At 39.5% G+C, this 57,671-nt stretch carries 34 protein-coding genes and 1 tRNA gene (1 of these 35 running past the window's edge); 9 read left to right on the top strand and 26 right to left on the bottom strand.

The window, feature by feature from the left end; all coding sequences use genetic code 11:
• The 18 genes from R2S57_RS23900 to R2S57_RS23815 form a co-directional block, all read right to left on the bottom strand.
• Positions 1-520: the start of a Gfo/Idh/MocA family oxidoreductase gene (locus R2S57_RS23900; protein WP_316847438.1), read on the bottom strand. Its footprint begins 566 nt before the window's first position; the window shows 520 of its 1,086 coding nt (coding positions 1-520); it begins with the start codon at positions 518-520; the stop codon falls past the left edge of the window.
• A 189-nt stretch (positions 521-709) separates the two neighbouring features.
• Complete coding sequence (locus R2S57_RS23895) at positions 710-3,322, bottom strand: right-handed parallel beta-helix repeat-containing protein (RefSeq protein WP_316847437.1); 2,613 nt, start codon at positions 3,320-3,322, stop codon at positions 710-712.
• A 10-nt stretch (positions 3,323-3,332) separates the two neighbouring features.
• Positions 3,333-4,229, bottom strand: coding sequence for a sugar phosphate isomerase/epimerase family protein (locus R2S57_RS23890; RefSeq protein WP_316847436.1), 897 nt, complete (start codon positions 4,227-4,229; stop codon positions 3,333-3,335).
• Positions 4,230-4,234: 5 nt separating this feature from the next.
• Complete coding sequence (locus R2S57_RS23885; protein ID WP_316847435.1) at positions 4,235-5,737, bottom strand: acetylxylan esterase; 1,503 nt, start codon at positions 5,735-5,737, stop codon at positions 4,235-4,237.
• 1 nt (position 5,738) lies between these two features.
• The gene (locus R2S57_RS23880) at positions 5,739-6,866 is read right to left on the bottom strand and encodes a sialidase family protein (RefSeq protein ID WP_316847434.1); all 1,128 of its coding nucleotides are present in this window, start codon (positions 6,864-6,866) and stop codon (positions 5,739-5,741) included.
• 108 nt (positions 6,867-6,974) lie between these two features.
• Positions 6,975-7,634, bottom strand: coding sequence for a DUF3826 domain-containing protein (locus R2S57_RS23875; protein WP_316847433.1), 660 nt, complete (start codon positions 7,632-7,634; stop codon positions 6,975-6,977).
• Between the two features lie 247 nt (positions 7,635-7,881).
• Positions 7,882-10,620, bottom strand: coding sequence for an alpha-L-rhamnosidase (locus tag R2S57_RS23870; RefSeq protein ID WP_316847432.1), 2,739 nt, complete (start codon positions 10,618-10,620; stop codon positions 7,882-7,884).
• A gap of 189 nt (positions 10,621-10,809) precedes the next feature.
• Positions 10,810-13,584: a glycoside hydrolase family 2 protein gene (locus tag R2S57_RS23865; protein WP_316847431.1), complete on the bottom strand. Its 2,775-nt coding sequence runs from the start codon at positions 13,582-13,584 to the stop codon at positions 10,810-10,812.
• Between the two features lie 38 nt (positions 13,585-13,622).
• The gene (locus R2S57_RS23860) at positions 13,623-14,981 is read right to left on the bottom strand and encodes a sialate O-acetylesterase (RefSeq protein WP_316847430.1); all 1,359 of its coding nucleotides are present in this window, start codon (positions 14,979-14,981) and stop codon (positions 13,623-13,625) included.
• A gap of 172 nt (positions 14,982-15,153) precedes the next feature.
• Positions 15,154-16,983 carry a six-hairpin glycosidase gene (locus R2S57_RS23855; protein WP_316847429.1) on the bottom strand — a complete coding sequence of 610 codons (1,830 nt, stop codon included), beginning with the start codon at positions 16,981-16,983 and terminating at the stop codon, positions 15,154-15,156.
• 151 nt (positions 16,984-17,134) lie between these two features.
• A complete protein-coding gene (locus R2S57_RS23850) occupies positions 17,135-18,070 on the bottom strand; it encodes a glycoside hydrolase family 43 protein (RefSeq protein ID WP_316847428.1) in 936 nt (311 codons plus the stop codon).
• A gap of 239 nt (positions 18,071-18,309) precedes the next feature.
• Complete coding sequence (locus tag R2S57_RS23845; protein ID WP_316847427.1) at positions 18,310-19,710, bottom strand: glycoside hydrolase family 140 protein; 1,401 nt, start codon at positions 19,708-19,710, stop codon at positions 18,310-18,312.
• 1 nt (position 19,711) lies between these two features.
• Complete coding sequence (locus tag R2S57_RS23840) at positions 19,712-22,843, bottom strand: DUF6298 domain-containing protein (protein ID WP_316847426.1); 3,132 nt, start codon at positions 22,841-22,843, stop codon at positions 19,712-19,714.
• 179 nt (positions 22,844-23,022) lie between these two features.
• A complete protein-coding gene (locus R2S57_RS23835; RefSeq protein ID WP_316847425.1) occupies positions 23,023-24,654 on the bottom strand; it encodes a polysaccharide lyase in 1,632 nt (543 codons plus the stop codon).
• Position 24,655: 1 nt separating this feature from the next.
• Positions 24,656-26,311: a polysaccharide lyase gene (locus tag R2S57_RS23830; protein WP_316847424.1), complete on the bottom strand. Its 1,656-nt coding sequence runs from the start codon at positions 26,309-26,311 to the stop codon at positions 24,656-24,658.
• 396 nt (positions 26,312-26,707) lie between these two features.
• Positions 26,708-28,723, bottom strand: a complete 2,016-nt coding sequence (locus tag R2S57_RS23825) for a RagB/SusD family nutrient uptake outer membrane protein (RefSeq protein ID WP_316847423.1) — start codon at positions 28,721-28,723, stop codon at positions 26,708-26,710.
• A 36-nt stretch (positions 28,724-28,759) separates the two neighbouring features.
• Positions 28,760-31,996, bottom strand: a complete 3,237-nt coding sequence (locus R2S57_RS23820) for a SusC/RagA family TonB-linked outer membrane protein (protein ID WP_316847422.1) — start codon at positions 31,994-31,996, stop codon at positions 28,760-28,762.
• A gap of 429 nt (positions 31,997-32,425) precedes the next feature.
• Positions 32,426-33,094 (bottom strand): DUF3826 domain-containing protein, encoded by a 669-nt coding sequence (locus R2S57_RS23815; protein ID WP_316847421.1) that lies wholly within the window; start codon positions 33,092-33,094, stop codon positions 32,426-32,428.
• 447 nt (positions 33,095-33,541) lie between these two features.
• On the opposite strand from R2S57_RS23815, the gene R2S57_RS23810 reads away from it, so the two are divergent.
• Positions 33,542-34,411 (top strand): AraC family transcriptional regulator, encoded by an 870-nt coding sequence (locus R2S57_RS23810; protein ID WP_316847420.1) that lies wholly within the window; start codon positions 33,542-33,544, stop codon positions 34,409-34,411.
• Between the two features lie 101 nt (positions 34,412-34,512).
• On the opposite strand, the gene R2S57_RS23805 is transcribed toward R2S57_RS23810, so the two are convergent.
• The 7 genes from R2S57_RS23805 to R2S57_RS23775 form a co-directional block, all read right to left on the bottom strand.
• Entirely contained in the window at positions 34,513-35,445 is a 933-nt protein-coding gene (locus R2S57_RS23805) for a dihydrodipicolinate synthase family protein (protein ID WP_316847419.1), read from the bottom strand.
• A 58-nt stretch (positions 35,446-35,503) separates the two neighbouring features.
• Positions 35,504-37,072, bottom strand: coding sequence for a sodium:solute symporter (locus R2S57_RS23800; protein WP_316847418.1), 1,569 nt, complete (start codon positions 37,070-37,072; stop codon positions 35,504-35,506).
• Positions 37,073-37,170: 98 nt separating this feature from the next.
• Positions 37,171-40,635: a malectin domain-containing carbohydrate-binding protein gene (locus R2S57_RS23795; protein WP_316847417.1), complete on the bottom strand. Its 3,465-nt coding sequence runs from the start codon at positions 40,633-40,635 to the stop codon at positions 37,171-37,173.
• A 159-nt stretch (positions 40,636-40,794) separates the two neighbouring features.
• Positions 40,795-43,611 carry a glycosyl hydrolase family 95 catalytic domain-containing protein gene (locus tag R2S57_RS23790; protein ID WP_316847416.1) on the bottom strand — a complete coding sequence of 939 codons (2,817 nt, stop codon included), beginning with the start codon at positions 43,609-43,611 and terminating at the stop codon, positions 40,795-40,797.
• 1 nt (position 43,612) lies between these two features.
• A complete protein-coding gene (locus R2S57_RS23785; RefSeq protein WP_316847415.1) occupies positions 43,613-45,190 on the bottom strand; it encodes a glycoside hydrolase family 28 protein in 1,578 nt (525 codons plus the stop codon).
• 259 nt (positions 45,191-45,449) lie between these two features.
• A complete protein-coding gene (locus R2S57_RS23780; protein ID WP_316847414.1) occupies positions 45,450-47,003 on the bottom strand; it encodes an MGH1-like glycoside hydrolase domain-containing protein in 1,554 nt (517 codons plus the stop codon).
• Positions 47,003-49,738, bottom strand: coding sequence for a hypothetical protein (locus R2S57_RS23775; protein WP_316847413.1), 2,736 nt, complete (start codon positions 49,736-49,738; stop codon positions 47,003-47,005). The genes R2S57_RS23780 and R2S57_RS23775 overlap by 1 nt, the downstream gene beginning before the upstream one ends.
• A 268-nt stretch (positions 49,739-50,006) precedes the next feature.
• Between R2S57_RS23775 and R2S57_RS23770 the strand changes: the two genes are divergently transcribed.
• From R2S57_RS23770 to R2S57_RS23750, 5 genes are all read left to right on the top strand, one after another.
• Positions 50,007-50,771 (top strand): SDR family oxidoreductase, encoded by a 765-nt coding sequence (locus R2S57_RS23770; RefSeq protein WP_316847412.1) that lies wholly within the window; start codon positions 50,007-50,009, stop codon positions 50,769-50,771.
• Between the two features lie 30 nt (positions 50,772-50,801).
• Positions 50,802-51,656, top strand: a complete 855-nt coding sequence (locus R2S57_RS23765; RefSeq protein WP_316847411.1) for a fumarylacetoacetate hydrolase family protein — start codon at positions 50,802-50,804, stop codon at positions 51,654-51,656.
• Between the two features lies 1 nt (position 51,657).
• Positions 51,658-51,987, top strand: coding sequence for an L-rhamnose mutarotase (locus R2S57_RS23760; protein WP_316847410.1), 330 nt, complete (start codon positions 51,658-51,660; stop codon positions 51,985-51,987).
• A 10-nt stretch (positions 51,988-51,997) separates the two neighbouring features.
• Positions 51,998-52,819, top strand: coding sequence for an amidohydrolase family protein (locus R2S57_RS23755; protein WP_316847409.1), 822 nt, complete (start codon positions 51,998-52,000; stop codon positions 52,817-52,819).
• 346 nt (positions 52,820-53,165) lie between these two features.
• Positions 53,166-54,335 carry an alpha-hydroxy acid oxidase gene (locus tag R2S57_RS23750; RefSeq protein WP_316847408.1) on the top strand — a complete coding sequence of 390 codons (1,170 nt, stop codon included), beginning with the start codon at positions 53,166-53,168 and terminating at the stop codon, positions 54,333-54,335.
• A gap of 79 nt (positions 54,336-54,414) precedes the next feature.
• Here the strand turns inward: R2S57_RS23750 and R2S57_RS23745 are convergent, their stop codons facing one another.
• Positions 54,415-55,590: an aldose epimerase family protein gene (locus R2S57_RS23745; RefSeq protein ID WP_316847407.1), complete on the bottom strand. Its 1,176-nt coding sequence runs from the start codon at positions 55,588-55,590 to the stop codon at positions 54,415-54,417.
• A 191-nt stretch (positions 55,591-55,781) separates the two neighbouring features.
• On the opposite strand from R2S57_RS23745, the gene R2S57_RS23740 reads away from it, so the two are divergent.
• The 3 genes from R2S57_RS23740 (at position 55,782) to R2S57_RS23730 (ending at position 57,417) form a co-directional block, all read left to right on the top strand.
• Positions 55,782-56,453, top strand: a complete 672-nt coding sequence (locus tag R2S57_RS23740) for an HAD family phosphatase (RefSeq protein WP_316847406.1) — start codon at positions 55,782-55,784, stop codon at positions 56,451-56,453.
• Position 56,454: 1 nt separating this feature from the next.
• Positions 56,455-57,153 (top strand): NUDIX hydrolase, encoded by a 699-nt coding sequence (locus R2S57_RS23735; protein WP_316847405.1) that lies wholly within the window; start codon positions 56,455-56,457, stop codon positions 57,151-57,153.
• A 191-nt stretch (positions 57,154-57,344) separates the two neighbouring features.
• A tRNA-Lys gene (locus tag R2S57_RS23730) sits at positions 57,345-57,417 on the top strand.
• The last annotated feature ends 254 nt before the right edge of the window (positions 57,418-57,671 follow it).

The raw sequence follows: 57,671 nt of genomic DNA, 5'->3' as shown, positions 1-57,671 counted from the left end.
CGCCATATAGCCATTTAAACGATTGTTTTAACGACCAGCCTTTTTCTAAAAACCAGCGGTGATCGGCATGGTAGTAACTTTCTATTGTGATTAACTCGCCAATCAAACCTTCATCAAAATCTTTCTTTTGACGTTTTGCAGGTTCAAAAAAGCGTGAACTCTGACCCACAAAAATCTTTTTTCTTGATTTCCTGGCAAGTTCTAAAAGTTCATTGGCCTGAGCCAGATCATCGATAAATGGCTTGGTGCAAACCACATGTTTTCCATGTTCGAGCGCTAATTTAATATGTTCGAAATGCAAGTGGTCTGGCGTATAAATCGCAATCATATCTATTTTATCACTGTTTAACATATCCTCGTAATGGGTTGTCCAGTTTTTAAAATCGAATTCTAATGCCCGTTCTTCGCAAAGCTTTTTATTGGCGTCGCAAATTTGGATAAGTTTAAACTTCCTACTTGACAATGATGCAGAAATTGTGCTCCTGCCCTCTCCTAAACCTAAAATCCCTAATCTTAACATGATATTATTTTTTCTAAGCGTTATTGTTTTTTTAAATAATTGTTGTCATTCTGAACGCAGTGAAGAATCTTTGATAGAATTGCACTAGCCTACTTAACTTATATACTTTTGTTCCTGCTGCATCAGTGATTGCATTCTATCGCTTGCAGATTCTTCACTGCGTTCAGAATGACAAAACCTATATATTATTTATTCTATCGGTTTAAAGAATACCCAAACCTCATCCGGTTTTGTGCCTTCAATTCCTTCCTGATATTTTTTCATGATGGCATTCCATTCATCCACCTTTGGATTGTTTTCGGTGGTTTTTGGATTCAAATCATCTAACTTTTTTCCTTTAGGGATACTGATGATCAGCATTAATTGGCGGTCATTCTTAAAAATGGCCAAACGTTGAAATTCTGCGTTACAGAATCCTTTTGAGATTTCCGGCCATTTTTCGAATTGTGTTTTGTGATAGGCCAGATATTCTTTTTGCATTTTTTCATCTTTGACCAGATTGGCCGATAAAATGACGTTGTCCCATTCTGTTGCTGGTTTATCACCACAGTTTTTTTCTATGTTAAAATCGTAAAAAAGGTTATCGTACAACTTGATATCCTTGGCGTTTAAGCGTTTTAAAGTTTGTTTTAAACTTTCCACCTTTAAACTTGAAGTATAAATCACCAATCGATTTTCCCATTTATAAATTGAACTGGCCAAAAGGTTATTTTCTTTGGCAAAAGTTTTTAAGGCGTTGTTGTCAGGAAGATTATCCGATTTAAAGATCAGTTCGAATACAACAGATAGATCTACAGCCTGATTAATCCCTTTTTCCGAATAGTTCGCCTTTTCACGCAGTAAATATTGAAAGGGCTTTTCCAAACCAGCGCGCTGTTTAATCTGATCAGCTACCTTTGGTCCGTTGTTTTCCCATAAATTGTCTGGTCCGTTGGCATTTTGAAGATACTTTTCTGTTGGTGTCCAGTTGTTCTTGATGGTGATGTAAGAAGAACCCTCATCGGTATACAGATAGAACCAATGATCGGGTAAATGCGAATATGGCGCTTTGTAAATGCTATCTACCACATTTTCGGTGATGGAGGATCGGGGTTGAGCAGATAAGGTATAAATCCCAGCTACATCGTACAGGTGTTTGCCGTAATGGTGGATCTTATTGCCACTAACGGTATTATTTTCCATCACATTTTTTGTTTTCGTCCAGCCCCAACCCATACTGATGCCCGAATAGGAAACATCACTGATCTCGTTATGCAGAATCTTAATACCCCGAACATAACCTGCGCCAATACCGACCGCGCCCCAATCTTCGTTGGTAACATCCGTGACCAGGTTATTTTCGATAGTGTTATTCTTCGAAATCTCCCTTTTATCTGTCGGATAATATGGCAGATGTACTTCAACGGCCTCATCAGAAAAAGTTCCGATTAAAATGGCCGAGCCACCAATATCTTTGAATAAATTCCCTTTGATTTCGTTGTCTGCAGTTCCTTTGTGGTAATCTAAACCTGTAGCGGCAAGATGTACAAAACGACAGGATTGGAAGGAGGTATTATTTGCATAACTCACTTGTACAGCTGCAGCAGGTCGCCCGACCCAAGCTTGATTTTCTAAAGTTGGTTTATCTGGCGTACCGGCCTTCTCCAATTTATAGGCGTCAAGCATATACATACCGGCCTGGTGTGGCACATGACCTTGTTTTGATGGCCGCAACCAGGTGGAATGTTCAAATGAAATACCTTTGAAATTTACAAAAGAAACTGGTTGATCCATCGTTCCCTCGATTTTAATAAGATTCTCTAAGGCAGGAGCAACAACTTCAGCATTTTGCATGTTTTCAGATGCTTTTGGCCAGTAATAAAGTTTATGGTTTAGTAAATCTTCAAACCACTCCCCCGGTTCATTCAAAAATTGAATTGCATTGCTTAGATAAAATGCAGAATTACCTGTTTTCTCCGAAATCCATGGCGCTGGCCAGGGATGCTCTGATTGAATCCTGCTTTCGGGTTGCATAAAAGAAAGCTCAGCGGTATTGCCAATCACCTTAGCCGATTTAACACGGAGATTCGCAATGGCCCACCACTGGTGAATGAGCATTTCCATCCCCTTGATATTAGTTAAATTGATGTTTTTTTGAAGGGGAATTATACAGGTCTGTTTTTCAGAATCCCAGGATAATATCCTGCCCATTTCTTCGCCATCATAGTTTTTCGCACGGATGGCTTTATTCCCATTTACCCAAAGCTGCCTGAACTGGAGATCACTTCCATCGAAATTGGGAATAGCAGTAACCCAAACTTTGCCTACAGCTTCTTTTGGTAAGCCATCAATTGCTTTAATCAGTTTTTTCCAGCCTTTTACATTTACCCCGCCACTCAAAACAACCGTTTCATTTGCAATAATCTCCGTAGGACGATCTTTTGTGCCGGAGTCTTCCGGACGAAGAACAACAGGTTCGTGCAATTGATAAACACCTTTGTCCATAATAATCCGGATGCCACCCTTGATGGAAACATCATTTAAACGCCGCAATTCGCGGGCTTTTCTAATAGCCGAATGAAGTGTTGCCAAAGGCTTTTCTTTCGTTCCTGTGTTATTATCAGCGCCATTTTTGGAAACATAAATATCTATCGCACTTGCTTTCAGGCAGAGTAACGACAAGAGAATGAACAGGATGTAAAATGGTTTAAATTGGTTGGTTCGTGGAGGCACGAACCAAGGCATTGGTATACCGCCCCGGTACGTGTCTCCAAGTACCGATGCATGATAAAAAAGATAAATTCTTTTCAAAGAGTATTTCATTATATCTATACTATTTAGCTTGAAAAATTGATTTCAAATAGCTGGTATTGGCTGAAAAATTATATTTCACATTTGTAGGCTGCTTAGCATCGCGGCTTCGTTCTACCACCAGCCATCCGCTCCAGCACATATCATCTAAGGTTTCCTTTACCTTATTCAAATTCATCTTTGGATCATTCTGCAACCAAACGCCATCTTCATTTGTAGCGTGGATTTGAACAATATTTTTCTTGCCCAAAATCCTTAATTCTTTATGTAGATCCCGCCCGTTTTTTATGGCATTAGAGAAATTGAAATAACTTTTGACATGCTTAGAATCTATATCTTTTAGTAATTGTAATTCGCCTTTTGCATCCAAAGCACTTTCAATTCCGATGGTAATTCCAGCTTTTGATGCCATTTTCCCAGCCACTTTTAACCTTTCCACAATAGGCTCGCGTAGTTCTGGGTTTTTAACCAAGTCTCCCTGAATACCCAAAGGCAGAAATACCACTTTAATATTCATTGCTTTAGCGGTGTCCAAACAATCTTGGATCATTTTCTGATAAGTTGGTCGTTTGGCAAATGATTGTGCGTAAAATCCGGTCATGGCCAATGAACAGATTTCCAGATTTAATTCTTTTGCCTTAGCCAAATATTCTTGTCTAATTTTGGGATCGGCCAATTTATTATCAAAGGTCTCTCTATCTCCCAAGCCACCCATATCAATTTCCAAACCATCTGCACCGATCTCTTTTGTAAGTGGCAGGGCACTGATTTTCTGTCTTTTCAGAATCATTAAATCAATTACTGCAACTTTGAAACGGTTCTTCTTTTCTCCTGCAAAAAGCAATTGATTGGGTACCATTAAAACACCTGTTAGCAAGGCTATATTGCCAATAAATGATCTTCTATTTTGATGTAACATAACTCCTACTTACTCGTGCTTAAAGGGAATAATTTCTCCAGTTTTTCAAAGCCCATGACCGCATTTTTTGGTAATTTCTCACCTTTATCGCCGAAAACATACAGGGCGTTTTCCTTTTCTATAGTTACCTTTCTCTCATCATACTTGCCGTTTTTATCTTTAACTACAACAGCATTTAACTTAAAGTTTTTAATCAGGAAATCGTACAATGCAATGCGCTTATTGATGCCAAAATCATGCTTTTCATCAGGGAGATGAATATTTTCGACTTTATCTTTCACGCCATAATAACTGTACATTTTTTGCAGGTAAGGAAAATCGTGTTCGGGCGTGTGTGCCGTCCAATCGCTGCCATCCGAAACCAATAATTGTGGACGGGGAGCAGCCATTGCGGCCAATTCTACGTTATCGGTTCCTCCACCACATTGATGAATTGGCATTCCACTTTCGCATGGGCAGCCACCATAAAAGTAAGATGACATGGCTACTACTGGTGCGCTTAGTTTAATCCGGTTGTCCATAGCCGTCATCAAAATAGAATGGCTTCCAGCACCCGAACCACCGCTGATTCCGATTCTGGTGGTATCTGTCTCCTTTAAAGACGAGAAATAATCTAAAATTCTGATGCCACCCAAAGTTTGAACGGTTTGCGCCAGACTTTTGCGGTGGTCTTCATATTTAAACTGTAACATGGATTCGCCCCAGGCAAATAAATCGTAACTAAAGGCCATTGCGCCCATTTTGGCAATCATGGCGCAACGGATCTGGCAATCGGGTCTGTAACGTTGTTTTTCCCAATGTCCGTCGGGACTTAAAACCAAGGGGATTTTTCCTTTAAAGTTCAATGGTTTATATAATGAACCATTAATCCATACACCAGGCAAAATTTCTAACGCCATATTTTCTACCGAATATCCATCGAAGATTCTTTTCGCTGTCACAATCGGTTTTGAATTTGGTTTTGCTGGTAATGGCGATAAGAGTAATGCTTTGTATAATTCGGGTTTAATTTCTGCCTTACGTTTTTCCCAACTTGCCTGGTCGTGGTATTTCGTGGCCAAACTATCTAAATAGGCCCAACCATCCTGAACTTCCCAACGGTAATATTCGTATTCCTTTAATTTGTAAACACCAGGTTTTTCCTTGTTTACCTTCATGTCCAAAGGACTAAGCACATTAGTAAGCGTTTGGTCTACATCAGCCCGGAAACGCCAATCGGCATAGTTTACCCATTTGTCTTTTACCTGCGGTTCGGCGTATTTAATCTGTACTTTAAAACGCGTTTGAATCTCTTTCAAAACTTCTACAAGGGGCTTTTTATAAAGATTATCGGTATTTTGGGTCTGGGCGGAGAGATTTGTAAATGCGAATAAAAAGATGACCATTAAATACACCTCCCTAAAAAATCCGCCCCCTGCCCCCTCCGAAGGGGGACGAGTTCCCTTACCTAAAATTTCTCGGCAGCACTGCGTACTGTTTGCAATGACGTATTTCGCTACATTTATCATCTTAACCCTCCTCGCTTTTAGTTTCGGTAATCACAGGAGCAGTATAACCTTTCAGTTTTGGCCAAACACCATTTACAATTTTCTTCAATTTTAACTTGGAGGGATCAACTACCACATGTTTGATTTTCTCTCTTCTCCAGGTATAAATGAAGTGTAACAAACCATCAGAAGTTTGAATAACAGCAGGATAAGAATACTGACTGATCGGTGAATCTTCTAAAATCAAAGCTGCAGACCATTCTTTTCCATCCTTAGAAATAGAAACGTTTAAAGGAGTACGGGGTCCTTTTGCTAAATCGCCTGGAGGTAAAACATGGTTGTATACCAATACCTGTCGACCATCTCTCATGGTTACCGCATCTGTACCTGAATTGTTATTTGGCAATGTGGTTTTGGTTAATGCCGACCAGGTTTCTCCGTTATCAGTAGACCACGATTCTACAATCGCACGGTTGGCTGTTCTGGCCAGAATCTGCAATTTTCCATTTCCATATTGCAAAATGCTCGGTTGGATGGCTTTAATTCCATTTTCTGGCAATGGGCCAACTGTTCTCCAGGTTTTGCCATTATCTTTGGTTACCTCAAAATGAATTTTCCAACCATCGCCCTCCTTGCTTGATGGTGCGAAAAGATTTCCATTGCTTAATAAAACCGGCTTGTTTTTAACGGGACCGATATAACCATCAGGTAATTTCGTGGCTTCAGACCAGGTTTTTCCACCATCTTTCGAAGTTCGCATCATTCCCCACCATTCAGATGGTTTTGGTCCGATTTTATAAAACAACAACAAATCTCCACCCGGAACCTGATATAAAACAGGATTCCATGTAGGTAATCTTTTACCTTCCGGTTGGATACCATTGGCAACCGAAAACGGCGCCAACCATTTGCCATCTACATAACGGCTGATGTAGATCTCTACATCGGGATTCCGTTCTTTTGTTCCGCCAAAAAATGAAGCCACTAAACCTGTCGACGTTTCGGCTATTGTAGCAGAATGGCAAGACGGGAATGGTGCTTTATCGTATAGAAACTCCTGTTTTATAATTCCAGTTTGCCATTTTTCCACCTGGGCTTGCGCACCCAAAGCAAATAATACAATTGATATAGTTAAAATCTTTTTGAACATGTTATTTTTAGTTGCCGTCATTGCGAGCTGATTTTTCTTCAGCTGAAGCAATCTATCCTGATTAGAAAGATTGCTTCGTCGTACCTCCTCGCAATGACGAGATATCGATTACTGTTTTACCTTTGCTTCTTTTATTTTTTTAGTATACGCACTATAAAGCGCTCTCCAGCTGCGTCCGTTGTTATTGAGTAATTGTTCTGATTTGGTTTTATAAATTTCGAAAATGGCAGAAATTTCTTTCATGCTTTTATAATCAATAGCTTGTTCTCTGGCCTGTTTCAAAAAAGCTAAAATTTTGGCTTCTTCATCAGCAGTTAAGTCGGGAACGATTGCTTTATAACCTTTCATCGTGAATTCAACTTTTCCAATGGTGTATTTATCTAAGATTGTTTCAACCTGCTCTGGCGTTAAGTTTTTTCTCAAACCATCCATTAAAGCCTGATGAACAGTTGAAGGCATAGCAGAATCGGCAATAATCTGTTTGTCTAAATCGCTTAATTTATTGCCTGTAACTGGGTTTATCCCGTCAGGAACTGTTGATGAAGGATGGTCGTTATGCCAATCTCTAATGGTCGTTAAATGAAGAGCAATTACATTTTCGACAGCAGATTTTTTAGCCGCATCGGTTAAATTTAATGCCGATGTCCATTCTTTAGCCTTAATCAGGATTTCTTCTGGTACAACAATATCTTTTGTTTGACTGAATGCGCTTACTGAGGTAATCAGTAAGGTTAGCAGTATAAGTGGGTTCAAAAACTTTCTCATCATTATGTTTAATTTTTGTTTCGGTTCGTGAAGACACGAACCGAGGCTTATATTTATAATTTTCTCCGCCATGGTTCGTGTCTCCACGAACCATTATTTTAGAATCTTTAATTTTATATTGGTCATATTCAGTTTTAGTTTCCTTCATTGTGATGTACAAAGCCATCCTAATGCTCTTGCTATTGTTGTAAGATTTCTTAGTGTCTTGCAATGATGATGACACTCCACGGCCTGTGTCATCACAGACCATTTATCTTTTCTCCACCACAAAAGCATAATCGCCTGAACCTAGCTCATAAATCGCTCTGTTATTCTCCATTTTTATAAATTTTAAATTCTTTATTGATTTCAGTTTTTCTGAAATTTCATTTTTGTTATTTGCAGGAATGTACACCTGTGCCGTGGTATTTGGTGGTATGGTAACAGTCCAGTTAAACTGATTTCCTGTTTTATTATAACTGCTTTTGATCAATCCATAAACCGAATTGTAACTGGCATTGACCGAATTTAAGCCGTTAATCATTTCGGGTTTCATAACGATTTTTTTAAACGCCCCGCTTTCTGATTTTATACCAGCCAGATTTTCATAATACCAGATCAATAGATCGCCAAGCATCATGACATGGTTTTGCGAATTCATTTTTGGATCCGCAGTATTTCCATTCCACAACTCCCAAATGGTGGTGGCGCCGTTGTCTACCATATAACCCCAGCTTGGATAAGTTTTCTGTGTAGCCACAGTATAAGCTAAATCTGGTCGCCCATAATCGTTTAAACAGCGCATTAACCACTGAATCCCTACCAAACCATTACTTAAATGCCCTTTATTGGTGATTTCGACCGTGTAGGTTATATTCTTAAATACCTGATCTATATTGTTTTGCGGCACCATCCCAAAATAAAGCGGAATGATGTTGTCGGTTAATGCATTGCTGGCATAATAACCTTTATCGTTATAGTATTTCTTATTAAAGGCATCTTTGATTTTATTTCCCAGAAACTCATAAGTTTTTACATCTTTATCGTTGCCGCTTACCCTAGCAAATTGTATCATCAACTGCGTGAAATGATAATAATAAGCGGTTGAAATTAATTCAGAAGGATACTTTTTGTCGGCACTTTTGCCACGGCCAAACTCGATGGTAACGGGCGGCATGCACCAATCGCCATAACTATCTTTGGTTAAAATATAATCTTTCATATAACGATCTTGCATGTAAGCGAGCCATTTTTTCATTACCGGATAATTATCTCGAACAGCAGAAACATCACCAGTTTGTTTGTAAAGCATTTCGGTAACCAAAAGCATGGCGCCTGGCCAGGTCATGTTGTCGCTGTAGTACCGCCAAAAAGCTGGTGCAACATCTGGAATAGCGCCATCCTCTTTCTGCGAATTTCTGATGTCCTGCAACCATTTCGCATAAAAACGGCCGTTATCAAAGAGAAAACTTTCTCCGTAAGCTACAGCACCCCTATCGCCCAGCCAAGGCATGCGCTCGTTGCGTTGCGGACAATCAACCGGAATCCCCTTATAACTTCCTGCAATGCCCCACCAGGCATTTTTAAAGAGCTGATTGGTTAAAGCATCCGAAGTTTCGAAGGTTCCGACTGTTTTAATATTATCGTAAATCATTTTGCCAAGAAAATCATTTACTGATGGTTGATAAGTATATCCCGAAAGTTCTACGTACCTAAATCCGCGATAGGCAAAAGTAGGTTCCCAGGTTTCTGCCTCACCTCCTTTTAACGTGTACAAATCGGTACATTTTGCATTACGAAGGTTGGCTGTAAAAAGTTCTCCATTATCTTGTAAGGATTCAGCAAAACGCATTTTGATTTGTTTGCCTTTTATACCTTTTACCTTGATCTGCAACCAACCCACCATATTCTGTCCCATATCTAAAATATACCGGCCACCCGAGAGTTTAATAATGGAAACAGGCTTAAGTGTATTCATCACCTTCATGTTTTCATTCATCTGGGCTTCAATGGTCCCGGTTGGTTCTTGTACATATTCTGCTTTTGCCCATTTGCTATCATCAAAACCGATCTTATTCCAGCCTGTAGTTTCTTTTGTAGCATCGTATTCCTCGCCATCATATTCGTTATTGGCTCTGATTGGTCCATCCGTTGTGCCTTTCCAGCTGTCGTCGGTATCGATATTTGCGGTTGTTCCGTCGGTGTATACAATATTGACGTTCATCAGCATTTTTGGGAAACCAAATGTTTTAATCTTATAAGGTTTTTCATTTTGACGCATCGCGAAGAAACGGCCATTTCCGAGTATAGCGCCCACCGCATTTTTACCCCTTAGGATATAACTGCTTACATCGTAAGTATTATACTTTACGTTTTTGGTGTAATCTGTAGGCGATGGAGATAAAACATCATTACCCACTTTTTTTCCGTTGATAAACAACTCATATAAACCCAAACCCACAATAGATGCAGTAGCGGATTTGATTTCTTTTGTACTCTGAAACTCTTTTCGGAAATACCTTGCCGATAAGCGAGAATCGGTTTTAATGTTGTCCCAGGGAAATGCCCTATCAAAACCAATCCAGCCTTTTGGCCAGTCTTTGTAATACAGCAAACCCATGGAAAAATAATTGTTGGCCGACCATATACTTTCGCCTGCACTCGTCCATACTTTAACTTTCCAATATACTTTCTCCCTACTTTTGAGTTCTTTTCCGTTGTAGGTTACATGAATAGATTCCTGATCGTTAAGCTTTCCTGAATCCCATAAATCGCCCTCATTCGCTTTTAATTTTTCTACTGATGAGGAAACTAAAATTTGATAAGCGGTTTGCATTACATTACGTTCACTCGAGATGATTTGCCATGCCAATCGAGGTTTTAAAACATCAATCCCCAACGGATTTTCGAGCATCTCGCAGGTGGTATTTTTCAACGCCACTTGCGCCATCACTTTTGAAAAGGATAGTAAGCAAATGCTGATGATCGCTATGTAGATTTTAATGTTCATTACGCTTTGCTGTTGATTATGCTTCGCATTTGATTATACAGATTGTTGGATTACACAGATTTTATAGTTCTCTAATTACTCTCTCTTCTTTATTTTATTCTTTTGGTTCTCATATGGTCGTCATTGCGAAGCTGGACTTGTGCGAGCTGAAGCAATCTTTTGTTTATAGGTTATCATTCTAATAATTCATTAATGAGATTGCTTCGTCGTACCTCCTCGCAATGACGATGTATTCGCCGAAAAATCAAAATACAAAGTCATATTTAATGCCCTGCCTGGATCTTTATCGAAATCATAATAAATGTTCTTCATTCCCATTGGCCCGGTTGTTTCGGGTTTTTGGGTTTTTGTTCCAATTGCCGAAATTGCATTCATAAATGAAATATCACCATTAGGAAAAGTAGGACTCATGTTATCGTATTCTGTATCTTTAGATTTTTTTGGTGTGAATAAGCGTAGAAAAACGTCTTCACGATCAGTTATGACTTTGAATGATTGTTGTTTGCCTATAAATTCGCACCAGTACATATTTGAATAATAACCTTTAAATTCAGGATATTGCCAGGGCGCTTCACCCGTTGCCGAGTTGTTATAATCCTTTTTCCAGATGCCAAACTCGGTGCCTTTCATTCTGTTTTTCCAAACACGATATGGTCCGTTGCCTTTATATTCTACCGCTTTGATTACTGTTTCTGGATACGAAAAATTCAAACCCACGAAAGTGGTAAAGTAATCGGATGGAAAATACTTCACTTCCATTTTTAACCAGCCTGATGGGTAAATGGTCCACTGTAAAGTATTCCAGCTTTCTTTTTTATCAAATTTGGATGAAATCACTACATTTTCGCCATCCATTTTGGCAGTAAAGCCTTTAAAATTATTGATCCCTTCTTGTAAAACCGGACCGTTTGAAAATGGAATTACACCTTTCGCATTCTTGGCCTGTTGCAGCAAACCAGTAGTTTTATCAAAAGTTAAATCAATACCATTGGCAGAAACCTGATAAACTTTTGAATCTTCTTTTAGGATCACTTTCGAAGCACCTGTTTTTATGACGATTTTCTCTGCATCATCTTTAGGTAGCGCAATCGGGAAACTCCAGGTAAACAATTCTTTACCGTCTGGCCCGCTTGCCGTTAGATAAAGCGCATCAAAGTTCCTCCAATCCGCTGGAAGATTAACCTGCAATTTCCCTTTTTCAAAGGGTTTAACATTTGGCGCATCAGTTTTACCCGATTTAAATTCGGAATCAGTTCCTGCTTTCAATTTCTTCAGTTTCCAGTTGAAAGTACATTGATTAAGGTTGGTAAATGCATAGCGGTTTTCTAATGTAAACGAACCATCAAAACCTGCTGTCATTTCTCTTTTCTCCACAAAAACAGGACTCCAGACTTCTTTAATCGTAAAAAAACTACCTTCTTTTTCGTGGTAAGGCCCAACAATCCCGTCAGGACCATGATTTCCATCGGTATCCAGTATGCCGTTTTTATCGGTACGTACCACGCCCTGATCGGCAAAATCCCAAAGGAAACCGCCTGCCGAAAGCGGATTGTTCCACATGGCATTCCAATAATCTTCGATGCCTGCGCCATGACCGCCATCCCACATGCCATGCAAAAATTCAGTTGGCATTAGGATGTTATGTCCATGATCATAATTACCGATCCCGTAATTAAACTCACGATAATGTGTGGTTTCGAATCCGTTAAAAACTTCCCAGGGATGAATTAAAGGTCGTTTTTGAATATCCTGTTCAGCAAAAAGGTGATCGAGTTCGCGGTTGTGTCCACCTTCGTTTCCATTCGCCCAAAATATAATTGATGGGTGGTTTTCATCATTCAGCATCATTTCTTTCATCAACTTTGTTCCGGTTGGCGTATCATAAGTGCCGTGCCAACCGGCTAGCTCATCCATTACAAATAAACCGAGCGAATCGCAAACGTCTAGGAAATGTCCGTCTGGCGGATAATGCGACATCCGGACGGCATTCATGTTCATTTCTTTCATTAGTAAAACATCAGTAATACTGATTTTTTTGCTCGTTGTTCTACCCGACGTAGGGTAAAATGAATGTCGGTTTACACCTTTGAATTTCATTTTCACGCCATTGACATACACACCATCACGTTCTTTTACTTCAACTGTTCTAAAACCGATCTTTTTCGAAATTTGGTGGATTTTCTTTCCGTTTTTAATTAAAGTAAAGTTTGCGGTGTACAAGTTTGGAAACTCTGAAGACCACAATGCAGGATTGGAAAATTGATGGTTTAGCTGTACGTTTTTACCTCCTGCGTTTATTGAAGTTGTAAATTTATCGCCAAGCCTTTTTCCATCTTTTCCTAAAACTTCCACTTCAATCTTATCTGCATTGCCTATATAACCCAATTGCGCATTTAAATTGCCATCAGCTTTGGCATCAATCTGGATCCGATCGATATGCGTTTGTGGTAAACATTCGAGGTAAACAGGTCTGAAAATACCACCAAAAATCCAAAAATCAGCTTTGCGTTCGGCTTCATTAACTGATTGATTGTCAGAATGTTTGGACACCTTCACTTCAAGTAAATTATCGGCATCAAATTTAATCATTTTGGAAATGTCGTATTTAAAAACATAAAATGAGCCCTGGTGGATTTCTCCCGCCAACTGACCGTTAATTTTGACTTCGGTATCAGTCATTGAGCCTTCAAAAACAATATTGATTTCCTTATTTTTCAAGGCAGAGGGAACCTTAAATTTGTACTGGTAAAGACCTTCTTCCTTACCTTTATTTTCTTCTTTATTGAAACCATAATTATATTTTCCAAAGCCTTGCAGCTCCCAGTTTGAAGGAACCGGGATGGTGGTCCATTTACCCGAATTGGCGCCAGCTGTACAAAAGAAATCCCAATTCACGGTATTGTCATTTCCGGTTCCCGATAGGTATAATTTATCTGTTTGCTGTGCCCTAAGCGTACAAAACATAGTTATTAAACACAAGAAGAGTATAAATCTGCGTTTCATTAATTGGTGTTAAAAGTTTTAGTTAAAGGATTATCCGTACGGAAAGGCAAAGCAGGTAAGGCATCGCTGTAAAAATCCCCTGATGGATTCTCCGTCCAGTTGTATCGCACTGCAACAGGTGTTTTAATGTCTTTTGCTGAGACGATTACTTTTTCATTTTTAACAACAGCCTCGGCATTCACGAATTTACCATCCTTTCCGGCAATTGTAAATCCATGAATTGGACCAGATGAAGTGGCTTTCAAATAGTCGAAATCCAACCATGCTTTTCCTTCTTTAAATGAAACTGCTTTATAAATGGGACCAGAAAAATCAATTTTTTGATGGTAGGTTTTGGCCAGTGCCCACAGCGCCAATCTTCTACCTACCTCCCATTTGTATGTCGGGTGCAGGTCTTCGTTCGAATCTGTTAAATCATTTGTAGAAACCATGCCTGTGTTAGGCAACCGCAACAATTGCGTTTGTGCTTCCCAAAGTTCGGGTTCTGTATTTTCATCAACAGGTACTTTTCCTTTGGTTTTGGAATAATTGAAAGGGGCAATCTGTACATAATAAAATGGAAGATCATTTTCTTTCCAGGCTTTTCTCCAGCTATTGATCAATACTTTCATTTTATAGGCGTAACTGATCTTTTCATTCAAAAAACAATTGGTTTCGCCCTGATACCACAAAAAACCACGGATTTTAAATTGCGTAAGTGGTTCTACCATGGTGGGATAAAACTTACCTGGATCGTTGCCTACTTTTTGATTTTTGAAATAGTCTTCCTGTGTAAATGCATTTTCTGAAATCCAGGGCTCAATGGCACTGCCTGGAATGGCCGAAGAGATCATGCCAACAGCAATACCCAGCTTTTCCTGAATTGCCTTCGCGAAGAAATAACCCACTGCCGAAAAAGCACGTAAGGCCGAATCCTGAGCTACTGCCCAGCTTTTATGAATGGAATCAGGTTTGATCAAGGTTTTGCGATTAACCAGAAAAATTCTGATCTGATCGTTTTTGGCTTTAACAACTTCATCTGACGGGAAACCTAATTTTACATTTTTAGGTTTAGGGATTTTTGCCAGTTTACGCATGGCGTATTCCATATTCGATTGACCTGAACATACCCAAACCTCACCTACCAAAATGTTGGTCAGTTCAATCTTATTCGAGCCACTGATGGTCATTGTTTGAGGTTTTGCAGACGTTTTTAATGGCGCTAAAACCACTAACCAGTTTCCGTTTTTGTCGCTAATGGTTTCCTTTTTCTGACCTGCAAATGCCACTTCTACTTTCTCGCCAACTGCCGCAAAGCCCCAGATGTTGATTGGTTTTTCGCGTTGCAAAACCATATTGCTTGATAAAATTTGAGGCAAGAGGATTTTTGCATTGGTGGAGAGGGAGAAAAGAAGTAGTAATAACACAATAGATTGCCGCGTCGTACCTCCTCGCAATGACGATGAGGCGGTCGGAATGACGAACGCTTTGGAACGCAACGAGATGAAAACCCCAAACCCCAAACACCAAACTCCAAACTGTTTTCTCATCCTAAAATCCCTCCGTTTTTAAATATTTTATCGAATAAACAGCCTCCTTTGTTGATTCACCTGCATTTTTTAGATCATAGGTTTGATCAGCAGCTGTATCTACATCCGGATAGCGGCGAACATCACCGGTGCGGAAAACAATTCTGGATACATCAGCAACAGGTTGAAAAGCCAGACTGGTTAATACATCTTTTCCATTTATAGTAATCGTGTAAAACCGCGTAAAGGCATCTAATTTCAGTTTGATATCATAACTTTTACCGGCCTCATATTTCATAAAGTTTTTGTAACGTGCGCCCGCCTTTGCGCTTACTGTTCCAGCGGTATCAAAAGTCAGGCGAACCGAGGCTGTTCCCTTTGCATCCTGTAATTCAATTTCCAATAAGCCAAAATCATTCTGTTTTGGCGTAACCGAAAATGAGGTGATCACTTTTTTAGATGCAGGAAATAATCTTTCGGCTATGGCATAATCAAAAGGATCTTTGTCTCTTAAAACCAGAGTGCCATTTTCGACCTTTACAGGCGCCCAAAGCGGACTGTAAATATTCCATAGGTCGAGTGCTTTACCTACCGGTATTTTACCAAAATCATCATTTACATGCTGTGTGACTTTGTCGTTTACAGGTACCGGAACAGAAGAAATCCAGATATCTTCTTTATTCATGCTATAGGTTACCCATAGTTTTCCATCGGCAGGTTTACCGTTGCCTTCTTCAATACCCCGAACATATTGCGGACCGTAAGACTTATAGTTGCCACCGTAACGCATTGGGGTAATTTCACCGTTCACCAATAACAGATTGGTGAAATCCAATCCGTTTTTGCTTGTTGATATAGCTAGAGGCCAACGGTATTCTGAAGGATTATACACTGTAGCATAATTCCCATCGGAGGTTTTTTGTCCCCATATTTTGGCATTGCTATTCACAAATCCAGGTGCCCGCGAAGCACTTTCTGGCCAGCTTTTACCATCGTCTTTGCTGATGGCAGTTAAAGCATTTTTCCATAAACCAACCACTCTTCCATCAGGCAAATGATAATAACTGAAAGCTTTATATTGCTTTTGCAAGGTAATTAATGGATCTTTCCTATCGGCTTCTTCATTCCATTGTTGTGTCATTAACTTATTCGCCAACAACTCGTTGCAAGCATCAACAAAAGCTTTACTTTTACTTTTGGCGTATAATGGGTATTTAGTGTTTTTCTCAGAATAGCCTGGGTTATAGTGAATAAAATAAACCGGACCGTATTTCCCATCTGCCTGAATTTCCCTTACCGCCCTGCCAATACCATGACCATCGTTTGGATCGTCTTTGGCGTCAAAACTGATGGCGTAAAAACCCAAAACCAGGAAGATGTTTTTAGTGGAAACATAAAAACCCATGCGTTGATGCATCACGGCATCTAAATCTTTTGCCACATCAGTTCTGCCCTCTTTTGTGGTTCCATCTGGAATACGGTAAACTGGAAAAACAACTTCTGGTTTAGTCCAGTTGTAACCATCTTTTGATGATTGCAGTAATGTTTGACCTGGCGGGATGCTTTCGCCAACTTGATCACTCAGGTATTCGATGTAAAATTTGTTGTTCCAATAAGCGAGCATGGGTGCGTGGTTGTAGGTCCAGCCAAAGTTTTCGGCCAATTCAGGGTGTTCCCGGTTCGCACGAAAAGTTTGGATATTGTGCACGCCCATTACCGGCGAAAGCTGGCCATGGTGGTAATCTGCATTGACCAGGGTTTTGCCTGTATAACGTACCGTATCCTGCGCCTGCGAATTTGTTACCGCAAGTATTAGTGTTAGGCTTATACAAAGTATTTTAAATATTTTCATTTTTATTATTATGGTCTGTCATTCTGACGAAGGAAGAATCTCTAGCAGATTCGCACTGCCTCGATTTAACCTATCAAAGGTCGTTGGGTGATATTCAGCGTCATTTTTCTATCGCCTGGAGATCCTTCGTACCTCAGGATGACAGCTATATTTAATTATTTAATTTCTTCAATTCTTCAATCAATTTCCTTTTTACTTTTATAATCGTTCCGTGTTTATGCCCTTCAGGCATGGAAACTTCTTTAGTTACATCCTTAAAAGTTTTAAAATCAGCAGTTTTATAGGCAGAATAAATCTTTTGTCCGTAAGCATCAAAGTAAATCAGCCATTCTTTTCCAACTTTTACAACTGTTGGTCCTTCGGTTAATTTTGGACTAAAAGCTTCTGAAAGATTTTCATATGGGCCCAAAGCATCTTTTGCAAAAGCTACTTTTAAATTCCTGTTCGGGCGTGTATTGTCTTTCAAAACCAATACATAATCTTTACTAGCCCGTTTCACGATCACTGCATCAATTACACTAAAACCAGGATCAAGAAATAGTTTGGGTTTCGAAAAAGTCACAAAGTCTTTTGTGGTAATGCTGTACATCCGGTGGTTATTTTCTTCTTCTTCTATTCCTTTAGCAAAACGGAATGGTATAGTTGATGCCCAGATCATTACATATTCACTTTTCTCATTATCATAGAAAATCTCAGGCGCCCAAACATTTACAGTTTTTGGCTCGCTTTCCATTACCGGAAGGAATTTTTGTTCGCTCCAATTGATCAGATCTTTTGAGCTGGCATACCCAAAACCTTTATCGCCTTTCCAACTACAGGTCCATACCAAATGAAAGGTTCCATCTGGTCCCTGAACGATTGATGGATCGCGTAACACTTTTTGCGTGCCTACCATTGGTTTCAGGAAAGTTTTATTTAAATCTGTCCAGTGGTAAGCATCGTAGCTGTATAAAAGCCTTAACCCTTCGTTAGCTGGCTCGTGGAAAGAGGTAAACAGGTACGCCTTTTTTGAGCAAGATGTTAATCCGCACAACAGCAGGCCAATGATAGCTACGCGAAAAGATGATATGGATTTTAGTTTGTACACTGTTTTTTTAATTATTCTTTTTTATTATTTGTCAGTCTGAGCGTAGTCGAAGACCTTCTTCTATAATTAGCTGAAAAGATTGCCTTTCAACTACGCTCAGAGAGACATTGTTTCATCACAATAGATCCTGAAATAAATTCAGGATGACGAACCGAAAAGTCGGGGCAGTCTATCGTTCCTTCTTGCAATGACGATCTTGTGCGGGCTAAACGCCATACGCCGATCGCTACTCGCTTCTTCTATATCTCTTCCAATACCAACACCCAATCGTTACCATTTGCAGGTTCGCCCGGTGGGTTAAATTCCTTTATTCCTTTATTTTCAAATTCACCAATTGCTGTAATTTTTCCTGTTCTTGGATCAAACCAGGATACCTTTACTTCATCGCCATCTATTTTACCCAGTTGTACACTGAAATTTCTGCCTGTATAAGTATAAAACATGGCAAACTCTTCACCTCTCGTGGCCAGTACGCGCTCATACTTTTCTCCATTTTTACCAGCAACCAAAGTCTGATCAGGTACACGATCGAAATATGGGTGTGAAAGCATTAAATCTTTCAGGTACTGCATCTGCTTAGCGCCAGGCGCATTAATTGCTGTGATCCATTGATCTTTAGGGCCATAAGCAGGCTTTAGATCTGTTTTTTTGTACATCTGCATCACCGAGTTATGGCCGTAGGTATAACCGAAAGCGCCTGCAAAGACAGACCAATAACCATATCTTCTCACATCGCTATCTGTCCAACGGGGTTGAGTGGTATCGTGTAAACCTTGTGGGATATCTTCGTACGAAGGTTCACCATCGATGGTTGGTTTAGTTGGCTTCAGCTTATAATCAGCCTCGATATATTTCCAATTATCTTCCCCGTAATGTAGTTTCTCATTTTTTGAAGTGTCCTGATCATAACGGCGGTGGCCTGATTGAACCATATCAAAATCGCACCATTTAGCCTGATGGAACCATTGTGAGGATGCTGTTCGGCCTCTTGGATGGAATGTAATTAAATGATTCGGGTCGTTCGCTCTTAAAGTTTCACCGATGGTATTCCAAACATCGGCACCTTCACTGCCTTTAATATCGCCACCGTTTAACCAGATGATATTCCACTTTTCTTTATAACGTTGTGCAAGAAACTCAGAATAAGACTTTGCCTGAGATTTATTTACTTTTTTATTTTTGACATTAGTACCCCAAACTGGCACTAAAGCCATGTAAAGCCCCTTTTCAGCTGCCTTATCGATGATATAATCTACATGATCCCAATAATCATAGGCCAAAGAATCTTTTGGATTATTGCCCGGTGTAAGCATGGGTTTGGAAACATCAGCATGCGCTATAGAAGAATCCAGATATACATTTCTCGATGGCACATCATGTAATAACATCACCTGGATAACATTAAAACCTTTTTGTTTGCGGTCTTCAAGATAAGTGTTGGCTTCTTCTCTGGTTAACCTGCCGAACAATAACCAGCCCGTGTCGCCAAGCCAAAAAAAAGGTTTGCCGTCTCCAGTGGTCAAATATCTTCCATTCTCTGAAACCAGGAGACTTTTATCGCCAAAATGTGGCTTTTTCTTACAGCCAAGCGCCAGGTAAGAAATTACAGCAAGCAGAAATATTTTAGATTTAATATTCATGTTAAATTTTATTGATGATGAGTACCTCGTCGCCGGACGCTGTTTTATCCAGTTTAACAGTTGATCCTCCATTTATTTTTTCTTCCTTAAGTACCGTTCCCGTTTTGGTATTCAGTACTTTTACATTGAACTTCCCATTGATTTTACTTAAATCGAGATTAATTGCATCAGCAGAAGCATTGTATAAAATGTAAGCTTTACCTAAATTTTCTAAGCCATATTGTTTAGCTGATTTTCCTGCCGGAAGAAATGCTTTCATTGAAGAAGCTGCTGTTAACACAGAAGAATCAATTCCCTCGGCATTTGAGAGTGAACCTCCCGCCATTAAAATCGCCCATCCGAAACTATCAAAGCTATCGCCTGAGTAAATCACAGCTTTCTCAGGGAATTTGTTTTTGTATTCAGAAACAGCATGATAAACCTCTTCGAAAGAAGTTTTTTTAGGTTTCAACAAACGTGCATGTTGACGGGGTGCTAAACTTAATCCGCCTTGTGGTGCGTAAGCTGTTCCATCGGCCTGGTAATGCCAATACCTGATATCGATCAGATCGACAACGTCAGCACGGCCTGGATCGGCTAAAATGGCATCCTGCACATCTTTGGTTACACTTAAACCAATAATTGGATGTTTGCCTGTTTCTTTCTCCCATTCTTTTATGGTATCGATCCAGAATTGCACAAAATGCAAAGGACCTGTAAATTCTGCACCGATTAACTGGATCACCCCTGTGTTCCCGTCAAAATTATCCAGGCATTTTCTGATGTAAGCTTTATGGATCGCCCTGCGGTGTTCGTTACTGATATCGTAAAATTGCTCAGCCATAAAAATGCGTTTGTCCCCCGCATAAGGAACAGGCTCTGGAAAACCGGTATTGTTGATGTTGTTTGCGGTACGCCATGGAAAATCGGCATAATGTGCACCAGCCTCAATAATGTTATGCTGAAAATAATTTTCGTGGATCAAAACCAGACCTTTTTGATCGGCCAGATTGGCAAATTGTTTTAACCTATCCCAATACCAAAGATTGTATTTGGTGATATCGTATTTACTTAAACCATCCCAGGCTTTATCCTGTCCACTACGGGCAAAAGGTAATTCGTAGAAAGGTGCCCAAACCTCGCCATCCATACGGCGGATGCGTTCGTGATCATCTCTCCTTCTATCGTACCAAAGGCCATAATTGTGATCAAGTACTTTAACTGAGCCATTTTTCATGGCATCTGTAATGGAATCGAGATCATCGGTTAGTCCATTGCCAGAACGGCCCGGAACGAACCGGGTAATGTGAAATTTAGTATTTTTTAATGCATACGGACGGGCGCTTCCGCTCCACCAGGGTACATCCTGACGTTCGCCAAGCACGATTTCGCTGCCACGAACCAACCAACCGTTTTTGACACCCATTACTCCGGCAAGTGGAGGTTGTGTAACTTTATCTAAACCTATTTTATCAATACTTTTTGCAGAACCGGCATCTGTTGGGATTTTAGATCTGTCTGCTGCCGCATCAATGTGTTCTGAAACCGTTAAAGCGGGTTTATATGCCAACTTTGTTAATTTTTGAGCCACATCAACTGGCGGACTGCTTGATGCTTCGGTTTCAACCGGAAGCACGAAATTTCTGGTTTCCGCATTGCTACCGATCCGATCCTTTAACTGAGCATAATACAAACTTCGAGGTTGAATCTGTTCATTCGACATGTCCCAATAACCGTTTCCGGCAAATTGAGACCAGGTTCCAAAAGCCCAGTTTTGGGCGGTTGGTGGCTGAAAATTATCAACTCTTGCCGCACTGCATTGCCAAAATACACTGTTCGCTGCACTCCAGCCAGCACCTTGTCCATCCTGACCGCGGTTTAAATAACTCAACGCTTGCCCGTCGATGTTTACAATATCGAATAAGACACCTGATGCCCAGCTGTCAATCGCGCCACTAAAACTGAAAGGCAAATAAGACTGACACTGAACAAAAACATTTGGTCCCGGTGCACAAAAACCTACAGCGAAATCGTGGTAGCCATATTCAGCATATAATCTTTGGAAAAGTGTTTGCTGGCCAGTAGTTAAAAAGGTAAAACGGCGTTCACCACCAATCTCGGAAACTGGGGCAAGCGATTTACAATCTTCGACAGTAATTCTTTTAGCCGTTTCGAGTACATTAACGGCAGAACCTGCAAAATGTTCGAACACCACCTGACGAACCCATGCATCTTGCACATTCTCCAAACAAATGGCTGTCCAGCGATGGTATTCGTCTTTACTATTGTCTTTATGGTAATCGGATTCAATTTTTAAATTTTCAACACCTGATTGCGCGATTCTACCCGCCCATTTATATTTAGAAATGGTTCCGCCGCCAAATTTAGCATCTAAAGCTGTTGTAATTGGTGCATCAAAAGTAATTGTATTACCGTTTATGGCGATAATTTTTCTATCCCAGTTGATATCTCTTGTACCTGGTTTCCAACCCAAAGCACTTTCACCCCCGCCAAATTCTACCGTTTTAAGCGTTTCTATCCATTCTTTAGCTGATGGACGGTGGATCAAAATCTGATCGCCAACTTTAAATCCGCTGGCATTTGATAAGGTAACTTTGTTAGCATTAACAGCCACATACGTATCAGTAATCGCAACTGGCTGTTCTTCTACTCTGTTTTTCTGTCCTAAAATTCTGATTAAACCCATGCGGTCTAATCCCGTTGCAAAAATTTTTGTACCATTTTCGCTCATCCCACTTCCACGTAACACCACTCCAGAAGCTGATAATCTTAATGTTCCACCGACCTCGTAAGTTCCTTTTTCTAATAAGACCGCACCCCGCAAACCATCTTTTCCAATTGGTAATTTAGCTACGTAGTTAATAGCCGATTGAATCCGTAATGTAGCATCGCCCTTTGAAACAGGAACAAGCACTTTTATCGTCGCATTTGGAATGGCATTTTCTCCCGCCATATAGCCTGCATATGAAAAATCAGGAATGCGGTTTCCGTCAGCATCAGGCGTATAAGACAATTTACCGTCCTTTCCTTTAAAGATTGGTTTTGGTGGTTCTATTGGTTTTGTTTTTTGAGCAAAAGAATAATTAGCAGCCAAAAGGACCGTTACCAAAATCGGTAAGGTTTTGCGTTGCATGGATTTTAATATGTGGTTAGTTATTGGCATGTTTTAATTATTTGACCACTAAGGCACGAAGACACCAAGTATGAGTATTTTTCTTCGTGATGATTTTCTTTTTTATGGTTCCGCTATTATCGGCTGAATGGTTTGTACTATTTGCACCTTCTACCCTCCACCTTTTAGCCTTCAACCTTCTACGGTCTCACTTTATCGATATTAACCAAACTATTCAAATACACTTCAATATTTGCATAACCTGATTTCGATACCTTTGTAGCATCTTTGGCGTCTTTAGGATTTAATCCATTTTTGGTTTCCCAGGCATCTGGTATTCCATCGTGATCCGTATCTACATAAGGTTTCCCCTTATATTCCGGATAACCGCCTACTTGTGCGATATCAGAAATAATGCCCTGTTTATACGAATCAGCAGGTAAACGGCGTTTCACATAACTTTGTTTCGCAGGCAATTTACCATCTTCAACATGTTCAATTTTACCTGTTGTAACCTGTTTAATAATCCGTTGGTCTACTGCATCGCGTACGGGTAGAGATGCTCCTGCATTGGCCAGCACATAATCATAAGCCTTTTTGGTATCGATGATCGAAATTTTTGCCATTGGCAAAGGTTTATCCACTTTCATCGAATCTAATAACTTTTGTTTATCTCTTTTACTTTCAGGTTGAACGCCACCATCCCAATTGTTTTTGCTTACCTTTTCATTTCCTTCAATAATATTTCCGGTTACATAGGCCTTACCAAATTCGTTTGCGAATTTTTTATCTCTTCCAGACTCTGGTTTTAAGATACGATAAGAAATCGGTTCGCCGGCCGGTGTGATAGGTCCTGGTTTATAGTAGTTGTTAATGAAACTATAAAAAGAAGCATTATCACCGCCATCTGCACTGCGGTTCCACCAGTTGAAAATTACGTTATTGGCAAAACCAAAATCGCCGTACATACCTACTGATGGATTGCGACTGATATTTGATGCCCAAAGGTTACGCATAAATGTACTATTTAAACCACCAATTGTACTTCCAAAGGCATGGTTATAGGTATCTAAAGCTTCAGAAAAGATCGAATTTTGAATCGTTACATTTACAGTTGGCAGTTTTACAGGTTTTGAACCGTCTTTGGGGTCGTAAACATGGCGATAAATCGACATATTCTCATCTAATCCCCAGCTCGCTGAAACATGATCAATGATGATATTACCAACAGGATTTCCACCGATGGCATCGTCTCTACGGGTAACATCTGTAGCACCGCGGCGGAAACGCATATAACGGATCACCACATCGTGTGTATTGATCCATACCGATTCGCCAGCTACGCAGATCCCATCGCCCGGAGCGCTTTGACCAGCAATAGTGATATATGGTGCACGGATAATTAAGGGTGATTTTAATCTGATAATGCCCGAAACATTGAAAACAATAATTCTTGCTCCACCTTGTTCGCAGGCCTCACGTAAAGTTCCCTTACCTGAATCTTCCAGACTGGTTACCACATAAACTTTCCCACCACGGCCGCCAAAAGAATAAGCGCCACCACCTTCGGCACCAGGAAAAGCTACAGTTTTGGCTTGTGGCAAATCGCTGGGTTTAGCCGCCCATGGAATGTAAGGTTTGCCATGTTTCGCTTCTTCATCTACAATGTGTTTTACTTTTAAAAACTGCAGTTCCGATTTTTCTTCGATGCTTTTTAAAAGTGAATCGGCTTTCTTTTCCATGGCTTCGGGAATTACCGGATATTGTGCAAACGCAACATTTCCGATAGCGCATAATGCGATTAAGCTAAAAATTGAGTTCCAGGTACGCATATTATTTAGGTTTTACAATCGAAACCGGAACAACACTATTTAAATACACCTCTATGTTCGAATAGCCACTTTTGGTGATTTTTGAGGCATCAGATGCATCCTTAGGATTCAAACCATTTTTTAGCTCGTAAGCATCAGGCATACCATCGTCATCGCTGTCTTTGTAAGGCGTTCCTTTATAATCCGGATAGCCACCAACCTGGGAAATTTCTGTAATGATGCCTTGTTTGTATGAATCTTTAGCTAAACGGCGGTGTTCGAACTGAAAAGCAGAGGGTTTGGCATCAGGATGTACCTCGATTTTCCCAGTAGTAACCTGCTTAACAATACGGGTATCGACCGGATCTCTTTTTGGTAAGGTTGCACCGGCATTTGCCAATACATAATCTTTGGCTTGTAGCGTTGGAATAATGCTGATCTTAGGCATCGGAAATGGATCTTTAGCTTTCATCGCAGCAAAATATTTGCTTGCCGCTTCGAAAGACATTAAATTTCCTTTTTTATCTTCTAATTGAACACCACCATTCCAATTGTCCTTAGTTATTTTTTCATTTCCATCAATGATATTTCCGGCTACATAAGCTCTGCCAAAAACCACATAGGGCAATTTACTTCGGCCAGATTCTGGTTTTAAAATGCGGTAACTGATCGGATCCTTTAATTCAGTAACCGGACCAGGTTTGTAAAAGTTGTTAATGATATTGTACTGTGCGGTATAATCGCCACCATCAGTGGAGCGGTTGTTCCAGTTAAATACAACGTTATTTGCAAAGTTAAAAATGCCGTTCCAGCCAATTGATGGGTTACGTGCACCATTATCAGCCCAAAGGTTACGCACAAATGCACAATTTTCGCCACCTAAAGTACTTCCGAATGCATGGTTCCAGTAATCTAATGCTTCAGAGAAGATCGAATTCTGTATAGTGATGTTAACTGTCCCTAATTTTTCTTCTGTTTTACCTGTACTGTCGTTGTACATATGGCGGTACATCGACATGTTTTCGTCTAAACCCCAACTTGCTGATACGTGATCGATCATAATATTCCCAACCGGATTTCCACCAATGGCATCATCCCTGCGGCCAACAAAAGTTTCACCTCTTCTGAAACGCATAAAACGTACAATTACATCGTGGGTATTTAACCAAACCGATTCGCCAGCTACACAAATACCATCACCAGGTGCGGTTTGGCCTGCAATCGTAATATAAGGAGCCCGGATCATCAAAGGTGTTTTTAGGCGGATGATACCAGCAACATTAAACACTACAATTCTGGCACCACCTTGTTCGCAGGCGTCGCGTAATGAACCTGGTCCGCTATCATTTAAGTTTTTGACCACGATCACCCGACCGCCATGACCACCAAAGCTATAAGCGCCACCGCCTTCCGCTCCAGGAAAAGCTAATAATTTAGATTGAGGTAAATCGTTCGGTCTTCCTGCCCATGGAATATAAGGTTTGCCCTGAGCGGCTTCTTTTGCGATAATTGGTTTTGCTTTTTCCCAGGCGATATCCGATTGGTGATAGGCTTCTTTCATCATGGAATCAGAAGATTTTTTCACATCGGCCGGAATATTCGGGTATTGCGCAAATGTATAATTTGCAGAGAGCATTATTGCTGTTGTACACAACAGGTTTAAAAGGTTCTTTTTCATTTTGTGTTTGCTCGTTGGGAAGAAAGAGAAATTACGAAAATATTATGATCAGCAGAAAAAAATCTCATCGCTATTATCGAAAATCGTGGCTCATTTCTTTGTCTATCCTTGTAAATAATTTTGGTTAGAAAGTATATTATCTTTCAAATTTGCACGCAAAAAGCGCCTGTTTACTGTATAATTTTGGCTAGCTATTGTAGCATCTTATCAATTGGTAAAAATGCCTGTAACAAATCAAATTCATTCTCTCAGCCATGTTACAAGATAGATATAAAATTCATATATAAATGTAACATTCTTGAATAAAAAAAAAGGAAACAAATTAATGTTTCCTTTTCCAAAACCAAATATAAAAAATCAGGGCAATGAGCTACCGCCCCCAAGATCTTAATTCATTTATTTTAATGGGTCGAAAGTACCCGCACCATTCATGCTATCCCAACCTGTTGTTTGTTGTAGATATGGACTTGCCGATAATATGGTTTGATTGATCCCAAAGAAATAATATTGAGAGTACCATGTAAATTTCCAATTCGCCGGACTGGTTTTATCCAGGTCATCTCTTACGCTTACCTTGAAGTAGTTGTCATAGAGATAATCAACGTATTGATCGTAGGTGGTAATTCCGTTTGGATAAGTTGCAGGATCTCTATCGATTAATGGAGCTGATCCTGATGCAGGTTTTAACAACGGATCATTCGTACCAACGTAATCAGCACCATCGATCGTTTTAACACCAATATAAAAACCAGTCCTGCGTGTACCATTTAAAGGTGCAAAACCTAATCTTGCTGTTGTTGGACCAGATTCGAAAAGCATCCATCTTCTTAGGTCCCAAAAACGTTTACTTTCGTACGCGAATTCTATTTTTCTTTCATTTAAAACAGCGGTAAATAGTTGGTCGCGACTTAAGCCAGTGCCTAAACCATAAGATCCATCAGTACCTGCTAAAATTCCTGCTCTATCTCTTATTGACTTAATACCTTCAAAGCCTTCGCTTGGTTTGTCTGCACCAATAGCCGATTCGGCAAGGTTAAGCACAACCTCCGCAAATCTTATTTCCATATAATCGGTAGGGCTATTACTAAAGTTGCCAATGGAGTTGTTCGCATTTGGATTATTTGCTTTACACAAATATACCCCACTGCCATTAGCTCCTTTTGTTTCTGTGGTGCCATTGTAACCAGCTGTAGCCGTTTTTTTCCAAACGTAAGTCCATTGCTTGTAATTAGTTGCTCCAGAATATGGCCAAATGGCTCCATTATAAACAAAAGTTTTATAGAACCTTGGGTCTCTGTTTTTGTAAAACTTAGCCTCTGAATATGGATATGTAGCAGATGAAGCACTTATCGGTTTACCATCTCTCATCGGAAACGCGTCAACAATCTGTTTAGTTGGCGATATCGACCCAGCTCCGTTAATTTCTCTCGATCGGGTAGCTTGTTCCCAACCATTATTCTTCTGAGGATTACCGGTTGTTAGCGCATTAAAACCGAACGCAAAAACAGATTCGCTGCTATTATCGGTGATAAACATATTGCCCCAAGCTACACCATTAGCTGTACCGCCTGTTTTGTACAGGCCAAACCCGTTTGACTCTAATAAGGTTTTAGCAGCCAAATTTGCCTGATAAGCACGCTCCCAGCGAGCTCTATCATCACTACGGTTAAATAGCGGACTAGCCCATGTTAACAAAACCCTGCCTTTTAATGCTGCTGCAGCTCCTGAGGTAATTCTACCGTTATCTACCCCTGTCCATTTGCCTGGCAACAAAGAAGTTGCTAAATCCAAATCTTTAACAATCTGTTCGATGCAAACAGATGTAGGGCTTCTTTGTATTTCACTTGAAGTTCCAGAAGTAATGATTGGATCTTGTGGTACTAGAACCAAAGGCACTCCACCATACAATTTAACCAATTCGAAGTATTGCCAGGCTCTCCAAAAATACATCTGCCCTTTAAATTTGTTGGTAACATCTGTTGGTAAACCATGTTTATCAATCTCCTGAAGAAAAAGATTAATCTCTTTCATACGTGTCCAGGTATTATTGGCCACGCTACTAGGAAGGCGTTGTCCGAAATATTTTAAGGCATTGGTGTTAACATAAGAAATCTGTGCCCATTCTTTATTCCAATCTGTTTCACCAGCTAATTCATCAGTTGTTTGCGTAAAAGCAGAACTATATACAGCATTTTCTGTAGCGCTTTGCACTTGAACATTCGGCGTGCCATTATTTGCAGGCAAAAACATACCATACACATAATCTACATACCCCTGTGCTAAGGATGCTTCCTGAAAAACCTGTTCGTTAAAACCCGCATAATCCTTTTTCTCTTCCAGAAAACTGTCTTTACAGCTTGCGGTTATAATAACCAGCAAAACTAAAACATATATTATATTAATCTTTTTCATGTCTTTAAAATTTAATAGTCTTACTATCCTTAATTATTAAAACGTTACGTTTAATCCAAAAGAAAATGTTTTTAGGTTAGGAAAAACGTCGTATGCCGTATCACTATCTCTATATGAATACGGGTTGTAAAAATTATAAGGATTTAATGCTGTGGCAAAAACACGTACATTACTCAGTTTAACTTTCTCCAGTAAACTTTTAGGTAATGAGTAGTTCAATTGTACACTTGCCAGGCGCATCCTAAAAGAAGATACTTTCCAGAAGTTTGATGTTGGACTCAAGCTTGTTGCTTCCCAGTTAGGGTTTGGCATGGTACCAGTTGGGTTGAGAATCGGATCATAAATATCGCCCCAAATTTCCGGTACACTTGCAAATGTGCGCGAAATAGAGTTATTCATTTTTTTGCGGGCATCGATTTCAGACCAACCACCAAAGGATCCTGAAATTACAGCCTCTATGCCTATCCCTTTATAATTTGCTTTTAGTGTTGTACCGTAGCCATAATGATTAGTTGCTTTTTTTGACAGTTGTACCTGGTCATTAAAGTCGATTATACCATCCGGGCCTGCAAAAGATCCATCAGGCTGTAAAGGGCCTCTAACATCTCTGTAATATAACATCCCTGGTTTTAAATCCTTCGCCAAAACAGTTGTTGCACTTCCTGCATTTCCGGGACTAACTGCAGTAATCTTGTACTGGCTTACATAAGCATCAATTTCTTGTTGATCTTTAAACATACCTAAATAATCGTAACCCCATTTACCTACATCAGAGGAGGTTCCATTGCGCGGATTCCATGGATATAGAACATCATTGGCATTATAATCGGCTTTGATTACTTTATTGTCTGACCAGGCAAATCTAAAATCTACACCATAACTAAAGTCTTTTCCGATTTTATCGTTCCAGCCAATTCCCACCTCATAACCAAAGTAATCGGCTGTTGCGTAATTCTGAGAAGCTACTGAACCACCTATTGTGATGGGAATATTAGATGTTACCTCTGTTAAAATATTTGTTGCATGGTTATAATAACCATCTAATGACAAGGTGAGGCGGTTTTTTAAGAATTTAGCATCAATACCTACATTATTTTTAAGCTCGTCGCTCCAGGTTGCATCAGGATTTGGTGATGCCTCCATTTTATACCCTGCAGTGGTATTGCCATCTCCACCAAATACCGCGCCTTTACCATCCTGGAAAGTATAACGTTGTCTCCATAACCATGCTTTCGTTTGGTCATTACCCAATAAACCTATTGAATACCTTAGCTTTAAGAAATCAATACCAGGTACTTTAAAAAAGTCTTCTTCAGAGATTACCCAACCCACCGAACCTGAATAAAAATTGCCCCAATAGTTACCTGGTGCAAACTTGGTAGAAGCATCACTTCTAAACATAAATTCTGCAAGATACTTATCGGCGTAGCTATAGTTAGCTCTTGCTACATACGATAGAGACCCTCCCTCTGATTTTGTGGTTGTTCCATCAATCGCGCCAGTTGCCGAATTAAACTGGCCGTTTGTAAGTTGGATCGGATCTGCCTTTAATACAGTTTCGTTATCATAAGCCTGTTCTGATCTCTCTACTGTAGCTAAAGCACCAATAGTGTGTTTACCGAATGATCTATTATAGGTAAGCACAAAGTTAGATTGTGTTGAGCTTTGTGTAGTATTAGAATAGTATAAACGGTTGCCATTAGAAGCAACAAGGGCTGTTGGCAATGTTGCACCATCATAAATATGCTCGTTTGTACCTAATTTTTTAAAAGTATAAACATTATACTTTGTACCAATTTGGGATCCGGCACTGCTGCCCATATTTCTGGAATACGCAGCCCTGGCGCTTAAGCCTTTAACAAAAGGGATATCGTATTGTGCATTTAAATTTACAGTAAAGTTGGTGTTTTTGGTATTGGCCAGATTGCCTAATTTTTCGATTTCGTAGAAATGATAGGTAGAAAAATCGTTTGTGGTTCCTGGTAATTTAACCGGGTATCCGTTAATGTATATTGGAACATAACGGGGCGCAAGTATAAGGTTCCGGTAATCGTTATCATCTAACTCACTACCGATCTTATTAAAAGTTTTGATGAGCTCGCTGTTGTTTCCTGAAACCTGTAAACCAACCTTCAGATTGGTTGCCACCTTAATATCGGCACCTGATCTAAAATTCCATCTTTTAAAATCTAGACTGGAAAGATTTCCATCTTGTTTGTAATAAGCAACATCGCCAAAATAGGTTGCACGGTCTGAACCTCCAGAAACACTTAACGTATGTTTCATGTTGTAGGCCGATTTCCATGCATCCTCTAACCAGTCATAATTGATGTTTTTAAAATGCTCCAATTCATCCTGACTAAAAAAGCTGTCTGCAGCAGAAGCACCTGTTGGATTCACATTAGCTCCATTTGGCCCGTTCATAATATTATAATACATTCCAAACTGATAAGCACTCATCATTTTGGTTCTGTAAGCTTCGTCGTTAAAAGCATAAGAGCCGCTATAACTGATGCGGGGAGGACCAATTTTACCCCGTTTAGTTTTCACTAATACAACTCCGTTACCAGCTCTTGTACCATAAATTGCCGCAGATGCATCTTTTAGGAACGACAAACTCTCTATTTCAGAAGGGTCTAAGTTATTAAAAAGAGTAGCATCTGGTTGACCATTTGAAGGGTTGATCTGGATTACATCATCAATAACATATAAAGGATCTGTAGAACCACCATCTTTAGAAAAAATCGTATTCGGATTCCTAATGGTCAGTTTTGCTGTAGAACCTGGCCTTGAAATCCCTCCACTTACACCAACTCCCAATATTTTTCCGGCTAGTGCAGCCCCGATGTTGCTGGCAGGTAAATCTTCTACTGCTGTTGCTTTTATATCAACAACAGCACCCGTTAAATGACTCCTTTTCTGTGTGCCATAGCCCACCACCACTACATCTTCGAGGTTTTTGTTTTCAGCGATCAATTTTACAGTGATGCTGGATTGTTTGCCCACTGTTACCTGTTGCCTTACATAACCTATAAATGAAAACACCAGCACATCTGCATCAGATTTAACCTGAATGGTAAAAGCACCATCACCGTTTGTGCTTACGTTACTGGGTATACCTTTAATACTTACATTCACACCAGGGATACCACTCCCATCGGATTGATCAACAACCTTACCTGTGATCTTTCGATCCTGGGCAAAGAGCATTGTACCTGCCAATAGCATGAATAGCAAGGGCAAAGAAATTTTGCGTAAAAATTTTAAGTTCATCTTATTATTTGGTTAGTTTTTAATTTGGTTTTGACAAGTTTAGTGCTTGTCGTTTCATGTGATTACCTTCTTTTAATTAAGTAAAAACGTCTAAACAACGTTTATTAAAAGGGAAACGAAAGAAAACGGAATGTAATTTGGCTCATTTTTTCTATTTTGAGTTTGAGGATTTTTTGGTTAGAAAGTATATTATAATTCAAAATTACAGCTAAAACAAAAGTTTATTCTTGAATTGTGGCTATTTAATATATAATAGTATCAGATAAAACAATAATTATGCTATTCTATAATTTCTATTTTAATTGATGATACAAGATATAAAATAATTCATATATAAATACAATATTCTTAAATAAAAAAAATAAAATAATTTTCTATTGCATTTTTCTACAAAAGATAACATTAATGTCTATCTAAGACATCAGAATCTTAATTACTTTCCGTTTTGGCTTTTCTCCGCTTTTCCCACTCTGCTCCTTCTTTCTTTAAATCGTATCCGGCAGCCGATAAGTAATTGTTAATGCGGCCTTTATATTTACCAAACCAGGCATGTTTTTTATCCGATGACTCTGCATCCATGGCATGCTCCCTGGCCTCTGTTAACCAGATTAGGATCTGCTTTTTCTGATCTTCTGTTAAGGTCAAAATTTCCTCCTGATAAGCTTTGTAGGTGATTGGCAATACGTTATAAGTCATGCCGTTTTTTACCAGATTTACCTGCTCAGCAGATAATTGTGAAGAGAGTTTGCTGATGTATTTGTTGTGTTGTTTGGCTAAAGCCGCATCAACCTTTCTGCCATCCTTGGCCAGGGCCGAATCGCGCTCTACTTTATTGTCTTTATTTTTCTCTTTAATCTCTTTAACCCGGATATCGCGTGCTGCATAAATATCGTTTAAAGCACTATACTGATCCCTAATGATCCCTGTAACTTTTTCAGTTTTCTTAGTATCGTTTATACCCAGATTGGCCACAATTTTAGCCGAACGTTCGGTAATCATTTTAGTATAAGCTTCTTTATCGGCAGGTGTATTATTTTGGGCAAAAATTGTCGTAATGCCCGATACCGTTAACAATAAGGTTAAAATTGATAATTTCATGTTTTTAATATTTTAAATTGAATTTCTTTTTTTTATTTAGGTTTACTTTTCCGCATAAATGTACTTTAAACCTGGTTGAAATGGTGTAGCCGCTCCAATCGGTAATCGTTAGTGTAGGCCTACGATGTGTGGTCAGCCCTGCCCAGCAATTTTGATTTGCTGAAAGCCGTGAATCTCCACTCGAAACCAATAGAATTTCTCCTTGTTTACCTTGCCTCATTATTTATTAATAAACAAATTATTTATATAAAAATAATTTGTTGGTTTATATTTTGGTTAATCCTATACGGCTATATACAAAACTCCACAATGAAAAACACTATTTTCTAATGGTTTTTATCAAATTAATATAGGATATTATCATTAAACTATTTAACTTTAGCCCTGTTGTGCAACGATTTATGAATTGTATCAGCACAGCACTAACCAAATATTTTAGTTTACAGCATGAAACCTCATTTTCATAAAGTTCCCATTACCTTACAAAGTTCTTTCAGTATCCGTCATGATATCAAACCCGATTTCGGGAACATTTGGCATTACCACCCTGAGCTCGAGTTACATTATGTAATTAAAGGTGAGGGTGTTCGTTTCATTGGCGACAACATCAGTAATTTTGTACCAGATGAGATGGTTCTATTGGGCGAAAACCTGCCGCACACCTGGCGTTGTAAAGATGAATATTTCCAGAACAATCCCGACCTGACTACCGAAGCCATGGTGATTCACTTTTTGCCAGATTGCCTGGGGAAATACATGCTCACCCTACCTGAAGCTTATCTGATTCCTAAATTATTCGAAAAGGCTAAAGGCGGAATGGTGATTAAAGGAAAGGCAAAAGATAAACTGGTCGATTTGATGCGCGCTGCTGTTGACGCGACAAATTTAGACCGCATCATTATCCTGTTATCAATCTTAAAAACGCTCGCCGAAACGGATGAATATTCAACTATTGTAACGAGCAAAAACACTTTCTACCAAAGTAATGAATCAGAAACGCTCCGCATCAATAAAATCTGCAATTACACACTGAGCAATTATAAAAAGGATATTACATTGGAAGAAGTAGCTTCGTTAAGCAACCTGAGTGTGACTTCTTTCTGCAGGTATTTTAAACTCATGACCAAAAAGACCTTTTATGATTTCCTGATCGAAATCAGGGTAAGTCATGCTTGCCGCTTTTTGATTGAGAATAAATTACCGACCGAAATGATCTGCTTTGATTGTGGTTTTAACAATGTATCGAACTTTTACAGACACTTTAAAAAAGTTACCGGAATGACACCCCTGGATTATAAAAGGAAGTACTTGAATTAAATTCCATTCGCGATCGTCATGCTGAATTTAATTCAGCATCTTATCTAAAAAATAGATCCTGAAACAAGTTCAGGATGACGACCGCATTAAAAAGATCGGACCTATATAAAAACCTTAATATTCAGATTATTACGCAGTGAAGTATAATCATCAAACAAGGTTTCTACCTCTTTTACCACGCTTGGCGTAAATGAACCCACGTTTCTGCGTGTAAAGGTGGAGATATTTAAGCCACGTTTTTGCAGGAAGTATTTTGATACCACCGGATAAACATTGTGCATGACATCCATATTATCGATTAAAAATTGCTGCACCACCTGCACTTCGTCTGTCAGTGTTTCATCCTTGTAATGATCGCATAGCCAAACGATCAGTTCTGGAAAATAATTTCCTTGAATACACGACAAACCCGAAGATCCAGCTTTTAGCGATTCTACCGCATGAACGATATAAGCATCGTACAATCCGAAAGTTTTACCTGCTGTTAGTTTCAGTTTTTCCTTAATCTGATCAAGATCAAGGGAAGTGTCTTTATGATAGATTACTCTTCCAGTGGATACAAAATCGGCCAATTGCTTTGGTTTTAACACTCTTTTATACGGCACCGGACATTCGTAAAACCCCAGCTGGATTTTTTCCGTTTGATCTAAAAGATCGAAAAGACGATCGTTAAAAATTTCATCGGTTTCATTTTCATCTGCCAGCAAACTGGTAATGGCAATTACAGCCTCTACCCCCGCATCACTCACCTCTTTTATAAAATCAGCCTGTTTGCCAATTTCGCCACCAAAAGTTCCGGTTGCAACAACAGGTACAGCTCCGTTAACTACTTTAATCACATGTTTTATGGCCTGAATCCGCTCTTTACCGCTCAGTTCGAACATTTCGCTCGATAGGCAATTGGCAAATAAACCTGAAGAACCTGCCTGTAAATAAATCTCGGTAAGCTGTGTAAGTGCGGGATAATCGATGTTGCCGTTGCTCAAAAAAGGCGTGAGCATAACCGGGATGAACCCTTTTTGTGAGTTTTCCATTATAATCTGATAAGATAAATTGTTCTATATAGTTGCCTGGATAAACTTCCTGAGGATGTTAATTGGCTGTTTTAGTCTTTTTATTTTTAATTTTCGTGAGGAAAAGTCCTGCTAAAAAAATGGTTAAGGTGCCAATCACGATAATCATGTTTTGATGTAAAGGATTTCTAAAAGCTTCATATTCTGGAGGAAGAAGTGAAGAAAATGTCATCCATATAATGACGGCTATACCGATTATGGTTGCGGTGATGGCTTCGTGATTTTTAGTTTGCCTGCTGATCATGCCGAGTAAAAACAAGCCCAACATCCCCGCTGCAAAAATGCCTGATAATTCCCACCAGATATCTAAAATGCTTTTTACACCGATCATGGCTATTCCGGCGATCATACCGAGTAAGCCAAACCCTACCGTCGCCAAGTGCAAGAGCGATAAATTCTGTTTTTCGGTCACACCGGGCTTAAAATAGCGTTTATAAATATCTACCGAAAATACAGTCGCCGAAGCGTTCATTCCCGAGCTTATAGTGCTCATCGCGGCAGATAGAATGGCCGAAACAATTAATCCAACCAAGCCTATCGGGATTTTATTCACCATAAAATGGGGCATAATTTTATCACCGTAGTCCGATGGCTGTAATGCATTTTGCACTTTTAATATTTCTGTCGCGCTTGCATGTAAAGGCAAACGTTCTATCGCCACCTGATGTTTAATCGCCAACACTAAATCTGGGTTAACTTCGTAGTAGGCATATAAGCAAGATCCTATAATAAAAAATAACAGAGAGGCGGGGATATACAACCAAACACATAACCATATCGACTTTGAAGCCGCTTTGCTCGATGATGCCGTATGGTAACGCTGAATGTAATTCTGATCCATCCCAAAGTTATTCAGGTTGATAAAAAATCCATAAAGCAACACCACCCAAAACGAAGACCCTACAAAATCGGGCTTAAAACTGCCCAGACTAAATTTATGCGCAGATTGTCCGATCTCTACAATCTTCGAAACACCTCCCGGCATATTCGAGATGATTAAATATAGAATAAGTAAGGCGCCTAAAGTTTTCACCACGGCTTGTACCACTTCTGTCCATATTACCGCTTCAATTCCTCCTAAAACGGTATAAACAATGATACAGAGCCCCATTACGATCATAATCATCTGCATAGAATAACCAGTAAGGGCCTGTAAACTTAAGGCAATACCAAAAAATATTGATCCCATCCTGGCCAGTTGCGTCAACAAAAAACACAGCACCGCATAAACCCTTGCCCATGCACCAAAACGCTTTTCTAAATGGGTATAAGCTGATATTTCACCCGTATTCCGGTAAAAAGGAACGAAGTATTTTGAAGCGATCCAGGCGGCCAAAGGCATTGAAATACTGAATACAAAAGCGTTCCAATTGCTCCCAAAAGCTTTTCCTGGTACCCCTAAAAATGTATTGCTACTTAAAAATGTTGCATAAATAGATAAACCTATCGCCCATCCGGGGATCAGGCCCGAAGCTTTTGTAAATTGCTCGGCGTTTTTATTTTTCCGCGAAAAATAAACCCCAACTAATATCATCCCAACAAGATAAATGAAGATTATTGCAAGGTCGACTACAGGAAGTCCTTTCATTATTTGTTGGCTCGTTTATTAATTTGGTTAAAACAAATATGCATGTCTAAATAAGTACATTCATATAAGATTTTGGCTACATATTGTACCATCTTATCTTATTGAACATCTAAAGCATCAATAGCCAGTCGTTTACTGTCGATGGCAGTCAATCGAAGGTGATAGCTCCCGGCATTAATCATGCTTCCGGTATTGGTGCTTAAATAATTCCATTTCCCTGCCTTGGTTGGCGCAAATTCGACCATTTCTGTTTTCATTAGGGTGCCATCGGCCGATAAAAACTCCAGTTTTCCTTTCAAAACCTGCTCACTGGGGTTATGGTATTTTATAGTTAACGAATAGGTATCGGCAACGCCAACTGAAATTTTCCAGGTTAAACTTCCGTGATCTGCTGCATTAAAAACGACGCGTTCCTTATCCATTAACATTGATTTCACCATCTCCTTTCCTGTTAAAATCCCATCCGTAGCTTTATAGGAAATAGTAGTTTTTAAATCATAAGCAGGTTGTAAATGGGTAACCGGCAGTACAAAAACGGTGGCTGTTCTACTATCAAAAATAATTCTTTCATTTGGATCCAACCTTTTCCGATAAAGATTGAATGTTTCATCTTGACTATTCATCAATGAAGTTTTAGAATCTTCAAATCCTTGTGGAACGCTGCTATTTACATTTAAAGCGATAAAAGTATCAACAGTATCAGTAGCGGTAAATTCGATACTTTCCTGCCCTCGGGAGGCTTTTAGCCACTCTGCACCATACAAATTGGAAGGCAGCGCTGTAAAGGTAGAACTTTCACCTTTAAACTGCTCATCACCAATATCCAGCCAGTTATTAAGTTCAGCATTTTTAATTTTGCTTAGGAGTGAACGGCTCGGTGCAGCAGCCTGGACACCTGCATTTAAACTGGCAATGGCGATGGCCGAAATAACAGCCTGTCCCACTTTCACTTCTGGAAAATTGATATCTAGATAACCACCCTTAACAGTTGTTTTTATTGTTTTCTTCAGCAAAGTATTACTTCCCGCCTCTTTCCAGATATCTAAATCTTTTATTACGGTTTTACCATTAAACGCCACATCAAACAAACGCATGGCTTTAGCATCCAAACCTCCGCCTATACCCAGCCAGGGTTCTATAAAATAAAGCTCTACCAAGTATTCTCCATCAGGAAGCGGAAAATGATATTTCAACTGATCTCTGCCATACCTAAAGGTTTGGAAGAGCTTCCAGTCTGTTGTACCGTTAATCGGCTGAAAGGTGCGGCGTTGACTGGCAAAAAACGGAGGTACTCCTGTAAAGTTCGCTGTCCAGGACGTTGAGCCGAAGCTATTTTGTGAAGTTAAATTCCGGTCGGGAAACCATTTACTCCCATTAGCATCAGTATAATCGCCACCACCGCAATTTACCCGGTATATATATTTATAATCGCGTGCCGGAACAGTTAATTTTTTATCTGAAATTAATGTTTGAAAATTTGGGCTTTTAGGCAGATTTTGTAATACCACTTGATCTTTGGCAACAGCCTTTCCCTTCACATAACCAACCGCATATAACACATTATATTGAATATCAGGTTTGTCCCATTGGAAATGTGTGCCTATTACACCGCGTTTCTTTCGACCTAAAGATTCGTCATCGATATCGTTAAAAAGTTCTACTTCATCACAATTGGAATAAACAACAATGCTATCCTTTATCCCAGGTTTTGTCCAGCGGTTTGGCCAGGTATGCGAAACAATATATACCATGGGCTCCGTTTGTTTGGGTGCATAATTCGCCCTGAACATATAAAATACATCTGTGGGTTCTTCCCAGGGGGTGAACATGCCTTTATAATTTACAGGGCCAATGCGATCTAAATCTCTCAGCCCTTCGCCCCCTTGTACCCTTCCAGGGTTATCGTGCGAACTGTACAACCAGAAAAAATGTCCAGCTGTTTTATCCTTCACCGATTCGGCCAAACGCACTTTGGTCTCCATTAAATCGGTCATTCTGTTCTCGGTATAACCCTTTCCGTTGGTATCTGTGTGGTGGAGATCGATTGTTCTCCAGGCGCCATATTCGCCCACCAAAACCTGCCGTTGCAGATCCTCTCCGTAGGCCGAAGGGTTTCCGCCGTAGGTACCTGTCCAGTTTTGAGGTACATCCCAATCTGTTCCTTTACCACCGTTACAGGTGGTTACCTTCCTTTGCGATGAAGCCGTAGGATCTAATTTCCGAATCAGTTCGGTGCATTCTTTTGCGAAATCTTCGGGTAATGTACTTTCATTTTCCAACCCCCAAAGTACCACCGCCGGACTATTTCTACGCTCTTTTACCCAGTCGGTTAAAAGCGATTTAAAGTTTTTTCGAAATTCGGGTGTATCGTACCAGATATGTGCCGCCATTTGCGTCCAGCATAAAATCCCTTCTTTATCCCAATAATCAGAGTACAATAAATTGTGTGGCTGGTGCGCATCGCGGAAAGCATTAAAACCTGCAGCTTTGATCTGCCTAACCCTCGAACTGATCTGCTCGTTACTAAACGCGTGACTTTGGCCGATTAAATGTTCATATTCTGCAATACCATTGATAAAAACAGGTTTTCCATTTAACAGAAATTGTTTCTGATTCGCTTGTTGGCCGATAGGCCAGCTAATCCAGCGAATGCCATAAGGTGTTTTTAGTTCGTCTACCACTTTTCCATTCTCCACTAGTATAGTTTGTAAAGTATATAGATGTGGATTTTCTAAAGACCAAAGTTTAGGATTGATGATTTTGTCGGTCTGCTGATCGATTTGGATTTCTTTTCCAACGGGAACAGTTACTATTTTACTTAAGACTTTAACCAGCTTTCCATTCTGATCTAATAATCTGTTAATTATAGAAATATTTTTAGGCTTAAAGCCATAATTTTTAACTGTGGTACTCAGATTCGAAACAGCGGCTTGATCTGAAATTTTATTATCATTCCAAATATGAACACCAAAAGGTTCAATCCGAACTTCATTGGTTATGATTAAATGAACCGGACGGAAAATACCCATGGGTTGAGATCCTTCGGAAAAGCCACGTTCTGTAGAACATCCACCATCAACCCAGGGCAAATCCTGAATGTTGGCTGGATGATCTGCCCTCACCCCCAAAACATTATCTTGATTATTCAATTTTATGGCATCAGTAACGTCCAGGGTAAATGTTGTTCTTCCGCCGGCATGATAGCCTACTTTTTTGCCATTTAACCAAACGGTTGCATAAGAACCAACGCCTTCGAAATACAGGAAAAAACGTTTACCCTGTTTAATTTCATTGGTTTTAAATACCCGGCGGTACCAGGCATAACCGTGTTTATTGCCATGAAGTTTCCGTTGATAACCCTCATATTGGTCCCAGTTGTGCGGAACGTTTACTTTTTTCCAGCTTAGGGTATTGTAATTGATCTGCTGAAAACCATTGTAAGCGTTGTTATTTTTCTCATCGGCGATGCTGAGCCAACTGGCGTTTAAGGAAATATCTTTACGGATTTGGTTTTGTGCGTAGAGTGAGCTGGCGCCATTTAAACTAATAAAACATAGTACCAATAAAAAAAAGCACTTAAATTTAATTCTTTTTGGTTCGTGGAGACACGAACCAAAATTCACGTGGCAAAAAAGCTTTACTGAATTAACTTTTAATAAGTCTCTTGCAAAGGAGATTGCTTCGTCGTGCCTCCTCGCAATGACGATTTCATTGTTCATATTTTATAGCAATTTCAAATCTCCATTTAGCTTATAACTTTCTCCCGCTTTGGTTTCGAAAGTTACCCTGTTATTTTTGTAATGGATTTTACAAGCCCCTCCAGTTTTAGATTTTACTATAAGTGAGGTCAATATACCATTATCCCAGGCTAGATCCAGCTCAAAGCCTCCTCTGGCCCGGAGTCCTTTAATTTCGCCATGCGGAATGGCGATTGGTAATGCTGGTAAAATATCCAGATATCCCTGATGACTTTGAGCAATCATTTCAGCAATTCCGGCTGCACCGCCAAAGTTTCCATCGATTTGAAAAGGTGGGTGTGCATCAAAAAGGTTTACATAAGAACCTGCACCATTATTGGCTGGTTTCATTAACATCCTAACCAGTTTCATGGCATGGTCGCCATCTTTAAACCTTGCCCAAAAATTGATCTTCCAGGCTAAACTCCAGCCTGTAGCATCATCGCCGCGGTATAGTAAAGACTGTTTTGCAGCCTGCATCATCTTTTCGTTACTGTCCCAGGTGATGTCATTTCCTGGATAAACACCCCAAAGATGTGAAACATGACGGTGTTTATTCGTGGTATCATCCTTATCCTCGAGCCATTCTTGCAATTGACCGTATTTTCCGATCTGATTTGGCGCAATCTGTTTTACCTTTTCAGTTAGCGTTTTTCTAAAATCCTGATCTATATGGAGTAGCTCAGAAGCAGCAATACAGTTATTAAACAACGATCTGATAATCTGATGATCCATCGTTGGTCCGGCCACTAAACCTCCGTTTTCAGGCGAATTGGATGGTGTGCTGATCAACCATCCGGTTTTTGGATCTTTCACTAAAAAATCTTCATAAAACAATGCCGCCTGTTTCATTAAGGGGTAAGCCTCGGTTTCCAGGAATTTACGGTCTTTACTAAATTGGTAATGCTCCCATAAATGCTGACTTAACCAACCGCCTCCACTTACCCAAATACCATGATCTGAGGCATTGATCGGTGCTGTTCCATTCCATAAATCGGTATTGTGGTGTAAAACCCAACCATGGGCATTGTAATATGCTTTTGCCGTTTCGGCACCGGTTTTTGATAATCCTTTGATTTTATTAAAAAGCGGTTCATTTAAAGCTGATAAATTGAGGATTTCAGTAGGCCAATAATTCATTTCAAGGTTAATATTGGTGGTATACTTGCTTCCCCATGGCGGAGTAAGCAAATCGTTCCAAATCCCCTGAAGGTTTGCTGGTTGTGTACCTGGGCGCGAACTTGAAATTAACAGATACCTGCCATATTGCATATACAAGGCAGCAAATGCAGGGTCGTTATCCGTTGCAAATTTTGCCAGTCTTTCGTCTGTTGGTAGGTTTTCATTCTCTGAACGGCCAAAATCAACGCTAAAAGTATTGTAATAACGCTGATATTCTTTAATATGGTTCTGTTTAATTTCTGTATAATTTTTACCTTTCAATCCGCTGAGTGCTGTAATATTGGCCGTAGCCGGATTTCCTGAAACATTCTGTGCATTGATAAAGTTTGTTCCACCAGTTAAATAAAGCGTTACTTCATCAGCCAGATGAATACTGATTTTACCATTCACAATTTTTACCGATCCGTTTTTAACCAATGCCGTTAAGCGGCTTTCTCCTTTCATAACACCATCCTTTACCTTAACCGATAATGCTATTACATTATTACCCAGCGCTTTTACAGCGGATTTTCGATGTGGACTGGAAAGTTCGGCATCAAAAGAAATGGACGCCTTTTTATCAGCGGTTAAATGAATGGCAATGGTCTGATTCGGCTGACTTGCAAAATACTCACGCTGATAATTTATACCGTTTAAAGTATAGGTGGTTTTGGCAACAGCAGTACTGATATCTAAAGACCTTTTGTAATTGGTAACGATGGATTTGCTTTGTTTGAAATATAAATTCAGATCACCAAAAGGCTGATAACTGCCCTGGTATTGCGGAACAGCAGGTGGATCTTCATCCTGGATTTTATATTTCCAATCTTTAACAAGCGAAATACCCTGATCTACATTTCCTCCGGCAGGATAAATACCTATTTTTTTTGAGGTATCCTTATAACCTGCCAAACCACCTTTATCGAAGTAGTTGAGCACCTGGGTGGCAATTACATTTTTACCCTTTTTAATCAGTTTTGCTGGAATAGTGTATTTTCTGGGCTCTGTATTATCGGTATTGCCAACCAACTGACCATTGATATAGGTAAAATCCTGATCACGGATCCGGTTAAGGTCCAGTACAAGATCTTTTCCAATCCAGTTTTCGGGAACATCAAAAGTTGTTCTGAACCAAACTGCACCATCCAAATTTGCTAATCCAACGGCTTCCCATCCTTCATATGCCGGCACTTTTATGGTTTTCCAGAGTTTGTCGTCAAAACTGGCCAGTGCAGGATTTCCCTGAAGACCTTTTCCGGCCTTCATTTCATCTACCCAAACTTTTCTATCTCCCGAAGTACTTTGCAAGCCCATAAACTGTTCTTGAGCCAGTGCCTCAGCTGCTGCCTGTTTCCCTTCCGAAAGTAGTTTCCTGATCTCAGGTAGATATTGATAGGCGCCTTTGCGGTTATAGTCTCTTGGCTTGCCTGTCCACAGTGTTTCTTCGTTAAACTGAATATGATCAACCGCAGTTCCGGCAAAAATCATGGCACCCAATCGGCCATTGCCAATAGGTAAAGCATCCGTCCACTTTTCGGCAGCCTTAGTATACCATAAAGTATGGTTATTCTCCTGGGCAACACTGCTAAAATGAACAATCGATATTAAAAATGATGTAATCAGTAAAAGTTTAAACTTCATATTATTGTCCTTTATCGCCCGAAATAATTTCGATGTTAGCGGTTACTTCTTTTTCTTTCTTAACGGCCTGTTTTACTCTTCTAAAATTATTATTACCAAGGTATATATTTTTAGTTTCAGCTCCATTTAGTTTCAGGTAAGTAACAGTTTCTTTGCCTGGAAAAGCATTGTATAAAAACAGATCGGATACATTTGTGAGCTCAATTACCGCGGCATTGGCAAGTGGCCTGGTATTTTTTAAACCGTCTACAATTAAATTATTCACGTTAATCGCTTTTAACGACGGACCTATCTCTGTATTCACCGTTACGTTGTGTAATTCTATATTATTGGAATTTTGGATAGAAAACCCGGTTTTCGCATCCATATTAATGTCATTGAAAGTAATATTATCAATGGGCATTTCTCCCAAACCATTTAAATAAGCTGCCTGGTTAACCTGGCCAGTTATATTACTGAAATGGATATTTCTAAAAATCGGTGTGCGTTCGGAAACAGGTTCTACACTGGTTTTGGCGTATTGCATATCCAGTACAATCGCCTGATCAGTAATGTTTTTCATGATGATATTACTCACCCTGATATCTTCAACCACACCACCTCTGCCACGGGCCGTTTTAATGCGGATACCGCGTTCAGTTCCATCGAAAACACAATTTGAAATGGCAATTTTGCGCACATCGCCCGACATTTCACTACCAATTACCACACCTCCGTGCCCGGAAAGCATGGTACAATTAGTAATCACATAATTTTCTGCTGGAACTGCCATTTTTCTTCCCGGAGCGTCCTTGCCTGATTTGATGGTAATACAATCGTCGCCTACGCTGATGTGGCAATCCGAAATATGCACATTTTTACAAGATTCAGGATTAATCCCATCGGTATTGGGCGAATGGGGATTGTTGATCGTAACCGCATGTATCTTGACATTTTCACAAAACTCAGGGTTTACCGTCCAGAATGGCGAATTGCGGATGGTAATCCCATCGATCAGTACATTTTTACAGAACATCGGTTGTATAAACGGTGGACGGAGTAAACCGCGTTTCATTTGTTTGGGATCATCTGGTAATAGAATATCTTTGTTTAAACCGTCAAAATTAGTTTGCCATTTCGAACGGGGTTGCCCTTCTTTATAACCTTCAACGAAATCCCACCATTTTTTGCCATGGCCATCAATGATACCTCTACCAATAATCGAAATATTTTCTGCTTTATAGACATAAAATAAAGGCGAGAAACTGATTACATCTACCCCTTCGTAACGGCTTTTTACCATGGGTAGATAATCGTCAAAATTATCGCTAAAATGCAATTCTGCACCAGCATCAATCAATATGGTAATATTGCTTTTTAAATGGATGGCACCTGTTAAATATTTTCCGGCAGGGAAATAAACGGTTCCTCCACCAGCTTTTGATGCAGCTGCTATTGCATTTTTGATTGCAGTTGTAGCCAATTTACTACTGTCGTTTTTTGCGCCATATTTAATCACGTTGTAATAGGATTGGGCATTGGCTGTTAAGCAATTAGTTACTACAAGTACAAAAAATAGGGTTTTGAGGATGTATTTCATTTATTTTATTGATAGTTCCACTTGATGTATTTTAGTTTCGGCTCGTGGAGACACGAACCAAGGCATTTAATTTATTCGTAAAACATCGTCCTCGTTTGTAACGAGGATGTATTAAACAGCGATTTTATCGCTTTTTTTCCTTGATTCTTGTCCTAATGTTTACGCTCGTTTCCGAGTGCAAAATAGTATAACGATTATATCGTTAAAAACGATTGATTATTCAAAGCTCGTTAGAAACAAGCATTAGTATCCATACTCATTAATTCATTTCTACTTTCAACGGCTTTAAATCCTTGCCTTTATAAATTTCTTTACCATCCATGAAAATTAGTAAACCTTTGCCTCTATTATATTTTTTTCCGGTTTTATCCCACAAAATCGTTAACGTTTTATTGTGATAAGAAACCTGATCCAACATACACCAATCCCATTGATTTTTAGGGATTAATGGAAATAGCTCGAGCACATTATCTAGTCGTGGTTTTATACCGATCAGATCGTTTATGATCAGATCATTAAAGGTTGAGTGGTTATAAAAACTACTGCGCGGATTATCGCCCTTTAACCATTCTCCGGTTTTTTCATCCTGATATTCACCCAAATAAGGCTTCCCGTTTTTAATATGTGATGCCGCATATTGATGCAATTCCTGATAAAAGACTTCGGCATTCATTTTACCTTGTTTTTTATAATTAGTCAACAGGTTTGCCAATCCTTTTAAGGTTTGCGAAGTAGCAAAAGGCCAGAGTGCGCCATCCCATTCGCAACTATGCCCGGTTCCTCTGGTTCTAAAGGTCGGATTTCTTCTTTCGGCAGTCGTTAAACCCCAGGGGGCTTTAAATCCAGCGGTATCAAGTAACTGATCCCATGCTTTTGCATAATTTGCCTGATCATCTGGCAAATTGAATTCCCATGGCGTAAAACCGATAGCTTCTCTAACGTCAGACGAACCGCCTTTTGCTTTTCTGGTTTCGAAAAATGATGAAGCAGCGTTCCACAAACTATCCTGAACCAGTTTTTTCAATACCGTTGCTTTGTTTTTGTATCGGTCAGCTAGTGCTTTATCACCTAAAAGAACAGCCATTTTATTTAAAGCAATCGCATTGCCGTACATATAACTGTTGATGGTTGGCCGTTGGTTCTGATCTTTGCGGGAACCACTGATCGACTCTTCCATCCCATCCTTTACATCATTCTGCCAGAACAGACCATTTTTAAGCTGTCGTTCGCTTTCCCATTTTACGTAATCTTTATCCAGTGCAGGCAAAATCTCTTTTAAAAAAGCCTGATCGGGCTGCACCAAATCATTCTGATACACCGCATCATCTATCCAGCTGCTAAATTGATGGAAACGTTGTTTGGTTTGACCTACATCGGCGTGGTAAAGCCAGAATTTGATGTAATCTTTCAAATAAGCATTATCCTTTAACCACCTGCCTTCGTAAATATGGTGACCCAATGCACAGCTGATGGAATTGTATTTCCCGGCGTGTTTAACAGGTTCGATAAATTCCGTGAAAATAAAACCATCTGGAGTTTTAACCAGGTGTTTACGATACGTCCACCAACGGTAATAGTAGTTTTGCTCCAATACAGAATCAGGGCATTCGAATAATGGAATCTGCTCAGCCAGCCATGTAAAAGCTGCTGCATTGGGAACATAGTTTTTTACTGCTTCCGTATCGATCGAATTAAAATACGTGACATACTTTTTAAGTTTCTCTGTTCCGAGAATCGATTTTTGTTGTGCGAATCCCGTAATTGTCATTACCGACAATGCAGCCGTAACCATTAAACTTCTTGTATTTCTCATTATTCAAATAACCAATCTATGTCTTTACCCCTGCCATCTAAACCAGCATTAAAAATGCGCAGTTCCTGTTTATCATCAATAAAACCTAAAACCAAACAAGCTCCCTTACCCAAATTTAGTGTATGTGTTCCTGCCGGAAAAGTATATGCGTGTACATTAACGGGTGGAAAGCCATTGGGAACCAATGCATTCGATATCTTAATTTCGGATTGCCCATAATTGTTGGCGCTTGCATCGGTTTCCAACTGCGGCGGAGCCAGGTATTGTGAGTTTTTCTGATTGAAAAAACCAATTAAAAGTTTTACTGGTATTTTGGTGCTAAACTTAATTTCAGTACCCGTTTTTAGCTGCTTTTCCTTACTCATTTTAATGCCTTTTAAACCGAGTAATTGCGCTGCTACTTCCTTTACCGTTACTGTAGTATCTGAAAAAAGCTGTGCGTCTTTGCCAATCACATAACTTTCTGTTTCGTTTAAAACTTTTACTTCGGCGGTTTTATAGGGTACAATCGCAGCAACTGTTCCTTGTTTTATTGATTTTAGAGAATCGATGCTATGTTTAAAATGATCAAGTTCCTTTGTAAAAATGGGTAACATTTCTTTCCAGTGGATAAAAGTTTTGTCTACACCGCGCATTGGGATTTTACGTTGTTTGGTTTGCATACTATTGGCATACAAATAACTGTGTTCAGTTAACTTAGCCAATGCTGTATAATGATCTACACTTTTTTGGAGGAATGGCAATGCCCGCTCTAAATCAGAAACCTGATTCGAGTATTTATACCTCAATATCCAAAGTGCAGCTTTCACTTTTTCTGCGTAAAAATTGGCCATAGCATTATAACAATAGATATCGTTTTTAAGCCGCTTAAATTCTGCGGTATCTTTTTTTACACCAGGTGCGGCCTCATTAATCGATAAAATGGCTTTTTTCCCATGCTCTACTACTTCTTTTGCCACCTGAACAGGTGTTTCTCCAATATGGCCTTGGCTCTTCCATTCTTTCTCCGCGTATTCAATAATCATTTCTCCCTCTGGCGCTTCCGATTCGTACATTAAGGTAAATACACCATATCGGTAAGGATTAATCAGCTGTGTCATTAACATGCCCAGGGTTAAGGTTTGCCGGTTGCCATCAGTTATGCCATATCTGCGCAACAGCTTGGGGGATATTTCTCCTGATTCCTCATAAGCATTCAGAATGGCTTTTCCGCCAGTTAAACTGGTGCCATATTTATCAGCGAGTGCTTTGCCCCAATAGTTGATTTCTTTTGTCCTTTCTCTTTGCGAATTCCACGAATACCTTGCCCATTCCTTGTACCAGATCCAGTCGCGATCTACTTCCAACAATCTTCCCTTTACGTTGTCTGCTGCATATGGCCAGTCCCAGTAACTTGCCTGCGGATAGAGGTGCAAACCTTTCGCCCCATAAATTTTATTCATCGCCTGCACCGATTTCTGAATAAAATCAGCAGAGCCATACCTAAATGGCTCCAGGTTGGCCAAAATATGCACATTGGAGATATTAACCGTACCAATTGCAGCTAATTTCCGGTTTAAATCGGCCCATGCCCCACGTGGTGTATAAGTCGTAAGCGCTTCACCATTAAACTTGTTTTCGGTGTACAGGTTTTTATAAAGTGGTAAAGCGGCTTTCATTACACTGGGTGCATCGGTGTCGTGCGCACGCAATACAATCGGTGGTTCGTCTTTAATTCCAGCGGCTTTTAATCCATCTTTCACCCCTGGGATAATCGTTTTGGTAAACCAGTCAACATCGTCCTGCCCTACGCCTTCCATTGCTTCACCTAAAGCCACCATTAAACCCACATTTGGATATTTCTCTACAAAAGAAGCAATCGATTTTCGGGTATAATCAGCAATTAGCGGAATGATCGGACGGTTCCTATCCTGCGTTTTTAAGCCGTGTTTATCGGCAAAAGGTTTCGGGATAATGATATTGTAAAACATCTGGATCACCCAGATGCCACGTTTATCGGCCTCTTTGGTTAAAAACTGGAAGATTTCTTCATTCTTTTTCAAGGTAGCATCATCTACCTCAACCGCATAAGGATAATCTTTAAGTCTTAATAATGATGAAAACGGATGTCCATTCCACAAATAAAGTGAATTGTAACGGTTTTCAACCATCATATCCAGGTACTTGATCCATAATGCTTTATCGTAAAGCCAGGGGAAGGTTTCTGGTGTATATGGATATTCATAAACATCATGACCGGGGAGATAGTCTGGTTTCTGCAAGCCGATGCAAGTGCCTCTTAATACCATTTCGGGCTGATCGGAAATCGCTAAACTAGGAGGCAATTTACCTGTATCACTGATTTGATCGGCCAGTTCTATGCAACCATATAGAGCACCCGAAGCATCGTTTCCTATAATATAAAGTATTCCGTTTTTTCCGGTATAAAGGTGGAAGCCCTCTTTTTTGGTAATTGAAATTTTGTTTTTGATTTCTGCCGGAAGTTGATCCTTAAAAAGTTTATCTGAATATACACCAATCGCGATAGCACGGTTAGCCCCTGCAAGTTTATCCTTTTGCTCGATTTTAACGGAATAGTTTAATTTAAGCAAAGCTTTCGATAGCTTTTCGGCACCAAAACGTACACGGACATGATTTTCTGTAGAAATGACAATTGTTTTTTGTGCACGATCTGTAGCACCAGCAAACGATAAGGATAAAAAGTAGCAGGAAATAAAAATCAGAAAATTTCTCATTCAGTTGGCTCTATAACAAAACCTATAAGCGATAGGTTTTGTTGGATATCTGGTTAAATACTATCTTTAAATATAAAGACAATATTCAAATATAAGCAATAAGTTTGATTGGCTTTGTAAAATTTATGCAAGGTAAAGCCGTTTATCTATTCAGAACAGCTTATGACAATATCTGTTAATATTTAGGCAAGAAGATAAAATTTTTAACCAACATTATTTATTTTATTTGTATCCTATTCTAATCAATTATAATTTTATAAGCATATACATGTTTTCACTAAAAAACAAAAAAGCCGTAGTTACCGGTGGCGGAAGCGGCATTGGAAAAGCCATAGCGACCATTTTAGCCAAACAAGGTGCTGAGGTCCATATTATCGAGTTGGGCACTGAACAAGCCCAGGCTACTATAGATGAAATTAAGGCAAATGGTGGCGAAGCATTCAGTTACGGTTGTGATGTTTCCGATCATAAAGCAGTTCATGAAGTTTTTACCCAGATTGGTGCAATCAACATCCTGATCAACAATGCGGGTATTGCGCATATTGGAAAGGCTGATAACACTGATGAAGCTGATTTTGACCGCGTAATGCGCGTAAACGTTAAAGGTGTTTATAATTGTTTACATGCGGCCATTCCACAGATCCGTTCATCAGGTGGTGGTGTAATTATTAATATGGCATCAATTGCGGCATTAATCGGCCTGCCCGATCGTTTCGTTTACAGTGCGGCAAAAGGTGCTGTAAAAGCAATTACCATGAGTGTTGCTAAAGATTATATCGGCGAGAACATCAGATGTAATTCTATTTCTCCTGCAAGGGTTCACACGCCTTTTGTGGATGGCTTTTTACAGAAAAACTATCCGGATAACATCCCTGAAATGTTCGAAAAACTATCGAAAACACAGCCCATCGGCAGAATGGCCAAACCAGAAGAAGTTGGTGCATTGGCACTATACCTTTGCAGCGATGAAGCCTCGTTTATTACGGGTTGCGATTACCCGATTGATGGTGGATTTACGACCTTAAACAACTAAAAGAATTTTAAATACAATAAAGAAATTATAATGAAATTAATACGATTTGGAGAAGCTGGCGCCGAAAAACCTGGGGTAATTATTAATGATAATTATTTCGATGTTTCTGCATTGGTAAAAGATTATAACGAAGAATTTTTCGGCGGTGATGGTTTGGAAAAACTAAAAAAAGACATCGAATCGGCAGATCTACCTCAGGTAGATCAAAGTGTGCGCTTAGGTCCAGCTTTGGCCCGTCCTTCAAAAATAATCTGCGTGGGCTTAAACTATAAAGACCATGCAGCAGAAACCAATGCGCCGATTCCATCGGAACCGATTTTGTTCTTCAAAGCTACTTCGGCAATCGTTGGGCCAAACGACGACTTAATCATTCCAAAAAACAGTAAAAAAACCGACTGGGAAGTGGAACTGGCTATTGTGATTGGTAAAAAGGCAAGTTATGTAACTGAAGAAAATGCTTTGGATCACATTGCAGGTTATGTTTTACATAATGATTATAGCGAACGTGAATTTCAGATTGAAAGAAACGGGCAGTGGGTAAAAGGTAAAAGCTGTGATACTTTCGCGCCTATCGGGCCATTTATCGCCACTCAGGACGAAATCGCCGATATACACAACGTACGCCTTTGGTTAACTGTTAATGGAAAAATATTACAGGACGGAAATACCGCCAACCTGATTTTTAATGTGCCATTTATGATTGCTTATATCAGTCAGTTTATGACGCTTCTTCCGGGAGATGTCATTACTACAGGAACTCCGGCAGGTGTAGGCTTAGGTCAAAAACCAGAGCCCTGGTATTTAAAACCCGGTGATGTAGTAGAGTTAGGTATCGATGGCCTTGGATCGAGCAAACAAACCGTTAAAGCATACAGCGGAAACTAATATGAAAAGATACTGTTTAACACTCGATCTTGTAAATGATGAAAAGCTTATAGAGGAGTATAAGCAGTATCATCAATCGGTTTGGCCAGAGATCAAAGAAAGTATCACTTCATCTGGAATTGAAAACTTAGAAATATATCTGCTTGGAAACCGTCTGTTTATGATCATGGAGGTAAATGAAAGCTTTTCTTTTGAAGAAAAAAACAAAGCTGATTTGGCCAATCCAAAAGTACAGGAATGGGAAACTTTAATGTGGAAATTCCAACAGGCTTTACCAGGTTCGAAACCAGGTGAGAAATGGATCTTAATGGATCAGATATTTAAACTTTAAACACGCCCTTATGATTGATACGCACGTACATTTTTGGAATTTCGATCCGGTTAGAGATAGCTGGATTAATGAAGATATGTTGGCCATCCGTAAGGATTTTTCGCCGAAAAATCTTTTAAGAACATACAACGATCTTAACATTACAGGTTGTATAGCAGTTCAGGCCAATCAATCGGAAGAGGAAAATCAATTCCTGTTAACGCTGGCGGAGCAAAATGAAATCATAAAAGGCATTGTGGGTTGGATAGATCTGCTTAATCCTGATTTAGATGCACGTTTAGCGTATTGGAGCAATTTCAAAACCATTAAGGGCTGGCGCCATATCCTACAAGCTGAAAATGCCGGTTTTATCTTAAATAAAAAGTTTATCGATGGCCTTAAACTTTTAAAAAAATACAATTACACCTACGATTTATTGTGCTACCACAATCAATTGCCAGCTATTATCAACATGGTTGATCAGCTTCCCGATCAACCATTTGTATTGGATCACTGTGGTAAACCTGATGTTAAAAGCCAGGATTTGAAATCATGGTCTGAAAATATTAAAACCTTAGCGTCTAACCCAAATGTACACTGTAAAGTTTCTGGTTTACTGGCAGAAGCCGATTGGAAAAACTGGAAAGAAAAAGAACTTTTCAATTGTTTTGATAGGATTTTCGAACATTTCGGCACTGAAAGGGTGATGTATGGCAGCGATTGGCCGGTGATGTTGATCAGCAGGCCATACCAGGATTGGTTTAATTTAGTGCATAAATATGCCGAACGCTTTTCTGCGGAAGAACGTAAACTGATTTTTAGTGACAATGCGAAAGTGTTTTATGGAGTTTAGTTTTATACGCGTTAACGCTCGTTTCCAACGAGCGTTGAATATCTTATCGTTTATAACGATTTAACTGTTTTGCTATTTCTGCACTCGTTTGGAAACGAGCGCAAACAAAATATTTTCGACCAGTTTGTCATCCTGAATGCAATGAAGGATCTTTTTGATAGTGCTTTATTTGTAAAGGATTCTTCACTGCGTTCAGAATGACAGATCAAGCCTACACAAAAAAATATTCTTCTACATTATCCGTAACTAAAATTTAAAACAGCAGATAGAGCAGGATGGAAAATATAATATAAAAGATTAGTTTTCGCTTTCTTAAAATAGCATCTGACCAATACAATATTTAAAAATGAGTAAAAAGATTACATTTCCTTACAATCCTCAGTTCCCTTCTGTAGCCGACTTAAGAACAAAGGCAAAATCAAGGATTCCTAAATTTGCTTTCGACTATCTGGAAGGTGGTTGTAATGAGGGACTTAATTTATCACGAAACGAGAACGACTTCGACAATATCTACCTTAAGCCGAATTACTTACGTGTTGGCGGAGATATCGACATGTCGGTTGAATTATTTGGCCGTCGTTACAGTGCGCCATTTGGGGTATCTCCGATTGGTTTGCAGGGTTTGATGTGGCCTAATGCGCCCGAAATTTTAGCTAAGGCTGCCGCTAAAGCCGATATTCCTTATACATTAAGTACCGTATCCACCAGTAGTATCGAGCGAATTGCCGAAGTATCTGAAGGAAAAGCATGGTTCCAATTGTACCATCCTACAGAGAATAGCTTGAGAGATGATATTCTAAATCGCTTAAAAGCTGTTGAATGCCCGGTATTAGTTGTTCTGGTAGATGTGCCTGCATTTGGCTTAAGGTATAAAGAAATTAAGAGTGGTTTATCTATTCCACCAAAAATGTCAATCAATAATATCCTGCAAGCTTTTGCCCGTCCGCTATGGGGAATTAAGACCCTGCAACATGGAATTCCATCATTTGCTACCTTAAAGCCTTATATGGAAAAAGGAATGGACATGTCGCAACTGGGACAATTCATGAACAAAACCTTTACCGGTAAGGTGGATATTGAAAAGGTGGCTGCCATTCGTGATCTTTGGAAAGGACCTTTGGTACTGAAGGGTATCGCGACTGATGAAGATATGCAGGCTGCTATCCAGATCGGCGCTGATGGTGTGATTGTTTCCAATCATGGCGGCAGACAAATTGACGCAGGCGAATCCTCCATCAATTCACTGATCAAATTGGCAAACAATCCACTATACAAATCAAAGTTGAAGATTATGTTGGATGGTGGCATCCGCTCGGGCGTTGATTTAGCAAGGGCACATGCCGTTGGATCTGAATTTAACTTTATGGGCCGCCCTTTTATGTATGGAGTTGGTGCTTTAGGTAATGAAGGCGGCGATCATACCATCAATATGTTCAAAACGCATTTATACCAGATCATGCAACAATTAACCATTGAGAAAATCACACAATTCCCTGACCGGTTATTAAACCCTTAAAGCGGAATTTACAAATCAGACAAACAAAAAAAGCAAGACTCGAAGTCTTGCTTTTTTGTTTTCAATTCCATCAACAATCTTAGTCAATTTTCTTAGCTACCGGTGCTTTCAAAAACTTATAAGTGGTACTTGTTTTATACGTTTCGCCTGGTTTAAGCACTGTAGAAGCAAAATTTGCATGGTTCGGTGCATCTGGAAAATGTTGTGTTTCTAAGCAAAAAGCCGAACGGTGTGGGTATGATTTTCCACCTTTACCGTCTTTATCCACACCTGTTAAAAAGTTGCCACTATAAAACTGTAATCCTGGTTCAACAGTATAAACTTCTAAAACGATTCCCGTAACCGGACTTTTAACCGTAGCCACAGGTGTTTTGCCATCGTGATGCGTCAACACAAAATTGTGATCATAACCTTTGCCGAATTTCAACTGCTGATCATTTTCTTCTATCGATTTCCCGATGGTTTTGGCTTTGTTAAAATCGAAAGCTGTTCCGGCTACCGGCTGTAATTTACCTGTCGGGATCAATGTAGAATCTACTGGTGTATATGCATTTGCATCAATTGTTAATTCATGATCCAAAATGGTGTTATTTCCTTCTCCGTTTAAATTAAAATAGGCGTGATTGGTCAGGTTTACCACAGTTGTTTTATCTGTAGTGGCTAAATAATCAATCTGTAAAGCATTATCATCCGTTAAAGTGTATGTTACTTTAACATCCAGCTTGCCAGGATAACCTGCTTCGCCATCTGCAGAAATATAGCTCAACTCCAGTTTTTGGCTATCCAATTGTTTGGCTCCCCAAACTTTCGAGAAGAAACCATCAGTGCCACCGTGCAGTGTATTTACACCATCGTTAAGCTGTAAAGCATATTCCTTTCCGTCTAAAGTAAATTTGCCTTTGCCGATCCTGTTTCCGTATCTACCGATCAAGGCCCCAAAAAACGGCTCGCCTTTTTTACGGTAGGCATTTATACTGTCGTAACCTAAAACAACATCAGTTAACTTGTTATCTTTATCTGGCACCAACAGCGAAACTACCCTCCCGCCATAATTGCTAATGGAAACCGAGGCGCCCTGTTTGTTTTGTAAGGTGTAGAGCTGAACACTTTTCCCATCAATGGTGGTGTTGTATTTCATCGAGTCGCTTTGTCCGGTTGTTTCTGCCGCCTTATCCGATTTAGGATTACAGGATATAAAAGCAATGGTTAAACACAGTGTGGCAAAGGGCAAGGCCTTAAGGAATATTTTTTTCATCTGGTTAAAATTTAAGAGCATAGCAGATTGCGCAATGCCTGCAAAGCTGTTCTGGCTCCATGTAGATTTATTTTTGGTTAGGACTAAAGTAATAAAAATAATTAACGTTATAGTAACGATTATAATTATTGTTAAGTTAATATTAATGATGATTATCAACAGTGAAAAAAATCACATAATTTAGCAGGCATATGCATCATTTGAATTTTAAGCCAAAAGCCTTTCTTTTTGATTTAAACGGCACCATGATTAATGATATGGAATACCATACCCTGGCCTGGTACAGCATCATGACGGAAGATTTAGGTGCTAAACTCGACTACGAAAACGTCAAAAAAGAAATGTATGGCAAAAACCATGAAGTTTTAGAGCGTGTTTTCGGGAAGGATAAATTTAATGAGGAAGAAATAGAACGGCTTTCTATCGATAAGGAAAAGCGCTATCAGCAAGGTTATATGCCGCACCTGGCGCTTATTGATGGCCTGGACCTTTTCCTGGAACGTTCAAAAAAAGCCAATATTAAAATGTCCATCGGATCAGCGGCAATACCTTTTAATATCGATTTTGTAATAGATGGCCTGGATATCCGTCACTATATGGATGCCATAGTCAGTGCTGATGACGTCAAAACCAGCAAGCCTGATCCTGAAACTTTTTTAAAGGCTGCAAAAGCTTTACATATTGCGCCGATCGATTGTCTGGTATTCGAAGATGCGCCAAAAGGCGTAGAATCGGCCTTAAATGCTGGTATGCAATGCATTGTGTTAACAACTACACACACGATTGAAGAATTTGATGGTTATCCGAATATCTTAGGCTATATTACAGATTATAATGATGCCAAATTAAATACGCTTTTTTAACATGGGAAAATATTTAAACCAAAAACCTGTTCTTGTTGCAGTAGACTGCATTATTTTTGGCTATGATGGCGAGCAGTTAAAACTTTTAGTCATCAAAAGAGCCATAGAGCCCGTTAAAGATAAATGGAGTTTGATGGGTGGTTTTATTGGTGAAACTGAAGATCTTGATGGCGCAGCCAAAAGGATTTTATTGGAATTAACGGGTTTACACGACGTATACCTCGAGCAGCTCCACGCTTATGGCCGTCCTGACCGTGACCCTATCGAACGCACGGTTTCGGTAGTATATTTCGCACTGATCGATATCAATAAATACAGCAAACAGATCAACGATCAATACCATGCCGAATGGTTTAAATTGAAAGATGTTCCTGAACTGATTTTCGACCATAATATCATGGTAAAGGCCGCGATGGATAAAATCCGATATCAGGCCGCCCTCCATCCTATTTTGTTTGAACTTTTACCAAAACGTTTTACCATACCACAGTTGCAGGCTTTATATGAGCAGGTTTACGATTCGCCGATCGATAACCGGAACTTTATCCGCAAGATTACTGCCAGTGGACTTCTGATCAAGCAGACCGATAAGGATAAATCAAGTTCCCGTAGAGGTGCTTTTTATTTTAAACTGGATAAGAACAAACACAAAGCACAGTTTCAGTCTTTCCTGAATTTTATCCCTAAAGCAAGCAAATAGACGCTGATTTTAAAATTTACTGTTGTGCTGAAAATAAATTTTAAAATTATTTTTAAACTTAGAATTTTTAAAATCAGCGAGTTAGAACCACTGTTTTTTACCAAACAAAAAAACACCTAAAACATTTTCAAAAAATGTTTGCAAGGAAAGGATAAATCTCTATATTTGCACCTCCTTAAACAAAGGGAAATGATTCCGTAGCTCAGCTGGTAGAGCATTACACTTTTAATGTAGTGGTCCTGGGTTCGAATCCCAGCGGGATCACAGAAGATAGTATCAAAACTACGTAAAAGCTTGCAAATCAAATGATTGCAAGCTTTTTTGTTTTAGGTAAAAACCAAAATACTCACCGATTCTCATATTAAAAGTGTGTAATTCGGTGAGTAATTTAGGTACTAAAAGAACTCACCGAATTATTTATAACCACTTGTTTAACAAGTCGTTCGGCTATCGAACATCTTGACGTTTTCAGACTGCAGGGCTAATTTTGTTAACCTTAATTCAGTTTATATGAAAAT

Origin of the sequence: Pedobacter psychrodurus, assembly GCF_032678585.1 — a bacterium.
In the GTDB taxonomy this organism is placed as follows: domain Bacteria; phylum Bacteroidota; class Bacteroidia; order Sphingobacteriales; family Sphingobacteriaceae; genus Pedobacter; species Pedobacter psychrodurus_A.
This window is presented reverse-complemented; position numbering and strand designations above follow the sequence as displayed.

Coding starts and splice junctions, on each gene's coding strand:
- R2S57_RS23895 (WP_316847437.1), bottom strand. CDS start 3,322: ATGAAATACTCTTTGAAAAGAATTTATCTTTTTTATCATGCATCGGTA.
- R2S57_RS23890 (WP_316847436.1), bottom strand. CDS start 4,229: ATGTTACATCAAAATAGAAGATCATTTATTGGCAATATAGCCTTGCTA.
- R2S57_RS23885 (WP_316847435.1), bottom strand. CDS start 5,737: ATGATAAATGTAGCGAAATACGTCATTGCAAACAGTACGCAGTGCTGC.
- R2S57_RS23880 (WP_316847434.1), bottom strand. CDS start 6,866: ATGTTCAAAAAGATTTTAACTATATCAATTGTATTATTTGCTTTGGGT.
- R2S57_RS23875 (WP_316847433.1), bottom strand. CDS start 7,634: ATGATGAGAAAGTTTTTGAACCCACTTATACTGCTAACCTTACTGATT.
- R2S57_RS23870 (WP_316847432.1), bottom strand. CDS start 10,620: ATGAACATTAAAATCTACATAGCGATCATCAGCATTTGCTTACTATCC.
- R2S57_RS23865 (WP_316847431.1), bottom strand. CDS start 13,584: ATGTTTTGTACGCTTAGGGCACAGCAAACAGATAAATTATACCTATCG.
- R2S57_RS23855 (WP_316847429.1), bottom strand. CDS start 16,983: ATGAAAATATTTAAAATACTTTGTATAAGCCTAACACTAATACTTGCG.
- R2S57_RS23845 (WP_316847427.1), bottom strand. CDS start 19,710: ATGAATATTAAATCTAAAATATTTCTGCTTGCTGTAATTTCTTACCTG.
- R2S57_RS23840 (WP_316847426.1), bottom strand. CDS start 22,843: ATGCAACGCAAAACCTTACCGATTTTGGTAACGGTCCTTTTGGCTGCT.
- R2S57_RS23835 (WP_316847425.1), bottom strand. CDS start 24,654: ATGCGTACCTGGAACTCAATTTTTAGCTTAATCGCATTATGCGCTATC.
- R2S57_RS23830 (WP_316847424.1), bottom strand. CDS start 26,311: ATGAAAAAGAACCTTTTAAACCTGTTGTGTACAACAGCAATAATGCTC.
- R2S57_RS23825 (WP_316847423.1), bottom strand. CDS start 28,723: ATGAAAAAGATTAATATAATATATGTTTTAGTTTTGCTGGTTATTATA.
- R2S57_RS23820 (WP_316847422.1), bottom strand. CDS start 31,996: ATGAACTTAAAATTTTTACGCAAAATTTCTTTGCCCTTGCTATTCATG.
- R2S57_RS23815 (WP_316847421.1), bottom strand. CDS start 33,094: ATGAAATTATCAATTTTAACCTTATTGTTAACGGTATCGGGCATTACG.
- R2S57_RS23810 (WP_316847420.1), top strand. CDS start 33,542: ATGAAACCTCATTTTCATAAAGTTCCCATTACCTTACAAAGTTCTTTC.
- R2S57_RS23805 (WP_316847419.1), bottom strand. CDS start 35,445: ATGGAAAACTCACAAAAAGGGTTCATCCCGGTTATGCTCACGCCTTTT.
- R2S57_RS23800 (WP_316847418.1), bottom strand. CDS start 37,072: ATGAAAGGACTTCCTGTAGTCGACCTTGCAATAATCTTCATTTATCTT.
- R2S57_RS23790 (WP_316847416.1), bottom strand. CDS start 43,611: ATGAAGTTTAAACTTTTACTGATTACATCATTTTTAATATCGATTGTT.
- R2S57_RS23785 (WP_316847415.1), bottom strand. CDS start 45,190: ATGAAATACATCCTCAAAACCCTATTTTTTGTACTTGTAGTAACTAAT.
- R2S57_RS23780 (WP_316847414.1), bottom strand. CDS start 47,003: ATGAGAAATACAAGAAGTTTAATGGTTACGGCTGCATTGTCGGTAATG.
- R2S57_RS23775 (WP_316847413.1), bottom strand. CDS start 49,738: ATGAGAAATTTTCTGATTTTTATTTCCTGCTACTTTTTATCCTTATCG.
- R2S57_RS23770 (WP_316847412.1), top strand. CDS start 50,007: ATGTTTTCACTAAAAAACAAAAAAGCCGTAGTTACCGGTGGCGGAAGC.
- R2S57_RS23765 (WP_316847411.1), top strand. CDS start 50,802: ATGAAATTAATACGATTTGGAGAAGCTGGCGCCGAAAAACCTGGGGTA.
- R2S57_RS23760 (WP_316847410.1), top strand. CDS start 51,658: ATGAAAAGATACTGTTTAACACTCGATCTTGTAAATGATGAAAAGCTT.
- R2S57_RS23755 (WP_316847409.1), top strand. CDS start 51,998: ATGATTGATACGCACGTACATTTTTGGAATTTCGATCCGGTTAGAGAT.
- R2S57_RS23750 (WP_316847408.1), top strand. CDS start 53,166: ATGAGTAAAAAGATTACATTTCCTTACAATCCTCAGTTCCCTTCTGTA.
- R2S57_RS23745 (WP_316847407.1), bottom strand. CDS start 55,590: ATGAAAAAAATATTCCTTAAGGCCTTGCCCTTTGCCACACTGTGTTTA.
- R2S57_RS23740 (WP_316847406.1), top strand. CDS start 55,782: ATGCATCATTTGAATTTTAAGCCAAAAGCCTTTCTTTTTGATTTAAAC.
- R2S57_RS23735 (WP_316847405.1), top strand. CDS start 56,455: ATGGGAAAATATTTAAACCAAAAACCTGTTCTTGTTGCAGTAGACTGC.